The organism is Marinomonas vulgaris (genome assembly GCF_018145875.1).
GTDB classification, from domain to species: Bacteria; Pseudomonadota; Gammaproteobacteria; order Pseudomonadales; family Marinomonadaceae; genus Marinomonas; species Marinomonas vulgaris.
In genome coordinates, this window is record NZ_JAGSSV010000018.1 from 1 (window position 1) to 57,671 (window position 57,671).

Consider the following 57,671-nt stretch of genomic DNA (forward strand, 5'->3'; position numbering starts at 1 on the left):
TGGTGGGTGTGGAGGGGTTCGAACCCCCGACATTCGCCTTGTAAGGGCGACGCTCTCCCAACTGAGCTACACACCCAGATAAACATACTTATCAATGATTGGTGCCGCCACCAAGAGTCGAACTCGGGACCCTCTGATTACAAGTCAGATGCTCTACCAACTGAGCTATAGCGGCATACCATGACGCAGTTTAGTTATAACATTTCAACAAGGTTGAAATGGTGCCGCCACCAAGAGTCGAACTCGGGACCCTCTGATTACAAGTCAGATGCTCTACCAACTGAGCTATAGCGGCATACCATGACGCAGTTTAGTTATAACATTTCAACAAGGTTGAAATGGTGCCGCCACCAAGAGTCGAACTCGGGACCCTCTGATTACAAGTCAGATGCTCTACCAACTGAGCTATAGCGGCGTAACTAAAATCTATTTTTTTGCTCTCTAAGAGAACTTCGACCAAAATCTGGTGCCGCCACCAAGAGTCGAACTCGGGACCCTCTGATTACAAGTCAGATGCTCTACCAACTGAGCTATAGCGGCATTTCTCAAATTATGGTCGGGACGGCAGGATTTGAACCTGCGACCACTAGCACCCCATGCTAGTGCGCTACCAGGCTGCGCTACGCCCCGAAACTAACGTCAAAAGAAACAAGTTCTTATCTCTGTCAGCGGGTGCGTATATTACTATAACAATTTGAAAAGGGAAGACTTTTGTACACTTTTTTTTAAAAAAAGGTAACGGGATAAATGGTCAGCCTATCTTTTAAAAACAACAAAAAAGCCGCCCTGCTGATAAGCTGTTTCACACAGTCTAGTCAACAAGGCGGCTTTTTTAATGCTGTTTTTTACTCTTGCATATAGTCTTCTACTTTCGACTTAAGCTTTTGCCCAGGGCGAAACGTCACAACGGTACGAGCAGTAATAGGAATTTCCTCTCCCGTTTTAGGGTTACGGCCAGGTCGCTGACTCTTTTCACGCACTTCAAAATTACCAAAGCCAGATAGCTTAACTTGCTGCCTTTCAATCAAGGTGCCACGAACCACATCGAAAAAACCTTCAACAAGATCTTTCGCGTCTTTCTTACTTAGACCCACTGTATCGACTAAATTTTCAGCAAGGTCCGCTTTCGTCAACGATCCCATAACATTACCCCCTTACCACGGCTCCTAAATGCTCAGACAATGCCGCCACTATATGTTCAACAGAATTGTTTACTTCTTCGTCACTAAGAGTGTGTGAAGGATGTTGCCACGTCAAGCCTAGGGCGACACTTTTTTTCGATTCATCAATACCTTGGCCTTGATAAATATCGAAAACGAGCACCTTACTGAACGCTTCACCAGCCGCCTCTGTAATAACGGATTCAAGCGCACTAACTGGCACATCTCGATCAACCAGCAAGGCCAAATCTCGACGCACTTCTGGAAAGCGCGACACAGACTTGTATTCAGGTAAGCGAGCATTAAGCACAGCCTCCAAAGCGATATCAAAGACATAGATTGGCTGATTAGCCCCTAACGCCTTAGACAACTGAGGATGAAGCTCTCCCATCAGACCAACAAACTGACCACCCACATAGACATCAGCGGAACGACCAGGATGCAAATACTCACACTCAGATCGCTCGTAGGTTGGTTTACCGCCCTCGTTAAGCTCAAACAAGGCTTCGACGTGCGCTTTTAGATCGTAAAAATCGACCTTCTCGTTATTGTGATACCATGCTTCGGAGTGTCGAGTTCCAGCAATCAAGCCAGCGATTTGCTGCTGTTGATCCAATTCTGCCAAAGCATCAACAGAACCAATGAAGCGACGCCCTGTTTCAAACAACCTCACACGAGATTGCTGGCGATTTTGGTTGTAAAGATACGCTTTCACCAAACCCGGCACGAGACTAGGACGCATCACACCCATATCCGCCGATATAGGATTCGCCAATGGAACAGGCTCAATATTCGGCAAAAATTGCTTGCTCAGGTTTGGATCAATAAAGCTATAAGTCACCGCCTCTTGATAACCCTGAGAAACTAAAATAGAACGTAACACCTGAATCTGAGATTTCGCTTCAGAAAGCGGCGTAAAATTCACCGCGGCTTGAGGCATAGAAGAAGGCAAGTTGTCATAACCGTAAATTCGCGCCACTTCTTCAATTAAATCGGCCTCTATAGCAATATCAAATCGATGAGAAGGCGCTTTTGTTACCCAGGTATCATCACTTACTTCGAGCATTTCTAGGCCAAGACGGGTCAAAATGTCCGTCACCAGCTCACTCTCAATAGACAACGCCAAATATTGATCAAGCTTTTTACGACGCAACGTCACCACGGCCGCTTGCGGCAAATCTTCATCGCTTTGCTGGCTGGCAATAGGACCAACTTGACCGCCGGCAATAGCCACAATCAACGCCGTTGCTCGCTCCATCGCTTTTTCTTGCAAGGTTGCATCAACGCCACGCTCGTATCGATGGGACGCATCGGTATGCAAGCCATAAGAACGGGCCTTTCCAGCTAGGGCAAGAGGTGCAAAAAAAGCACTTTCCAAAAAGATATCTTGTGTTTCTGCACTAACGCCAGAGCCTTCACCACCCATGACGCCCGCGATGGCTAATGGCATTTTTTCATCTGCAATAACCAGCGTATCTTCACGCAAAGCGACAGTTTGACCATCAAGCAATACGATTTTTTCATCTCGCTGCGCCATTCGAACAACCACAGCACCAGACAAGTTTGTCAAATCAAAAGCATGCATGGGCTGACCCAACTCCAACATAACAAAGTTGGTAATGTCCACAATAGGGTCAATAGAACGAATACCGCTACGGCGCAGTTTCTCAACCATCCATAAAGGCGTCTCAGCGGTGACATTTACACCACGAATAACACGGCCTAGGTAGCGTGGACACGCCTCTTTTGCGTCGATGCGAACAGGAAACACATCTTCGATCGTAACCGACGCTGGCTGCACATCAACTGGCGTCACATCTGTTTTGTTCAACACACCTACTTCACGCGCCAAACCCGCCAAACTTAGGCAATCGCTACGGTTCGGAGTAAGGTCAACATCAATAATTTTGTCGTCTAAATCTAAATACGTACGGAAATCGTCACCCGTTTGCGCACTTAAAGGCAACTCCATGATGCCGTCATGGTCGTCGCTAAGACCTAACTCAGATGCAGAACACAACATCCCAAAGGACTCAACTTGACGCAGCTTGGCCTTTTTGATTTTAAAATCAGCACCAAGCACGGCACCAATTTTAGCAAATGGAATCTTGATGCCAACGCGCGCATTTGGCGCACCACACACTACCTGAAACATTTCTTGTCCGTCGGTTACCTGACACACTCGTAGCTTATCGGCATTAGGATGCTGTTCGGCACTAATAATTTCGCCTACTACCACACCGCTAAAAGCCGAAGCAACCGGTAACACTTCATCTACTTCAAGGCCAGCCAACGTAATTTGAGCAACCAAATCGTCACTACTGATACTTGGATTGACCCACTCTCTTAGCCAATTCTCACTAATTTTCATATATTCATCCTAGGTCAATTGATTACTTGAACTGCTTGAGGAAGCGCAAATCATTTTCAAAAAACATACGCAGATCATCGACCTTATAACGCAGCATAGCAAAGCGCTCGACACCCATACCAAAGGCAAAACCGGTATATTTCTCTGAATCGATCCCTGACATTTCAAGCACTTTAGGATGAACCATGCCGCAACCTAACACTTCCAACCAAGATTCTTCACCCTTAGAGTTTGTGCGCATGATGTCCACTTCAATAGAAGGCTCTGTGAAGGGGAAGTAACTAGGACGAAAGCGTACTTTCAGGTCATCTTCAAAAAACACATTAAGAAATTGCTGCAAAATACCTTTTAAATCAGCAAACGAGATATTCTCGTCAATTAACAACCCTTCCACCTGATGAAACATTGGTGTGTGCGTCTGATCAGAGTCACAACGATACACACGACCAGGACAAATAATACGAATAGGCGGCTGTGTGGTTTCCATGGTGCGAACTTGGACAGGTGAAGTATGCGTTCTCAATACGGTATTTGGATTGAAATAAAACGTATCCTGCATCGCTCGTGCGGGGTGGTGAGCTGGAATATTTAACGCTTCGAAGTTGTGATAATCGTCTTCGATTTCAGGCCCAGCTGCCACATCAAAACCAATGCCACGGAAAAAAGTTTCTATCCGCTCCATGGTTCGAGTCACAGGATGCAAACCACCAATATCCTGCCCTTTACCAGACAATGAAATATCAATGGTTTCAGACGACAGCTTGGCGTTTAATGCAGCCTTTGTTAACTGTGCCTTATGTTCGGTAATCTTCTCTTGAACTTGACCTTTGGCTTCGTTTACCAACTGCCCAAATTTCGGTCTATCTTCTGCCGAAACATTTCCAAGCTGTTTTAACAAAGCGGTTAGAGCGCCTTTCTTACCCAAATAATGTACTCGTACATCATCCAGCGCGGCCTCACTCTCAGATGCAGCGACGGCGTTAAGCGCATCAGCCAGAATCTGTTTTAGGTTCTCCATTTTCACACTCCAAAAAATAAAATAGGGGAAGAACCATTGGCTCTTCCCCTATCAAAGACTGCATTGAATGCTAGAACCATTAGAAAATAATCCTCAAGTTCTAACACTCTAAAGCTACGTCAGAAATTAAGCCAAGCTTGCTTTCGCTTTTTCAACGATAGCAGCAAAAACTTCTTTCTCGTACACAGCTAGATCAGCCAATACTTTACGGTCAATTTCGATTGCTGCTTTTTTCAAGCCAGCAATGAAACGGCTGTAAGATAGACCATTGATACGTGCAGCCGCGTTGATACGAGCAATCCACAAAGCGCGGAATTGACGTTTACGCTGACGACGGTCACGGTATTGGTATTGACCAGCTTTGATAACAGCTTGTTTAGCTACACGAAATACACGGCTACGTGCACCGTAGTAACCTTTAGCTTGCTTTAAAATCTTCTTGTGACGGCGACGAGCCTGAACACCACGTTTTACGCGAGGCATAATATAAACCTTATACTAATAAATTAATGAACTAAAAAAATCGAGACTTAGATGTACGGCAACATGCGTACGATCAACGCTTTATCGCTTTGCGCAATCTGGTTCATAGAACGAAGATGACGCTTACGCTTAGTCGATTTCTTAGTCAAAATGTGACTAGTATGAGACTGCTTATGCTTAAAACCATTCGCGGTACGTTTGAAGCGCTTAGCTGCGCCACTGTGTGACTTAATTTTGGACATGATAAAACCACTCTCGCATTCGTTAATGTTAGTGTAATTTATTTAAAAATTACTTCTTCTTTTTGGGGCCTAGCACCATAGTCAATTGACGACCTTCCATTTTCGCAGCTTGCTCTACTGCACCATATTCCTCTAAGTCTTGAGCGACTCGATTCATAAGTTGCATACCAAGCTCCTGATGGGCCATTTCACGACCGCGGTATCTTAGTGATACTTTGGCCTTATCCCCGCCTTCAAGGAAACGTATCAGGTTGCGGAGTTTTACCTGATAATCCCCTTCCTCCGTCCCTGGACGGAATTTCATTTCTTTTACCTGAATTTGCTTCGCATTTTTCTTTTGGGCCGCTTTCGCTTTTTTGGCCTCGAAAATATGCTTGCCGTAGTCCATGATTTTACAAACAATCGGATCGGAATCAGCAATTTGTACTAGGTCAAGGGTTGCTTCTTGAGCCGCCTTTAGCGCTTCCTCAATCGAAACAACACCAATTTGTTCACCATCAGCCGCGATTAGTCGGACTTCAGTTGCTCGAATGTTCTCGTTGATTTGAGGACGCTGCTTACTAGCTGCACGCCCACGATTCATATTACCTTTTATAGTACTATCTCCACTTCTTGTTTACGGCTACGGCGAGCAATTTCTTTTTGAAGCAAACCTTCAAAATCGGAAATACTCATCACTCCAAGATCATCGCCGGTACGGGTACGAACAGCAACTTGTTCTTGCTCAACCTCTTTATCACCAACAACGATCATGTACGGTACTCGTTGAAGAGTATGCTCGCGGATTTTAAACCCGATCTTCTCGTTTCTCAAGTCAAGTTTTGCTCTAAAGCCATTTGAATTCAATCTTTTTTCCAAATCAGCACAATACTCTGCTTGGCGATCTGTAATGTTCATGATAACAACTTGTTCCGGTGCAAGCCAGACAGGAAAAGCACCTTCTGTTTCTTCTATTAGAATACCGATGAAACGCTCAAGCGATCCCACTATGGCACGGTGTAACATGACGGGCGTTTGGCGTGAACCATCTTCTGACACATATTGAGCACCCAATCTAGTCGGCATAGAAAAGTCAACTTGGATGGTACCGCATTGCCACACTCGGCCAATGGCATCTTTCAAAGAAAACTCTATTTTTGGACCGTAGAACGCACCTTCTCCAGGCAACTCTTCCCAATCAAGACCCGCTGAATCTAAGGCTTCAGACAAAGCCTTCTCAGCTTTATCCCATACATCGTCAGACCCAACGCGCTGCTCAGGTCGAGTCGATAGACGGTAAATAATGCTGTCAAAACCAAAGTCTGCATAAACTTCGTGCAATAAATCAATGAATTCAGACACTTCTTTTTGGATCTGACCTTCAGTGACAAAAATATGACCATCGTCTTGAACAAAGTTACGCACACGCATAATGCCATGCAGAGCACCAGATGGCTCATTACGATGACACGAACCAAACTCCGCCATGCGAAATGGTAAGTCGCGGTAACTTTTAAGCCCTTGATTATACACTTGAATATGACAAGGACAGTTCATCGGCTTCACCGCGTAATCACGGTTTTCAGAATGAGTAGTAAACATGTTTTCATGATACTTACCCCAGTGCCCTGATTTTTCCCAAAGAACACGATCGACAATTTGGGGTGTTTTGACTTCTTGGTAATTGTTATCAAGTTGCTTTTGGCGCATGTACTGCTCAACAACCTGATACAAACGCCAGCCTTTAGGATGCCAAAACACCATGCCAGGCGCTTCTTCTTGAACATGAAATAAATCGAGTTTTTTACCTAACTTACGATGATCACGCTTTTCAGCCTCTTCAATGCGTGTCAAATAGGATTTCAATTCTTTCTTGTCATTCCACGCTGTACCATAAATACGCTGAAGCTGCTCATTATTAGAATCACCGCGCCAATAAGCGCCAGCAAGTTTCATCAATTTAAAATGGCGCAATACGCGTGTATTCGCAACGTGTGGGCCACGACACATATCCATGTATTCTTCATGATGGTACAGACCAACATTTTCAACAGAAGCATCCATGTCATCGATCAAGGCAACTTTGTAGGTTTCACCACGATCAACAAATTGCTGGCGCGCTTCAGCGATGGGTGTCATCTTTTTGATCACATCGTAATCAGCCTTAACCAATTCTCCCATGCGTTTTTCAATGGCTACCAAATCGTCTGGCGTGAATGGTCGCTCATAGGCAATATCGTAATAAAAACCTTCGTCGATCACAGGGCCGATGGCCATTTTAGCAGTAGGATACAGCTGCTTGACTGCATGACCGACTAAGTGAGCAAAAGAGTGGCGAATAATGTCCACCCCATCAGCATCTTTACCAGTAACGATGCTGATGTCTGCGTCGTCGGAAATAAGTTCACAGGCGTCAACAAGCTGACCATTAATACGACCCGCAACCGTTGCTTTAGCAAGCCCTGGCCCAATATCTTCGGCCACTTGCATCACGGTTACAGGATTTGAAAAAGAACGTTGGCTGCCATCAGGCAAAGTAATTACAGGCATTTTATTCCCCTATCGGAGTCAGTGGTGCTCCATACCAAAGAGCACATGTAAATTCAGCGCATAACCTATCATTATTCGATTATTCATGCGAATCTAATTTAAATTTCATTTCTAACAGCGCCTAGCCGCCATCGACGAAAATCAAGCTTTTTTTATCCCTCTAAACCATAGACATTCTCTGTACTCAGAGTAAAATTACCATCCGTTCACACAGACACCATGAATCAAAGGCACTATGGATTTTACAACACTTGACGACTACTGCATTGACACTACTCAAGCAGAACCGGATTTACTGATAGAGTTGGTCGAAAAGACTTACTCAGATATGGGCTACCCCAACAAGTTGTCAGGCAAAACCGTTGGTCGCACATTAAAACTGTTGGCTAGAATCTCTCAACCTAAACGTGCATTAGAAATTGGTATGTTTACTGGCTATTCGGCCCTCTCCATTGCGGAAGGAATGCATATTAAAGGCCAGCTAATCTGTTGTGAAACGAATCCTAGAGCCATCGAGTTCGCTCAGACTTTCTTTGACCGTAGTGAGCATGGACACAAAATTCAACCGATTTTTGGCCCTGCTTTAGAAACAATCAAAACGCTCGAAGGCGAGTTTGATTTTGTTTTCATTGATGCTGATAAACGTAATTACTTAAATTATTACGAAGCCGTTCTACCACTCGTTCGTTCTGGCGGCCTTATTATCATTGATAATTCACTATGGCAAGGACGAGTTCTTGACCCGAAAGAAAACAGCGATATTGCCGTCAATCAACTCAATCGCTTGATCGCAGAAGATAAGCGTGTTGAAAACGTGCATTTACATGTACGTGATGGCTTAAACATCGTCGTAAAACACTAACCCTATTCCTTATAGCATCCCGCTCACTTAAGACAATTCTTAGGTGATTGGGTGTTATGCGCTATTAAAAGCATTACGTAAGAGGCAGCGATTTTGGTCGTTTTTAGAATCACGAATAATATCACCGGTAAACACTACATTGGCACATCATTCAACAGCGGCTTTCAACGCTTTGAACAATACGTGGAGGCCACTAATGAAGGTCTTGATTTCCCATTGTACAACGACATCAGAGAAAGTGGTGTTGATGCCTTTACCGTTGAAGAACTTTACGAAACCAGCGATAAACAAGAGCTGTATGAACTAGAAACTGATTACATTTCTATCTACAACGGCGAAAGTTTACGCGGTTATAAAATTGCACAAACCGCTGAAAAAACAGCAAGTTTAAATTTAGGTAAAAAGGCCTTGTTTGACGCCAATGGCGTATCAACAGCAGAGCAACCTAAAAAAACACGCAAGACCGCGGTAAAAAAAACTGTTGAATTGCCGAAAAAATCCATCGAGCCAGCCCCAACGACAAAATCTTTCTTCGGCGAATTGATCGGAGAAGATCGTTTAGGCACGCCAGCAGCGATAACGCCAGAAAAGAAAAAAGCGGCACCGCGAGCAAAAAGCAAAGCCAGCATTCAGAAAATGCTCAATGAAGCAGAACGAGCGTCGAAAAAAGAACGCGAAGAAGCTTTAAAATCACAACAACAAGCAGAAGCTGAAGAGATGGCACTTATCATGGCAAAAATTGATGTTACCTCTAAATCTGCCACTTCAACTTTTCGTAAACGTAAAAGTTAATACAATCGACGCTATATAAAACAACGATTACAAAAAAAGCTCAGTTAGTGATAACTGAGCTTTTTTTCTAAACATATAGCTAAAACGAAATCATGCTCTCGCTTTTTTCAGCGTCTCTGAAATCATGAACGCTAACTCTAAAGATTGATCCGCATTTAGGCGAGGATCACAATGCGTATGGTAACGGTCGGCCAAATCCGCTTCGGTTACTTCAAAAGCGCCACCCACACACTCCGTCACATTCTGTCCTGTCATTTCAAAGTGAACACCACCAGCGTAACTACCTTCAGCTTTATGCACCTGGAAAAACTGCTGCACTTCTTTTAACACATCGTCTACACGACGGGTTTTATAGCCGGTAGAAGCCTTGACGGTATTGCCATGCATCGGATCACTACTCCAAACCACTTGCTTACCTTCACGCTGAATCGCTTGAATAAGCTTTGGCATACCCTCTTCTACTTTATCCGCTCCCATGCGTACGATAATGTTGAGTCGCCCTGCTTCATTGTTTGGGTTCAAGGCATCACAAAGTTTCAACAAATCCTCAGGATCCATGGTTGGACCGGCTTTGACTCCGATGGGATTTTGTACGCCGCGTAAGAATTCAACATGAGCACCATCAAGTTGGCGCGTACGATCGCCAATCCACAACATGTGTGCCGAACAGTCGTACCACTCCCCCGTTAAGCTATCTTTGCGAGTCAGAGCTTGCTCATAAGGTAACAATAAAGCCTCATGGGAAGTATAAAAATCTGTCTCTTTAAGCTGACCGATACCTGAACCAACACCACAGGCCTCCATAAATTGCAGCGCATCGTCAATTTTACTTGCGACACCCTGAAAACGGCTGCCTGCTGGGCTGGCATTTAGGAAATCTAAGTTCCATTGGTGAACCTGATGAAGATCGGCAAAGCCACCTTGAGCAAAAGCGCGCAGCAAGTTCATTGTAGCGGCACTTTGGTTATACACTTGAATCAAACGCTCTGGATCCGGCACACGGGCGCTTTCAGTGAAATCTATACCATTAATTATGTCGCCACGATAACTTGGCAACTCAACACCGTTAATCGATTCCATACCAGATGAACGAGGCTTAGCAAACTGACCCGCCATACGCCCAACTTTCACTACAGGGCATTTGCCCGCATAAGTCAGCACAACCGCCATTTGCAGCATCACTTTAAAAGTGTCACGAATGTTATTTGCATGAAACTCAGCAAAACTCTCGGCACAGTCACCACCCTGCAACAAAAAGGACTGGCCATTGGCGACTTGCGCTAACGCTTTTTTCAATTGGCGAGCTTCACCTGCAAACACAAGAGGAGGCATTTTTCCCAACGTACTTTCAACTTGAGCAAGATGCTCCGCACTAGGATAAACCGGCTGCTGTAACGCCGTTTTCTCTCTCCAACTTGTTAAACCCCACTCATTCATAATCAGTTACAACCTTTTTCTGCGTAATATTTTCAATCTTTGTTAACGGGCCACTACCCATAAAATTTCAGCGTCTTCTACTGATAACGACACAAGAGCATGCCCCATGGTGGCATCATAATACACGCTATCACCTTCTTTTAATTCAATCGGCTCATAGAGCTCAGAGAAAAAATTAATTTTACCTTCTAACACTAACAGGAACTCTTCACCATCGTGGCGGACCCACTCTTTAAACTCAGCAAAAGACCGTGCACGTACCTTTGTCTTAAAAGGCACCATTTTTTTGCGGCTTATTGAATAATTTAACAGTTCATGCTCATAGGTAGCAGTCGGATGAGGTTCGCCCTTACCTTTACGAGTTATATCTCGCCTTCCAGCAATAGAGCGTTCACTTGCCTCCACAAACAGCTGTGGTAGGTCCATTTCTAAACCATTTATAAGCTTCTGAACAATAGTAAAGCTGGGAGAAACTTGATCGTTCTCAATCTTTGATAAAGTGGAGCGTGCAATACCTGTTCTTTTGCCTACTTCCTCAAGCGTCCAACCTTTAGCAAGACGAATTTCTTTCACTCTCTTACCCAGCTCTAATGGCTCGACAAAGCGATCTGGATCGGATGCAGTGGCGGTTTCTAATGACGGACGACTAACCATAATTTTCTAATACAATTAAAATGCTAAACAACTTAATAGGAAGCCATTAGATTAAACAAAAATAAAATCTAATGGCTGACCACTTATCGATATATTACTTTGCTAGAGGCTGCATCGCTGGCTGACAGCGCCCTAAATCGAACCCTTTACTGCCCGCAAACGTGACCAAATCATCGTAATTTTTCCCTTTAGCGTTCTCCAACAGCACCCATAGAACCGTAGAACGCGTTCCGGTACGACAAAAAGCCACGGTTTTTTTAGTCTCAGCAATGGCCGCCGCCTGCGTATCCACTTGTACTTGGGAAAATTTAGAAAGATCGATTGGATTAGCAACGTATTCCATGCCCATCGCCTCTACTGCCAAACGCAATGACTCGCCATTTGGCTGATCCTCTGCCTCATTCTCGGGTCGATTATTAATTACCCGCTGAAAGCCTTGAGCCTTGATAGATTCAAGGTCTGACTCTAGCAATTGGGGTACTGCAAAATAATTCACATCTAGTTCGATAGGGTTACTCATGTATATTTCCTTTATATTAGGTTTAAGAACGGTATAACACTTTGATCAGGTGAAAACCAAATTGGGTTTTCACCGGGCCTTGGATTTTATAAAGTGGTCCAGTAAAAACAGCCTTATCAAAAGCCGCTACCATGTCACCTTTGCGGAATTCACCAAGATCACCGCCTTTCTTACCTGAAGGACAGGTTGAAAATTGTTTTGCTAGCTTATGAAAATCAGCCCCTTGATCCAACTTGGCTTTTAGCGTCTCTGCTTCCGCTTTTGTTTTCACTAGAATATGGCACGCACTCGCTGTGGACATTCAACACCCTCTTCTTAAACAAACTAGATAATACAAACGAACCCATTTAGTATAATGGAAGACACCATGTTGGATCACTAACCTTCGAGAAAGTCTTAGCAAAAGACCTAAAAAAACATACTCCTATGAGCGGGCTTAAAATATGGATTCCTACGCAGCACTTGGCGACCTCTCTCTTCTTTTGGTCGAGCCGTCAGACACCCAAAGAAAAATTATCACCATCGCACTTGAAGATGCTGGCATCAGACAAATTGAGTACGCAAATAGCATTGAAGAAACACTGTCTTTTCTTACCTCATTCCCACCCGATCTAGTTATTTCATCTATGTACCTACCCGATGGGTCTGCAGACGATTTAATTGACAAAATTCGATCTAACAAGGACACTGAAAATCAGTGTTTTATGCTTATTTCCAGTGATCGTAACAAAGCCCATCTGGAGCATTTGAAACAGTCGGGCGTGCTAGCTATATTGCCGAAGCCTTTTAACCAAAAAGATCTCACACGCGCGATTCACGCTACGCTAGACCTCATTGTTGAAGAAGAGATCGACCTAGAATTGTTTGATCCTAAAACGCTCCGTGTATTAATAACAGACGATAGCCTACTTGCACGCAAGCATATTAGCAAAACCTTAAACACCATGGGCATAGAAAACATAGAATTTACTGAAAACGGCAAAGAAGCGATTGAAATACTCAATCAGACAGAGTTTGACTTGATAGTTACCGATTACAACATGCCAGAAATGGACGGGAGAGAACTGACCGAAGCGGTCAGGTTAGACACGAATTTAGCTCATATTCCCATTCTAATGGTGAGCTCAAATGCCGAAGACAGTCAGCTTGCCAACATCACTCAGGAAGGTGTAGATGCAATTTGCAGCAAACCTTTTGAACCTAAAGCGGTTCGGAACTTATTAGCTAGAATCCTAAACTAAAAAAAGAGCTTCTGATAAGAAGCTCTTTTTTAAAATCAAGACACCTATTGCACACCTTGATTAAGAGGACAACAAAGCCGACACAATCACTTTGTTTGCCTCAGGAAAATCGTATTGAGACAACGCAGAGATAGGTACCCAGCGAGTTTCTTGACCCTCTTTCCCTATTACTTCACCCGAGAAGCCATTGACTTTATAGAAACAAAGTTCAACCTGCTTATCACCATAATCGTGACACACAGATTTAAAGTGACAAGACGAGTTGACAGTTATGCCGCACTCTTCTTTTAACTCGCGCGCCAAGGCAACCTCGGGGGTTTCAGAGCCTTCACACTTTCCGCCAGGAAATTCCCACAAACCACCCTGATGCTGATTTGCGTTTCTAAAGGCAAGGAACACATGGCCTTCACGAAGAATAATCCCAACAGCCACTTTAACCAACATCAGGTACGATACTCAGCGTTGATGGTAACGTACTCATGAGAAAAGTCTGTTGTCCATACCACGTCAGAACATTGCCCCATACCCAAATCCACTACTATGTGAATTTCTTCCGGCGCCATGGCTTGCTTGCCCTGCTCTTCCAAATAATCTGGAGAGCGACCACCGTTACGCGCTATTTCAACCCCGTTTATGTGTAACTGAACACCATCTACGTTCAAGCCAGCCGCACCAGCGCGTCCGACTACGGCCAAGATCCGCCCCCAGTTAGGGTCCGAGGCAAATAATGCTGTCTTCACCAAAGGGGAATGAGCGATTTCAAACGCCACCTTAGTTGCATCGTCTTTTTCACGAGTACCGGTCACTTCTACGGTGACAAACTTTGTTGCCCCTTCACCATCACGAACGATCGCATGCGCTAATTCCTGCATCACTTCGGTGAAGGCAGCCACAAAAGCTTGCGCTAACGGCTCTTCAAGCGAGGCAATTTTCGCATTACCAGCACAACCAGTAGCGATAGCAATACAAGAATCATTCGTAGAAGTATCGCTATCAATAGTGATGCGATTAAAACTCTTATTTACTGTATCTTTTAAGATGTCTTGTAATAACGCCGTTTCAATGGCGATATCAGTACAGATATACCCCAACATGGTCGCCATATTAGGGCGTATCATACCGGCACCTTTAGAAATACCGCCAATGGTGTAAGTTTGACCATCGAACTCAAACGTCCGAACAGACCCTTTAGGCAAGGTGTCTGTGGTCATAATACCAATACCGGCAGACTGCCAATTGGTGGCTGATAAGTTTGCAACAGCGTCTGGAATGGCCGCAACAATTTTATCGACCGGTAAAAGCTCACCAATCACACCCGTTGAAAATGGCAGTATACTTTCTCTTTTAACACCCACTAGGCCCGCTAATGCGTCACAGGTTTCAAAAGCCGCTTCTAAACCTGGCTTACCTGTCCCAGCATTGGCGTTACCTGTGTTAATCAACAAGTATCGGCTAGCGGCTAGATCTAAGTGCTGATGACAAATGCGCACTGGGGCAGCACAAAATGCATTTTGCGTAAAAACACCCGCTACAGAAGCACCTTCACAAATTTCGAAGATAACGAGGTCTTTTTTGTTCGGCTTTTTGATACCAGCTTGCGCCACGCCAATTCTAATTCCTTTGATTTCCGGTATTAAGGGAAAATCATGCAATCCTACCGCCATTTGAGCTATCTCCTTTAAACAAGACGACCATGACATTGTTTGTATTTTTTGCCAGACCCACAAGGGCAAGGCTCATTTCGACCCACCTTAGGATATTCATCAGCAAGGTTAGCTTCTTCAGACTCACCTGATAGCGTATTGGCTGTATCGTGAACCATGCTCATGGTGGTTTTTTCTTCGAGTTTTTTACGTGCTTCTTGAATTTTTTCAGCTTCTTCAGCAGATTGAACTTTCACACGTGAAATAACCTGAATAACTTCGTATTTAATTTGTTCCAATAACCCCTGGAACAGCTCAAACGACTCACGCTTATACTCTTGTTTGGGGTTCTTTTGCGCATAACCGCGTAAATGAATACCTTGTCTCAGCATGTCCATCGTTTGAAGATGCTCTTTCCATAGGGTATCTAATACTTGAAGAAGAACCTGTTTCTCGAATGCTCTAAATGGCTGCTCACCAGCAATGGCTTCTTTCGCTTTGTAATCGTCCACGAAGGCATCCAGTATTTTCTGGCGCAGCGGTTCTTCAAAGAGTTTCTTGTCTTCCTCAACCCATTTAGAAACAGGCAATTCCAAGGAAAATTCATTTCGAGCTTTTTCTTCCAAGCCTTCCAGATCCCACATATCAAAAATACTTTGTGGCGGAATAAACTCATCAACCAAACCTGTTACAACTTCTTCACGCATGGCGGAGATTGCTTCAGACAAGTCATCAGACACCATCATGTCGAAACGCTGACGATAGATCACTTGACGCTGGTCGTTGGCAACATCATCGTATTCTAATAGCTGCTTACGAATGTCGAAGTTGCGTCCCTCAACCTTGCGCTGCGCTTTCTCAATGGCATTGGAAACCATTTTATGCTCGATGGCTTCGCCTTTTTCCATGCCCAACGCCATCATCATTTTTTTAATGCGGTCAGACATGAAAATTCGCATTAGGTTATCTTCAAGAGACAAGTAAAAACGCGATGAACCTACATCACCTTGTCGACCAGCACGACCACGCAATTGGTTATCAATACGACGTGATTCATGGCGCTCAGTACCTATAATGTGTAAACCGCCCGCCGCTAAAACAGACTCATTTCGTGAAACCCAATCTGCTTTTAATGCTTCAATTTGCTGCTCACTGGCGGAATCGCCTAACTGAGCAATTTCAACTTGTAAGTTGCCACCTAACACAATGTCTGTCCCACGACCAGCCATGTTGGTTGCAATAGTTACTGCCCCTGGACGACCCGCATCCGCAACAATTTCTGCTTCTCGCTCATGCTGCTTTGCATTCAACACGTTGTGCTTAATGTTCTTTTTGTTTAGGTAGTTTGACAATAGTTCCGAATATTCAATAGATGCCGTGCCTACTAGCACAGGGCGACCCTGCTTCACGATATCTTCTATATCGAGTACAATGGCCTCAAATTTATCTTCGGTTGTCATGTAAATTAAATCGTTAAAGTCCTTACGTTGAACCTGACGATTTGTTGGAATTACGATCACAGACAAACCATAAATCTGCTGAAATTCAAACGCCTCCGTATCCGCTGTCCCCGTCATTCCTGACAATTTATCGTACAAGCGGAAATAATTCTGGAAAGTGGTTGAAGCGAGCGTTTGGCTCTCGGCTTGAATGGTCACACCTTCTTTTGCTTCAACCGCTTGATGAATGCCTTCAGACCAACGACGACCGACCATAGTTCGGCCCGTATGCTCATCGACAATAACAATCTGATCACCTTGGATAACGTAATCAATGTTCTTTTTGAATATCACATGGGCCTTTAGACACGCATGAACATGATGAAGCAAAGACAAATTACCTGCCGCGTAAAGACTTTCACCTTCCACGAGCATTTCTTGCTCAACCAGCCAATTCTCTACAAAGGAGTGACCTTCTTCTGTCAACTCGATGCTACGCTGTGATTCATCGAAGACATAATGCCCTGATTGGCCTTCTTTGCCTTCCTCAGCCTCGATATGCTTTACCAACAAAGGCGCTAAAAGATTGATTTTTCTATATTGCTCAGAGCTGTCTTCCACTGCACCAGAAATAATAAGAGGCGTTCTTGCCTCATCAATCAATATAGAGTCAACCTCATCAACCACAGAGAAGTTTAAGTCTCTTTGCACACGATCTTCTAAGCGAAAGACCATGTTGTCACGGAGATAATCAAAACCGAATTCATTATTAGTACCGTAGGTGATGTCGCACAGGTAAGCGGCTTTTTTATCTTCTCGGTCTTGACCAGAGAACACCACTCCAACGCTCATGTCCAAAAACTCATAAAGCGGGCGCATCCAGTTAGCATCACGTTTCGCCAAGTAATCATTCACTGTAACAACGTGGACACCTTTAGAAGATAACGCATTCAGATATACGGCTAAAGTAGCCACCAGCGTTTTACCTTCACCGGTACGCATTTCGGCGATTCTACCTTCATTTAGCACCATTCCACCGATGAGCTGAACGTCGAAGTGGCGCATATTCATTACACGACTACTGCCTTCACGAACAAGTGCGAAGGCCTCAGGCAAGAGCGCATTCAATGTTTCGCCATTTGCAAAGCGCTCTCTGAACTCGCCCGTCTTTGCGGTCAAATCATCATCTGAGAGGGCTTTGAAAGCGTCTTCTAATTTATTAATCTGAGTAACGACTTTTCTGAATCGTTTAACTTCTCGGTCATTCTTTGTGCCGACAATTTTTTTAATTACAGTTCCTAACATCTTGAATTCAACGTAGCCAATTAGTAATGAAAGATAGTCTATCATGGTAATGTGTGACAAAACATGAAATAACAAGGACCTAGATACAAAAAAACCAGACATAAAGTCTGGTTTTTTGTAATACGATCAAGAAACAATCAGCTGCTTAAGCACCTACAAATGCAGGCTCAACATAAGAAATTGGGTTGGTCTGAGTTTCGTCCTCGAATACAACATACTCCCAAGCATCTTGATGCTCAAGCAAGGCTAGCAAAAGTTTGTTGTTCAAAGCATGACCTGACTTATAAGCTTTATACTCACCTATCAAACTATGACCCAGTAAGTACAAATCACCAATAGCGTCTAGCACTTTGTGTCGTACTAGCTCATCTCGGTAACGCAATCCTTCATCATTTAAAACGCGATAATCATCTAAAACGATCGCATTTTCCATATTCGCACCACGTGCAAGATTGTTGTTTTTGAAGTATTCAAGATCCTTCATAAACCCAAACGTTCTTGCTCGGCTAATCTCTTTTACAAACGTTGTGGTTGAGAAATCGAAAGAGGTACTTTGAACGTCTTCTCCGATAGCTGGGTGTTCAAAATCAATCGTGAATGACAGCCGAAATCCTGAGTGCGGCTCAAGCGTTGCGTATTTGTCACCCTCATCCACTCGAATCGGTTTTTTAACTCGAATAAACTTCTTAGGCGCGCTTTGCGCTTCAAGACCGGCAGATTGCAAAAGAAAAACAAAAGGGCTAGCGCTGCCATCCATCAATGGAATCTCGCTTGCACTGACTTCTACATAAGCGTTGTCGACACCCAAACCAGCCATCGCAGACAACAAATGCTCTACGGTACTTACCTTCACATCACCCTGACATAAAGCCGTCGCAAAATTTGTTGACCCAACTGCTCGTGCGTCACCATGAATCTCTACAACTGGATCCAAGTCGGTACGAACAAATACGATACCGGTATTTACGGGCGCAGGCTTAAGCGTTAGATACACTTTTTCACCTGAATGTAGACCCACCCCAGTTGCTCGAATAATGTTCTTAAGTGTGTGTTGGCGTACCATTATATTCCTACATTTTTATGACTGGATACTATTCATTACTAAATAATATCAATAAGACATTTTTTATACAATCTGACACTTATATATTGCATCGTTTTTACTCAAACTAGTCAGCTTGACGACGCAAAAAGGCCGGAATGTCCAAATACGATAACTTATCACTGCTTGTTGCCGATGAAGAATCTACCGATTCTTTCTTCTCTTCCAAGCTCTTTTCTACCACTTCAACTTTCGAACTAGGCGAAGGCTGCTGAGGTTGAGCAACAGTCATTTTAGCGGTATTCGTTTCAACGTTTTGCTCAACTTTTGGGGCCGCTGGCTGAGAAACAACACTCGAACCTACCGCCGCTTGTACTTCAATACTAGATCGACCTTCTAGACCCGTGGCAACTACAGTGACTCGCATCTCATCACCAACACTTGGGTCAATCGCACAACCAATAACGACAGTTGCGTCTTCAGAAGCATATTCTTCGATAATGCCACCAACCTCTGTAAACTCAGACAAACCAACTTCTTCGTTGGCGGTGATGTTCACCAATACACCGCGAGCCCCTCTAAGATTGATGTCTTCTAACAATGGGTTGTGAATAGCCGCTTCAGCCGCCACTCTTGCTCGGTCTTCACCAGAAGCAGATCCTGTCCCCATCATTGCCATACCCATTTCAGACATGACTGTTCTTACATCCGCAAAATCGACGTTGATCAAACCCGGACGCATAATCAAATCGGTAATACCTTGAACCGCATTGAACAAAACATTGTTTGCTTCACCAAAGGCTTTCAGCAAAGTGATGTTTTTCCCTAATACTGGGAGCAAGCGCTCGTTCGGCACTGTAATTAATGAATCGACGTTTTCGCGCAATTCTTTAACACCATCTTCGGCAACACGTGCACGACGACGACCTTCAAACGGAAAAGGCTTGGTCACAACAGCAACCGTTAAAATACCCAGCTCTCGTGCGACCTTTGCAATAACCGGTGCGGCACCTGTACCTGTACCACCCCCCATTCCAGCGGTAATAAAGACCATATCAGCCCCAGTCAAAAGCTGAGTGATCTTTTCTTGGTCTTCTAGCGCAGAATCTCGGCCGACTTCAGGGTTAGCGCCAGCGCCCAAACCTTTTGTTATAGTCGACCCTAACTGCAAAGAAACACCTGTTTCAAAACCGATCAATGCTTTTGAATCAGTATTGGCACAAATAAACTCCACACCTTCTAGTCTGTTCTCCAGCATGTGGCGGACTGCATTACCGCCACCGCCACCAACACCAATCACTTTTATGACGGCATTGTCTGACAAATTATCTTCGGCTAAGTCAAAGACATTCATGGGCTCATCGCTCCTCAATAAATTTACAACCAATTCTGATTAAAAATAACTCTGAAACCAGTGTTTTACATTCTGCCATGCCTTCGCTGCATTGAAGGATGACCCGATTTCCTTAGGAGCCAGAATGGATGCTTCTCGTTTAATTTGTGTCTTGGACATTGTTTGCTTGGAAACTTCTGTTGTCACCTCAGCTTCTTTACTTCCATAAACCAATAAACCAACGCCTGTTGAATATATAGGGTTATCGACAATATCAGACATTCCTTTAGCACAATCTGGCAAAGATAGTCTAACTGGCATTTGAAATACCTTTTCAGCCAGCTCTGTAGCGCCTTCAATAAGCGAAGCCCCTCCAGTAACAACAATACCTGCAGGGATTCTCTCTGCGTAACCACTGCGCCTTAACTCATCTAAAATTAAGGTATAAATTTCTTCGTATCTAGCTTCAACAACTTCCGTCAAAGCTTGACGAGTGATAGGTCTAGGCTGCCTATCCCCGACACTGGGCACCTGCAACATTTGATCAGAGGATGTCATTGATGACATTGCACAAGCGTATTTAATTTTAATTTCTTCTGCATGTTGGGTCGGTGTTCGTAAAGCCATAGAAATATCGTTAGTCACCTGATCACCCGCAACAGGCAAAACTGCCGTGTGATGCAAAGCACCATCAATCCAAACTGCGATATCCGATGTTCCCGCACCAATGTCTACTAGGCACACCCCTAAATCTTTTTCATCTTCTCCAAGAGAAGACTGACTAGAAGCAAGCTGGGATAAAATCACCCCATCAACACCCAAACCACAACGCTTGATACATTTCTCAACATTCATCACGGCATTAACCGCGCCTGAAATAAGATGAACATTAGCTTCTAATCTCACACCAGACATACCAAGAGGATCCTTGATACCTTCTTGTGAGTCTATGTGATATTCCTGCGGTAAAATGTGCAATACACGCTGGTCAGATGAGATAGGCACAGCCTGAGCAGCATCGATGACTCGCTCTATATCTTCTTCACGTACTTCACCATTTTTGACCGCAACAATGCCATGCGAATTTAAACTGCGAACATGGCTTCCGGCAACACTGACATACACTGAGTGAATGTTGCACCCTGCCATTAGCTCCGCCTCTTCAACGGCTCTTTGAATGGACTGAACTGTTGATTCGATGTTAATAACAACACCACGCTTCATACCCTTTGAGGTATGAGAGCCTATGCCAACAATTTCCAAACTTCCATCAGCCAGAACTTCACCAACCAAGCAGATAACTTTTGATGTGCCTACATCCAAACCGACTATCATTTTACCTTCCCGGCATTACATATTATGTTGATATGGCCTACGTCTTGTATGAAAAAGCAACAATTAGGCCAATATCATTTATTTTCTTTCCAACTTACCGCCACCCCATGAGGATAACGAGCATCAACAGAATCAATAAGCCCCATTCTACCCGATAAATCACTTTCATACACGGCTATAAACCTTTGTAATCGCTCTAAAATATCATCACGGCCAAGCTTAACCTCAATACCGTTAGCAAACGTGATTCGCCACGCCCCTCTCGGTTCAAGCGTTAGCACAGAGACTTTTAGAGTAGAAGAAGACAATACTTGACTCACCAAACCAAACTGCTCAAGTACGATATCGCTAGCATCTTCAGGACCATGTAAATGAGTAAGCGGCAATTCCGGTACCCTTCTAGGGGAAATAATATCCGCCGAAGTGGATATCAGCTGCCCATTACGCCAGTATGCGAGGGGAGTATGCTCATGAACAAGTATCTGCAAGGTATTTGGCCAAACTTTACGAATCTCTGCACTCTGCACCCACTCTGATGACAAAACGGAAGACAACACTTCAGACAAAGACACACTAAGTAAACTACGGCCGAGAAAAGCCACGTACTCAGACTCTAAAGCAGCGTGCGTGGTGTATTCCAAGTCACCTTGAATTTCGACTTTCTCAATGGCAAACCACTCTTCAGATGAGTCATCGCCTTGAAAAAAAGCCGCCACTATTAACAATAGAGCTCCAAATAGCGCAATGAGTCTCATCGATTAATCACACGTACCCTTGGTAAATGCATCTATGGCGATTTTTTCCACCAAAGACGCATAGTCAACCCCCACGAACTCCGCGGCCATTGGCACCAAACTGTGTGACGTCATACCCGGCGCTGTGTTAACTTCTAGCACCCAAAAACGCCCTGCTCGATCACGCATAACGTCGACACGCCCCCAACCTGAACACCCTAAAGATTGATAAGCTTCGAGGGACAACTTTTGCAACTCGTTTTCATCATCATCAGATAAACCACACGGCAGCAAATATTGGGTATCATCCGCGAGATATTTAGCGTCGTAGTCATAAAGCTGATGCTCTGGAGCTGGTTTCAAACCTATCGGCGGATAGGCCACGTCACCTAAAATCGTAATAGTGTATTCAGCACCATCAACAAATTCTTCTACCAGCACATCTGAGTCATATTCCAAAGCACTTATCAAAGCACGATCAAGCTCTTCCCGATTCGACGCTTTATTAATGCCTATGGTAGAACCTTCACGGGACGGTTTGACGATCACCGGGTACGACATGGTTGATTCAATAAGTTCAGCGTCCACGCGTCCAACAAAAGACAAGAACGCTGGAGTTGGAATACCTATTCCTTGCCAAAAGCGCTTGGTTAGTACTTTATCCATCGCCAATCCGCAGGATAACGGCGAGCTACCCGTATAAGGTTTGCCCAGCATTTCAAGTAAGGCCTGTACACGACCATCCTCACCTTCGCCACCATGCAGTGCAATAAAAGCAAGATCAAAACTGATCGACTGTAACTGAGCAATAGGATCAGAAGCGGCATCAGGACCATAGAGGTCTAGTTCAACCACCTTATAACCTTTTGCTCTTAAACCCTTTGCAACCAAAGGGCCACTTTGCAAAGACACCTCACGCTCAGCAGAGCGACCACCGTAAACCACAACAATAACCGCTTCTTTTAATGTGTTGGCCATATCAAATTCCACTCGCTGATAATGTTTTAGACACCTGACCAATATCGCCAGCCCCTTGCGTTATCAACAAATCGCCTTTTCGCAATACGTTGTTCAAAATAGAGCGCAATTCCGATTCACTGCCAATATGAACTGGGTCTACATTACCTCGCTGGCGAATACTGCCACACAGGGAACGACTATCAGCGCCATTTATTGGCGCTTCACCGGCAGCATACACCTCTAGTAAAAGCAGCACATCGACTTGAGACAGCACACGCACAAAATCTTCGTACAAATCTCTGGTTCGAGTATAACGATGAGGTTGGTATACCATCACTAAGCGTTTTTCTGGCCAACCAGCACGAATGGCTTTAATCGTCGCAAGCACCTCGCTCGGATGGTGGCCGTAGTCGTCAACAAACATCACCTCATCGCCGCCTGGCAACGCAAGGGGTGGCTGCTCTTGGAAACGACGCCCTACCCCTTCAAAACCCATTAAACCTGCTTGAATCGCCACAGCACTCACACCCAAATCCGTTGATACAGCAATGGTCGCCAGAGCATTCAAGACGTTGTGTATACCAGGCATAGGCAGACGAATTTTCAGCGGCTCGCCTTCAGGTCGATGAGCTAAAAACTCACAATATCGACCAGTTTGCACTATGTCTGTAGCATAAAAATCCGCTTCTTGCTCAATGCCGTAAGTTAAAACAGGGCGACTCAATGACGGCAATATGTCTCGAACATTTGCATCATCCACGCACAGCACCGCCAAACCATAAAAAGGTAAGTTGTGTATGAACTCCACAAAAGTGTGTTTTACTTTCTCAAAATCACCGCCATATGTGTCCATGTGATCTTCATCAATGTTGGTCACAATGACGGTTTGCGGTTGTAAGTGCAAAAACGACGCATCACTTTCGTCGGCTTCAGCGACCAAATATGCACTGTTACCAAGCTGAGCATTAGCGCCTGCACTGGTAAGTCTCCCACCAATCACAAACGTTGGCGCTTCGCCGGTAGCGGCTAAAATGGAGGCCATCAAACTTGTCGTCGTGGTCTTACCATGAGTACCCGCTACTGCAATGCCATGGCGATAACGCATAAGTTCCGCCAGCATTTCCGCACGTCGCACGATCGGAATACGGTTGTCTTTACCCCACATAATTTCGGGGTTTTGTTCATTAATGGCCGTCGATACAACAATAACGTGGGCATCGTAAACATTTTCTTCAAGATGACCTAAATAGATTTTAATCCCCAACTCTTCCAGACGCTCCGTAGTTGAAGAGGGTTTCAAATCCGAGCCGGATACCTGATAGCCTTGATTGTGCAACACCTCAGCGATACCACACATACCCACGCCACCAATGCCGATAAAATGAATATTTTGAATACGGCGCATGGTGGGAATGTCGTATTGAGATTTGTAATCGATCATGATGCTATCAACCTTAAACAATGAGCAACAACATCTTGTGTTGCATTAGGACGAGCAATACCGCGAGCATGCTCGCCCATTTTTAATAGAGTATCATTGCTGTCCACAAAATCTGTCAGCAATGACGTGATGCTTGCACAAGATAATTGCGTTTGTGGCAACAAGCGCGCCGCACCAGCGGCTTCGAGGGAGCGTGCATTTTGTGTTTGGTGATCGTCAATCGCATGGGGATAAGGCACTAAAATAGAAGGCACCCCAACAATAGCCAGCTCACTCACTGTCATTGCACCGGCGCGACACAAAACCACATCGGCCCAATAATATGCCTGATCCATATTATCTATGTAAGGTTCAACACGGGCTTCAACATTCGCATCGTCATAGCGCGACGCAACCGAGTCGTAATGACGCTTTCCTGTTTGATGCCACACATCTAGACGTGCAGACAGCGGCCAATGTGCCAACACATCAGGAATCAAGTCATTAATGGCTTTCGCCCCTAAACTCCCACCCACTACTAAGAGCCTTAATGGTCTTGCTACATTCTCTCTGGGTGCACGTATTGGTTGGACCAAGATGTCACGTCGAACAGGATTACCTACCGTTAACCCTTGCTTTAAGACACCATCGAATGCCTGCAGTTGCACGTTGGCGATTTTAGCCAACAAGGAATTAGTCGTCCCAGCCACTGCATTTTGCTCATGAATCACCAGTGGAATTCCCAGCAATCGCGCAGCCACACCTCCTGGACCAGCAACAAAACCACCCATTCCTAATACTACGTCTGGGCGCTCTCTTTTCAGTACCGCAACCGCTTGGCCTATTGCGCGAACGATACGAAAGGGAGCGGCTAGTAACCCCAACACCCCTTTCCCTCTCACCCCTTTGATCGACAAGGCGTGTAAAGGAATATCGAATTTAGGCACCAAATCTTCTTCCATCCCACCTTTTGACCCCAGCCACTGCACAGCAAGCCCTTCCTCTCGAAATTGCTCTGCACAAGCCAAGGCTGGGTAAATATGACCACCGGTACCACCAGCCATTATGATGACTTTTTTGACTTTACTCATACCGTGCTCTCTTTATAGTCACTTTCTATAAAGTCACTTTCATTAATGTTCTCGTTTTGCTCAAAATCTGAGTTTTCATTCGACTCAAGCGCTTGCTCACCTCGACGGTTTTCAATGTCAACTCTCGCGATAGCAAACAAACTACCCAAAGTAATAATTAGACTGCTACCGCCATAACTAATTAAAGGCAATGTCAGTCCTTTAGTTGGCAAAAAGCCAGTATTAACACCTATATTAATGATAACTTGAGCCAAAATGAGGATGGAAAAACCAAAACACATATAACCGGCAAAAGGACGCGACAAAGACATGGCACGATGGCCAATTTTAAATGCTCGAAACAACATGACGGCGAACAATAAAATTAACACCAAACCACCAAGCATACCTGTCTCCTCTACCCAAATAGAAAAAACAAAATCGGTATGAGCTTCAGGTAAATAAGATAACTTTTGAACACTGTTACCCAACCCCAACCCAAACCACTCACCTCGACCGTAAGCAATCAGAGCCTGACTTAACTGATACCCTTCATTGAAAGGATCTGCCCAAGGATCAACAAAGTTCATCAGGCGCTTCATTCGATAACTTGCAGACACAGCAACCAAGCCCAACATCAGCACAGCGCCCGCTAACAACAAAAGGAACTGATACAAGGGAGCACCGGCTAAGAACAACAACACCATCACTGTACCTAACAGCACCACGGAAGCACCAAAATCTGGCTCTAATAATAAGAAAAGCAAGAAGGCAATACACACAAACAAGGGCATTATGAAGCCGACAAAACTCTGACGGACTCGATCCGCTCTTCGCACCAAATAGCCAGACACATACACCACCATGCAAACTTTGGCGACTTCAGAAGCTTGTAAGTTAAAGACGACTAAATTAATCCAACGACGACTGCCATTAACGCTTTTACCTATTCCTGGAACCAACACAAGAATTAACAATAACAGTGAAAAAAGCATCATCCACACTCCCCAGCGCTGTAAATGCTGAGTAGGCAAAGACAATAATATCCAGCCGAATCCTCCCCCCAATAAGAGGTAAAAACTCTGCCTAGCCATAAAGAAATAAGGGTGGCCATGAACATCTTCAGAAACAGAAACAGACGCACTGGCCACCATCACTAGTCCCAGCGCCAATATTAAAATCATTGACGCTAAAAAAGTTTTATCAACCTGTGTAAACTCGCGAAAAGAGACACGCTCAAAAAATCGCAGAAAAGTCATAATGCTTTAACCAAACCAGCAAAGTGCTCGCCACGCTTCTCATAGTTTTGATACATGTCCAAACTAGCGCAAGCAGGAGAAAACAACACAATGTCTCCTTGAGCAGCGCTTTTAGCAATATCAATAAGAATCTCGTCCAAACTCTCAAATTCCTTTACGAGCGTCGCTGAAGGAGCCACCGCAGCAATGCGCTTGGCGTCTTTACCAAATAAATATAAGGTTCGAACATGGTCATTAATAGGCTTAGACAGAGGGCGAAAGTCAGCTCCCTTTCCGTCACCACCAGCAATAAGCAAGATATTTTTTTGGCTTGGTGAAGCAAGCCCTTCGAGAGCAGCCAGTGTCGCCCCCACGTTGGTACCTTTAGAGTCATTAATATAGGTCGTGCCATTAAAAACTCGCACTGTTTCACAACGATGGGGAAGACCAGAAAATTCTGCCAACACTTGCGCGATAGCGGATTGCTTTAAATCTTGACCAAGCAGTTCAAGTATAGCCAATGATGCCAACACATTGGCGTGATTATGAGAACCTTGGAGCTTGATTTGGGAAGTATGATAAAGCCGCTCGACACCACGACACAACCAAGCACCGTCGCTGTCCTTAAGCATACCAAACTCTTTTAAATCTGGGCTTTTGGTCGTGAAAGCTCGAACAGGCACCCCTTCTGGCAACAAGGGCGCGGTGAGGATATCTTGCTTATTGCAAACAGCGGCCTTGCAACCGCGATAAACTTTTTGTTTTACTCTTTGATATTCATACAGATCTTTGTAACGATCCATATGGTCTTCTGACACGTTCAATAAACAAGCCAAATCCGCTTTTAAAGCATGGGTGGTTTCTAGCTGAAAACTGGACAACTCAAGCACGTAATAGTCTGTGCCAGCCGCCAATAAATCCAGGGCGGGTAACCCGAGGTTGCCGCCTGCTTTGGCATTTTTGCCGCAAGCTTGCAGTAACAAAGCCACCAAAGTAGTGACCGTACTTTTGGCATTGGACCCCGTGATGGCAACAAAAGGCGCGTCTGCATAATCACAAAATAAATCAATATCTCCCCGCATCACCACACCACGTTCGGCCAAGCGAGCTAAAACAGGAGTACTAAGAGCAATACCGGGACTGACAAACAACTCAGTCACTCCTAAGGTTTCAAGAATGTCCAAGTCACCTGTATAAATTTTTGATTCCGAGCAATACTTCTTCGCTTCTTCTAAGCCTGGTGGACACTCACGTGAATCCACCACAAAAAAGTCCAGCCCTTTGCTGGCTAGAAACCGTACACAGGAAAGGCCCGTCGCCCCCAAGCCGACAACGGCTCTTATCCGATCTGACCCGATCAACGACATCAAGCTACTCCTAACGTACTTTTAATGTGGCAAAACCCACTAAAACAAGACACACGGTGATGATCCAAAAGCGAACAATAACTTTTGGCTCGGCCCAGCCTTTTAATTCAAAATGATGGTGGATGGGTGCCATTCGAAAAATTCGTCGTTTAGTCAATTTGTAGGACGCTACTTGTAAGATTACAGACACAGTTTCCATAACAAAAACTCCACCCATAATAAATAAGACCAGCTCTTGGCGAACGATCACAGCAATTACACCTAGGGCCGCACCCAAGGCTAACGAACCGACATCACCCATAAAGATTTGAGCTGGATAAGTATTGAACCACAAGAACCCTAACCCAGCGCCAGCCAAAGCGGCACAAAAAACCAGCAACTCACCCGTACCATGTACATATGGGATCAATAAGTAATCGGCGAATCGAATATTCCCTGTCAGGTAGGCAAATACACCTAAAGCACCACCCACCAATACAGTTGGCAAAATAGCCAGCCCATCTAAACCATCGGTTAAATTCACCGCGTTACTGGTGCCAACGATAACAAAATACGTCAAGACAACAAAAAACAGTCCTAATGGAATCGCAACATCTTTAAACAGGGGAACAATAAGCGCTGTTTCTGCAGGCGTACTGGCGGTGTAATACAAATAAAATGCAGCCATCAAACCAAATACGCTTTGCCAAAAATATTTCCAACGCCCAGGCAAGCCTCTAGGATTCTTTTCAACCACTTTACGATAGTCGTCCACCCAGCCTACTAGACCAAATGAAAGCATCACCAAAAGTACAACCCACACATATTGATTACTTAAATCCCCCCATAGAAGAGTGCTTACGGCAATCGAAAATATAATCAGGGCGCCACCCATGGTTGGCGTGCCTGCTTTTGCTAAGTGTGTTTGAGGGCCATCATCACGAACCGCTTGCCCAATTTGCATACGCTGCAACATGACAATCACTTTACCTCCGATCAACAAAGAAATCGCAAGCGCAGTCAATACACCTAAAATTGCCCTTAGAGACAAATAGTTAAAAACAGTAAAAAATGTGTGGTACTCACTTAAGTAAGACGTTAGCAGAAGTAACATTTGACGGTGTTATCCTAGTGTATTAGCGCTTCAATGACAGTTTCCATTTTAGCCGAGCGTGACCCCTTGACCAAAATGGCGTTTTGTTTATCCAAATAACGAACTTTTTCGGCCGCGTCAGCATGAGTATCACAAAAAACAGCACAACCGCCTTTCGCCTCAAATGCCTTACCAGCAATACCAGCAACATGCCCCACACATATCAAATGAGAAACGCCTTGCTCTTGAGCATAAACGCCTATCTGGTGATGAATATCGTCACGTTGAGAACCCAGTTCCCCCAACGCCCCCAAAATAAACCAAGTCTGCTTTACTGGTTGCATCACCAGTACATCGATGGCCGCCTGGACAGACGTTGGACTCGCATTGTAACAATCGTCAATTAACAAGGCGCCATTTTTTGTAACACGACGCTCTAGACGACCAGAAACCAACACAGGCTGAGATAATTTCTCAACGGCAATTTCAAATGCCATGCCTAAACCAACCAAAGCGAGTACAACCGCCATCCCATTCGCTATTTGATGCTTTCCAGCACCCGCCACCGTAACTCCGACACTTTGACCTTTAAAATGAAATAGAGCCTGACTAGACTCAGCTCCTAGACTCAACTCCGATGCATAAAGCGTTGCTTGATCACTAAAACCGAAGGACCAAATCTGTCGACCACTCGCCAAACCACACCAATAATCAAAGTAGGCATCATCTGCATTTAGTATCAACAACGCTTCTTCAGTAGCGCCAGATAACAAACACCCTTTCTCAATGGCAATGTTTTCTAATCCACCAAGACCTTCAAAATGACTGCCGCTGGCATTGGTCAAAATAACAATATCGGGATGGATAATATTAGCTAATAAGGCGATTTCACCCGTAAAGCTGGTTCCCGCCTCTATTACCGCGACATCATGGTGATCATTTAATGACAGAATCGTTTGAGGCACACCGATCTGATTATTCAAATTCGCGCGTGTTTTTAACACATTTCTGTCATCAAGGGACTGTGCAAGCCAATCTTTTACAGATGTTTTACCGTTGCTGCCAGTTATAGCAACAACAGGACCTGAAAACGCATCGCGCATTAATCGCGCGAGCCGACCATAAGCTACTTGCGTATCAGCAACCTTTATATAAGATGGCACTGACAAATCGCGCTCACACAACACAGCCACCACTCCTTGCTGAACAGCACTAACAGCGTAGTCGTGACCATCAAAACGCGCACCTTTTAGTGCGACAAACAATGCCTGCGGCAAAATAACTCTCGTGTCAGTAATCACCTCAGAAACAGTAATATCTGGCCCAACGAGCTGCCCATCACAGGCATTCGCAATATCAGACAACAACAAATTAATTAGCATAGGCCTCTATCGCAATTAGCGCCTCTTCTTTATCATCAAAAGAATGCTTAACCCCTTGAACATCTTGGTATGTTTCATGACCTTTGCCAGCAATTAACACAATATCATCAGGCGATGCAGACAAAATGGCTTGGGAAATAGCGCGACGCCGATCGACTTCAAAACTATAAACCGCTTCTTTCTTAACGCCTGCTAAAGTATCAGCAAAAATCTGCTCAATGGATTCCGTACGTGGATTGTCTGACGTCAACCAAACGTGGTCAGCCCATTTAAGCGCCGCCTCCATCATTTCTGGTCGCTTACCTCTGTCTCTATCTCCACCACAACCAAAAACACAAATCACACGGTTTTTCGAATGAGCTTTTAACGCTTGCAAAGCAAGCGCCAGAGCGTCAGGGGTATGAGCATAATCAATCACCGCCAAGGGTGCATTGGGACGCTGAACTTTCTCCATTCGACCCGGCGCGCCTTGAAGTAAGGATAAGCCATCGATCAAGGCCTGTTTGTCCACTGTGTCCTGCCACAAACTCGCCACAGCCGCCAAGGCATTTTGCACATTAAACTGACCCAACAAGGGCAAACATACAGGCGTTCCACCACCTGGATGACAGAGCATAAAACGACACCCAGAGGCATCAAAAGAAAGGTCTTTTACGAAAAAATCCGCTGAGGTATTGAATACACTGTAATACAAACGCTCAGATTGAGAGCAAGCGGCCGCCATAAAATCCGCATAATCATCATCAAGACAAATAACCGATTGCTTAACGCTGTCAAAAGCAAACAAACGGCGCTTCGCATGAGCGTAATTCTCCATACCGCCGTGGTAATCAAGATGGTCACGGGATAAGTTGGAAAAAACAGCCGTTTGAAATGGCACACCCTCTATGCGACCTTGATCAAGCGCATGAGAAGAAGCTTCAAAAGCTACGAAATCAACGCCAGACGCTGACATCTTCATTAACGTTTGATGGAGCGACAAAATATCAGGTGTCGTTTGAGTAGCCTCCTTTAAAGAGGACAAAGGACCCACCCCAAAGGTACCCACTAAGCCACTTTTGCAGCCCAAATTACTCGCCAACTGGGCTATGTAATAACAAATTGACGATTTACCATTCGTGCCAGTAACGGCTACCATGTGAGCCGGCATATGACCAAAGTATCTATGCAAACAGGCCACCAAAAGCGCCGCAGGGTCTTGTACAGCAATCAGCTCTATATCATCTCTTTGGACGGAAATGTTCATAGGAACAATGGCAAGACGACACCCTAGAGCAACCACATCATCTAGGTAATCCCAGCCGTGAGAAGACACTCCAGGCAAAGCAAAGAAAATACCATATGGATCAACTTTACGACTGTCTGTTTCGAGATGCGTGTAAACCTGTGGCGCATCAATGGTAGCGTGTGCACTCATCGCGCTAACATGTCGCTTCACACTATTATTGCCTGGCAAGCTCGCTACTAACGCGTTTAACTGAGTGCGGGTAAGTTGACTCATTTAGGGCCCCTTCACCACTTGGTAAGGCGTTTTCTTAGCATCCAAACGCACTTCCCTTAACCCTTCCGGTAAATCGGGGTAAATATTCAACGTGGTTAAAGCACTTTCCATAACACGGGAAAAAACCGGAGCCGCCACTTCTCCCCCGTAGTATTCACGCCCTTTAGGGTCATTCACCATAACAACCATCGCCAGCCTTGGGTTTGACGCTGGCGCCACGCCAGCAAACAAAGCAATGTATTGGTCATATTCATAGCCTTTCGACCCGACTTTATGTACGGTTCCCGTTTTACCAGCCACTCGATAACCAGGAATTTGCGCTGCTTTACCGGAACCTTTTTGTACCACCGACTCCATCATTTTCACTACATCTTGAGCAACTTGATGAGGAATCACTTGCTTGCCATCCGCAGCCACATCTTGTTTAAAAATAGTAACAGGAACACGATAGCCCCCATTCGCTAAGGTCATATATGCCTGGGCAAGCTGTAAAGTCGACACGGACAAGCCGTAACCATAAGATAAAGTGGCAATTTCCGAAGGGTGCCATTTGGGATGAGAAGGCAATACACCAGATGCTTCACCGGGAAAACCGATCCCCACAGCTGAGCCAATGCCTAACTCGTAATCCATATTCCATACCGCATCTTGCGGCAATGACAGAGCAATTTTTGACGCCCCAACATTGCTGGATTTAATCAAGAGCTTCTCGAAATCCATTTCACCGTAATTCGTTGCATCACGAATTGTAAAGCGCCCAAAGCGCAAAAAACCAGGCGAGGTATCAATTGTGGTTTCTGTCGTATACTGCCCAGACATGAGCGCGGTGGCGACAGTAAATGGCTTCATCGTGGAACCAGGTTCGAACAAATCAATCACCGCACGATTTCGCAGTTCTTCGTATTCTAGCTTAGATCGGTCATTAGGGTTGTAAGATGGTTGATTCACCATCGCTAAAATCTCACCCGTTTTCACATCTAGAATCACCGCAGATGCAGACGTAGCTCTATGTTCGGTCACAGCAGCCTTAAGCTCACGATAAGCTAAATACTGTAACCTTAAATCAATACTTAATTCGATGTTTTCACCAGGATGCTCCGCTTCATCAACACCCACACCGCGAATAATATTGCCCGTTAAATCTTTAACATAACGACGTTTACCAGGTTGCCCTTCAAGAGCCTTGTCAAAGGCAAGCTCTATTCCCTCTTGACCCTTATCATCAATATTGGTGAAACCAACAACGTGAGACGCGACTTCGGCAGCAGGGTAAAACCGCTTATATTCTTTGGTTTTGGTTACTCCAACCACATTGGCTGCCATAATGGCGTCGGCCTCGTGTGGTGGTATTTGACGCCTTAAATACATAAAAGAGCGGGTTTTGTTGCTTTCAAAGCGCTCTTGAAGCCAAGCACGACCCACCCCCATCACTTCTGCTAAACGTTTAATTTCTTGCTCTGGCCCAAGATCTTGCGAAGGATCCTGTGGCATTTTCCATAAGGCTTTTGGGTTTGCAACAATTGTCCAAGTTGGTGTACTGACTGCTAGAGGCTCGCCACGTCGATCAAGAATCATTCCCCGTGTCGCAGGGATAGACTCGGTTCTTACTGCACGCATCTCGCCCTGATTCTGCAGAAACGCCTTGTCTACGACCGTTAAATAAAACAAGCGGCCACCAGCCACAAGAAATAATAATAGAGCGATACCATACACGAATGCATAGCGCCATTTTCGGGGAGTGTGGACAGTATTTTCCATTGTTATGGCTTCACTATTATAAGTTCATCTTGGGTAGGAGCATGCATATTCAAGTCTTTAATCGCTGCTTGCTCTAAGCGGCTTGGTTGAGTCAACGCACTTTGCTCAAGAAGCAGTTGCCCCCACTTCACCTCGTACGCCACCTCATCTTTTTTTAATGTTTGAAGATAAGAAAAGTCTTTCCTAAAATCATAAACTTGAACCACCACTGAGATAGAAACCAACACCAGAGATAATACGCCAATCAAAAACACAATCGGCGAGACAGGCGTTTTACTCACTTACTCGCTCCAACACGCGTAAAACCGCACTGCGTGAGCGAACGTTGTCGCTAACCTCAGATTGAGAAGGCTTAATTGCTTTGCCAATTGTTTTGAATTTGATGTCTAAATGCGCATTTTGAATAGGCAAGTGTCGTGGCAACTCAGGCCCTTTCGCCTTAAGTTTCATAAATCGCTTCACCATTCGATCTTCTAAAGAATGAAAACTGATCACCGCTAGCCTACCGCCAACCTTAAGCGCTTGTGCCGCAGCCTCAAGACCGACTTCCAAGTCTCCCAGTTCGTTATTAATATGTATGCGAATACCCTGAAAAGCACGAGTCGCGGGGTTTTTGCCTTTCTCCCAAGCGGGGTTAGCTTCAGCAACAATTTTGGACAGCTGCAAGGTAGTCAAAATGGGAGTGTGAGCACGGTACTCACAAATTGCTCTTGCGATACGTCGAGAAAACCGCTCTTCGCCAAATTGATACATAACGTCAGCCATATCTTTTTCACTGACTGTGGCGATCCATTCAGCCGCGCTTTGTCCCTTGTCAGGATTCATACGCATATCTAAAGGCCCGTCATTCATAAAACTGAAACCACGTTCAGCATCATCAATCTGGGGAGAGGAAACACCCAGATCCATCATGACACCATCGACCTTATCAACACCAAATACGTTGGCAATGTGCTCTGACATGGTCGCAAAACTGTCTTGCACAATAGAAAATCGCCCATCTTCCTGCTCAAGAGCACGACCATAAGAAATGGCCACAGGATCTTTGTCAAATCCAAGTAAGCGCCCTTTTTCAAGTCGATCCAAAACCAAACGCGTATGCCCGCCTCGACCAAATGTGCCATCAACATAAAGTCCATTTTTGTCGGTCACCAGCATATCAACGGATTCATTCAGCATGACACTTATATGCTCTGCCATCGTTTTTGTCATAAAGAAATATCCATCATGGTTTCTGTTTGTAAGTCCCCAAGCGCATCTTGGGATAAATAATCATCACGCTGAGCTTCCCACTCATCATGACTCCAAATTTCTAGTTTTTTACCCTGACCGAGTAAGGTCACTTTTTTATCCAAGCGGGCAAAGTCACGTAAGGGCGCGGGTAACAAAATACGTCCCGCTTTGTCGACTTCTAAATCCGTTGCATGACCTACCAGCAATCGCTGAAGGCGTCGTGCCTGGGGCTGAAAAGTAGGTAATTTATCGAGCTTTTGCTGAATTAACTCCCACTCACATAAGGGGTAAAGCAGCAAACATCGAGAAATAGGATCAATTGTTACTACCACTCCATCTTCATCGTATTGAGCCAACTCATCGCGACAGCGTGCCGGAAGCGACATTCGCCCCTTTGCATCTACGCTGACTTGATGAATTCCTCTAAACACGACCACATCCCACTTATCGGCACTTTATCCCACAATTTAACACTTTTAGAAAAATTAGTAAAAAGATTGACCGTATACTCAAAAAAAAGACACAAAAAAACCGCTGTCGAAACCATCGATAGCGGCTTATGAATATCATCTAGGACTTGCACTCAATGAAAGAGAAATACAAATACAAATAGGGAATAAAAAAAGCAAGTTGGCCGATAAGCCGGGTTCTGTCGTGGACAGTCATTCATCTAATCCGTACATCACTGCACGTCTCTAGCAACCTACCCGAACTCAGCGCGGGTCACGCCAAAGAGTTCCTATTTGGTCTTGCTTCAAGTGGGGTTTACCTTGCCACGAACTGTTGCCAGTCGCGCGGTGCGCTCTTACCGCACCATTTCAACCTTACCGGCAGTAAACTGCTTAGGCGGTGTATTTTCTGCTGCACTTTCCGTAGGCTCACGCCCCCCAGGCGTTACCTGGCACTTTACCCTGCGAAGCCCGGACTTTCCTCCCCCTCTTACGAGGCGGCGACTGCCTAGCCAACTTGCGAGGCGCATATTACGCATCTATTAAAGCAATAACAAGACCTTTATGGACAACACGTAAAATTGCCCTTGATTACACTAATGGCAACTGAAAACATACTTCTAAACCACCCTGCTCGCGGTTTTTTGCGGTAATTTTGCCTTTATGGGCACGAATGATTCGCTGCGAAATGGTTAAACCTACTCCAAAGCCACCACTGTTGGCTTCTCGCGCTTCGGAAGAGCGATAAAAGGCATGGAATATTTTTTCTAGCTTATCGTCAGACACACCAGGGCCATTATCACGAACATAGATATGGGCGTAACCTGACTTCTCCTGTGTTTCTAATTCAATCACTCCTCCACACCCTGCGTAAAAGCAGGCATTTCGCAAGACATTTTCAATCGCATGACGCAATTGCAGTGGGTCACCCAAAATAGTCTTAGGTAAAGAGCCTATTTTTGATACAGAAATCCCTTTAAGCTGGCTTTCAAAACTCACATCCGCAACAATTTCGTCCAACCAACACTGCAAATCAACCTCCTCTTTCAAAAGAGACGCAGCCTCTAACCGACTCAAGGTCAATACCTGACCAATCAATTCATCTAACTCATGCAACTCAGTACGAATCCGACACAAATATCCTTTCTGTGCATCGCTACCGTGCTTGTCCTCCGCAATTGTCAAAGCCACCTCTATCCTTGCTAGAGGGGTTCTAAGCTCATGAGACACATCACGCATCAAACGCTCCTTGGATGACAAGAGCGTTTCGATCCTTACCGCCATTTCATTGAACTCGAGCGCCAACTTACCCACTGCGTCACTTCGTCGCGCAAGTTTATTATCGACGCGAGCAGCCATATCACCTTGACCAAAAGATCGCGCTACACGCTGCAATTTTAGTAAGGGCCCCAGCAACCAATAAGCCAGCACGCCACTTGACACAAGCAAACCCAATAAAGAAAAACCAACCACCACCTCGGGCGCTAATGAGTTAATCTCAGGATTAGGTTTAAAAATCAGCAAATATTGAATGTTATTTCCGCCAATCACTTGAATAAACTGACTGTGTAAGAAATCCGCTGATGGCCTTCCGGCAACACTCGGGGCATTTTGCTCTCTAAAATTTCGCGGTAAAGACTTAAGGAGAGAGCTGCCATTTTCTTGATACAAATAAATAGTGCCAGATAAACGCTTTTCTGCTTTTTTAGTTTCTTCTTGTAATGATGTTAAGCCAAACTTCTCATAACCCGCAACCAGCTGAACACCGACATCACCGAGCACATCAGCTGAGACCTGATTGCGTTTCTGGATAAACTGAACCATACCCAAACCAATACTTACCACTACAATATTGGAGAGCAACACCACCAGAAAAACACGCAGAAAAGTATTTTTCATAAACCGTTAAGCATCCTGTTCATCTGATACGAATATGTAACCAACACCGCGAACCGTTTTAATTCTTGGATCACCATTGTCTAAATTGCCAATTTTCTTTCGAAGATTACTGATGTGCATATCTAAACTGCGGTCATACATGGTCAACTTGCGACCTAACGCTTTCTCTGAAAGCTCCTGTTTCGTCAATACTTGCCCTGGTGCCATCAACATGCATTCAAGCAAGGTATATTCCGATGTCGTCAATTCGACCAACTCACCCTCTAAATAGACAGTACGATCTTTACGGCGCAACAACACACCAGAAAGCTCGATATTCGCTGTCGGATCATCTTCACGCTCTTGGCTGGCTCTACGCAATATCGCTTTGATTCGTGCCAGCAACTCACGTGGGTTAAAGGGCTTGGAAAGGTAATCGTCTGCTCCCATTTCCAACCCAAGAATTCTATCTATATCATCACCTTTTGCTGTAAGCATAATGACAGGAACCGCACTTTTGTTACGAATTTGTTTGAGGGTCTCAAAACCATCAAGCTCCGGCATCATCACATCTAGAATAATAATATCTGGTGAACTGACGGCCATAAGCTCTAAAGCTTCACGCCCATTCCATGCATGAATTACTTCATAGCCTTCACCGTCGAAATATTCTTTTATCAAGTCCGACAAACGCGCATCATCATCAGCCAATAGCAACTTAACCATATAGATATCCTCATATTCATTCATGTTTAGCAGGCAACTAACATCACTACCATTCAATTGTAAATATTACAGCAGGGGCGAAATTCTCCCGCCCCTCTTTTCACTCTATTTACAAAGAATGCTAAGATGGTGAACTTAACGCCCAATATAAACAAAAAAAGCCGCAAATTTGCGGCTTTTCCAACAACTAAACAAGCACTTAGTGCTTAAAAGGGTCGCGCATAACGATTGTTTCATTGCGATCAGGGCCGGTAGAAACAATGTCTACTGGCACACCGATCTGCTCTTCGATGAATCGAATGTAACTTTGCGCATTGGCAGGCAACACATCAAAGCTTTCAGCACCCACAGTAGACTCAGACCAACCTGGCAATTCAACATAAACTGGCTTAGCTTGCTCATACCCCTCACTGTCTACCAAAGCTCCCGCTACAGGCGTACCATCTTCATTAGCGTATGATGTACAAACCTTAATAGTAGATGAGCCATCAAGCACATCTAGCTTTGTCAAACAAATACCCGATACCGAGTTAATTTGTACCGCATGACGAACCGCCACAGCATCAAACCAACCGCAACGACGTGAACGGCCTGTTGTTGCGCCAAATTCATGACCACGTTGACCTAAACGTTCACCATCCTCGTCAAACAATTCTGTCGGGAAAGGACCTGAACCAACACGTGTTGTGTATGCCTTGGTAATACCTAGTACATAATCAAGGTACAAGGGACCAAAACCAGTGCCCGTTGGCGCACCACCTGCAGTCGTGTTAGACGATGTGACATAGGGGTAAGTACCATGATCTACATCCAACAAGGAACCTTGCGCACCTTCAAACATGATGTTTGCGCCCGCTTTACGTAAGTCATGCAATAGAGTAATGGTATCAGCCACCATTGGTCGCAAAAACTCAGCCATTTCTAGGCCTGCGGCGTACACTTCATCAAATGAGATTGGCTCGACTTTGTGATACTCAACCAAAATGAAGTTATAGTATTCAAGCACTTCTTTTAGCTTAGCCGCAAATCGTTCAGCGTCCATTAGATCGCCAACACGAATTGCACGACGAGCTACTTTATCTTCGTATGCAGGCCCAATACCACGACCGGTAGTACCGATTTTTTTCTCACCTTTAGCAAGCTCACGAGCTTGGTCTATGGCAATGTGATAAGGAAGAATCAAAGGACAAGCCGCACTAATTTTCAAGCGCTCAACCGCCGGAACACCTTGCTCAAGTAGCTCTAGCACTTCTGTTTTCAATGCAGCTGGAGACAAAACAACACCATTACCAATGATACACTGAACGCCTTCACGCAAAATACCAGAAGGTATTAGATGCAAAACCGTTTTTTTACCATCAATAACCAGGGTATGACCCGCATTGTGACCACCCTGAAAACGCACGACCGCAGCCACATCTTCAGTGAGTAGATCAACAACCTTACCCTTACCTTCGTCACCCCATTGGGTGCCTAGAATAACAACATTTTTACCCATAATATCAGGTCTCATTTAGATTGTTCTTAAAGAAAGTCTAGCTTTGAACTGGCACTAATTGCCAAGCTCCATCGACGAAATCCAACTTAAATTCAGCATCTTCAGCACAGAAATCATCCAAGCCTTCTACTACTCGATACCCCTCACTTCGTAAGGAGTTAACTTTTTGCCAAAGCGCTTCATTTGAGCAAATTGGCGATAAAACTGTTTTTGGCTTGGTAACCACCACATCAGCTAACGCAACAAGTGCTTTAACGTCGGTACTAAAGCCTGTAGCTGGACGAGAGCGACCAAACACCTGACCAATATTGTTATATCGTCCGCCACGAGCAATGGCATTACCGTGACCAGGCACATAGGCAGCAAAGATGACGCCCGTGTGGTAACTGTATGAAACTAAATCACTCAAGTCGAAATGCCATCCGACATTTGGGAAACGCAAAGAAATACAGTCACTTACGTCCTTTAGTAAAACAATCGCATCGTGAATGGAATCATTCACATCACCCAACAAAGCTTCTGCTTGCATGAGCACTTCTTTACCACCACACAATCGCGGCAAGCCTCTCAGCCATTGCTTTTGGGCAGCACTTAAATAACTTAAGCCACCTACATAACGGTCCAGCTCAGGCAAATCTTTTGCTTTATAAAGTTCAATAAGCTTTGCTTCTTGATGCGCATCTAAACCACAAGCAGAAAGCACACCGCTAACAACATCAACGTGACCAAGATCTAAGACCAGATCCGACAGACCAGCGGTAAAGAGTGTTTCTAACATCAAGGACAAGACTTCAATATCACTTTCAACGCTACCATGCCCATACACTTCTGCACCTAATTGAATAGGACTGCGCGTACCATCTAAACCGGACGGCGTTGTTCTTAATACGCTGCCACAATAGCTCAAACGCTCAACTCGATTGTTTTTGAGACAGTGAGCATCAATACGGGCAACTTGGGAGGTGAAGTCTGCACGAATACCTAAAAGGCGACCGGATAACTGGTCTATCACTTTAAAGGTTTCAATCTCTAGGTCCGAGCCAGCGCCCGTAAGAAGGGAATCCAAGTACTCTAAAAGAGGTGGTATTACTAATTGGTACCCCCAACTTTCATGAAGATCAAGCAGGGTTCTTCTTAGATGTTCGATTTTCGCGGCCTGCTCAGGCAGAGCCTCATCAACACCTTCAGGAAGCAGCCAACGGTCTGCTAATGTCATTACATTATCCTCTTAGCTTCGGCCAGCAAAAGAAGCATTCATCCAAGAAACATACCAATCGCCCACAAAGCAGGACCACAAACACTGCGCTCACTTTGCATCCAGCCCCTCTTTGCCAAAACCAAGAACAAAGAAGTAAAGCCTCGACAACCAATAAAAAACCACACCAAAAGTTTGGCGATAGCCATTCCTGCATAGATTTCTTTATTTTGACCATTAAAAAACCGGGCTTTGCCCGGTTTGAGTAATAGTATCATGTTTCCTATTTTAACGAATAGCTCAGAACATGATTATTAGCGAATACCTTCTCAATTAGCACCACGATTAGTAGAGCTATTCAAGTATTTGAAGAACTCACTGTCTGGCTCAAGCACAAACAGATCGTTACTACCATTGAAGCTCTCACGGTATGCTTGAAGACTACGGTAAAACTCGTAAAACTCAGGGTCCTGAGTGTATACATTAGAGTAGATAGCGGCCGCTTTTGCATCACCATCACCACGAATCATTTCGGCATCACGTTGCGCCTCAGCCTCTAAAACAACTTGCTGGCGATCTGCATCGGCACGAATACCTTCTGCAAGCTCAAGACCTTTTGAACGATGTTCACGAGCTTCACGCTCACGCTCTGTTCTCATACGCTGATAAACAGACTCACTAACATCTGGCGGCAAATCAATTCGTTTAACACGAATATCAACGATTGAGATACCCAATTCGCTTTGCGCCACTAAATTGAGATCATCCCGAAGCTCCGTCATAAGCAGATCACGCTCACCAGATACAACCTCATGCATAGTTCGCTCGCCAAACTTATTTCGCAGCCCCGTGTCAACACGCGACGACAAAACTCGGTTTGCAACAAACTCATCGCCTGAAGTTGTCTGGTAGAATTTTGCAACGGAGTCAATCTTCCACTTAACGTAGGAATCTACCACAACCGCCTTTTTCTCTAACGTTAAGTAACGCTGAGGGCGAGAGTCCATGGTCAAAATACGCGCATCAAACGTTTTGACTTCGTTCATTATAGGCAGCTTAAAGTGAATACCAGGCTTGACGTCATCTTCGACAATCTCACCAAACTTAAGCACTACCGCACGCTCTGTTTCGTTGACAACAAACAAAGTCTGAGACGCGATCAACACACCCAAAAGAGCAATAAATAAAACGGAAAAAGAAAAGCTTTTCATTAGTTTCTGCCCTCTCTACGAATGGTTGCACTTTGACGCTTACGAATCTCATCAAGCACTTGATCAGTTAGATTACTAATATTTCCAGAGCTCATTGAACTTGTGCCCGTAGACGAATCAGCACGCTGCTTCATCAATTGATCCAAAGGTAAATACATCATGTTGTTACCCCCCTCTGTATCAACAACCACCTTGTTAACATCTTTGTAAACCGACTCCATGGTTTCGATATACAAACGACGACGCGTCACGTCAGGCGCCTTGGTGTACTCTCGGTATAAACGGTCGAAACGATCTGCTTGACCACTCGCACGTGCAACAATCTCAGAACGGTACGCCTCTGCTTCCTCGCGGATACGCTGAGCACGACCACGAGCTTCTGGGATGATACCGTTGGCATAAGATTCTGCTTCGTTACGAACTCTTAATTCATCTTCTTTCGCCTTGATAACATCGTCAAACGCTTCTTGAACCTGGGTAGGTGCCTGAGTGTTTTCAACGTTAACTTTCGAAATCAACAAACCTGTACCGTAAGCACTACTGTAATCTTGGATACGTGCTTTAACTTCTGTCGCAAGCAGCTCACGCCCTTCTGTTAAGATTTGATCCATCTCAGAACTACCAACCACATGACGTAATGCACTCTCTGTCACTTGAGCAAGCGACTCTTCTGGGCTACGAACATTAAGCAAAAAGTCTTTCGGTTCTTGCACAGAATATTGAACCGAAACACCCACCTCAACAATGGCGTCATCAACGGTTAACATCAGCGCTTTGTGATCATGTGAACGCACTTTGGTTACATTTACCTTACTTACCGTATCTATCATCGGCGGATTCCAGTGAAGACCTGGCATCACCGTTGAGTGATATTTACCCAAGCGAAGCACCACACCACGCTCTTGCTGGTCAACCTGATACACACCGGTTGCTGCCCACAAACCGATAGCAGCCAATAGAATAATAGCAACCAGCCCACCACTGAACTTGCCTGGCAGACCAGAATCACCATTAGAACCGCCAGACTTGCGGGTTTTCTTTACACCCAACATGCCCATTAGTTTTTGGAAGGCTTCTTCCAAATCTGGAGGACCTTGCTCTTTACCACCGGGCTTACGGCCCCATGGATCGCTATTGCTATCTTTTTCTCGATCGCCGTCTGGACGTCCAGCACCATTGTTACGGTTTTTATCTGGATTCCAAGGATCGTTGTCGTTATTACCCGGTTCATTCCAGGCCATACTACATCTCCACTTTATTTTAATGATAATTTTGCGAAACCTACTCCGCTACAATCTGATCCTCAGACATACCGGCACGAGCTAAAATCTGAAAATAATCTTTCTTAGGTAATTTCACATCCAAAACAAAGTGCCCAGCGTCATCAAATTCTTCTGACTTCACTGCACCATGCTCAAACAACATCGCCCGCAAACGACCGCAACTGCTTGGCAAAGACACAGTCTCATGAAATACATCTTCCGCCAACAACTCTGCTATCGCTTGCTTAAGTAGATCAACACCTTGACCATCACGAGCAGACAACCAAACTCTAAAAGGGTTCCCATTTGCGTCACGATCAATACGAGGCTCTGCCGTTGGTAGCGCATCTATTTTATTAAACACTGTCAAGGTGGGCACTTCATTCGCGCCAATTTCTTCTAACACCGAATCAACATGCTTCATGTTTTCATCACGAGAAATGTCCGCCGCATCCACTACATGCAATAAAAGATCCGCTTCAGAAGACTCTTTCAAAGTCGCTTGAAAGGCTTTTATCAATCTATGCGGCAGTTGACGGATGAATCCAACCGTATCTGCCAAAACAATAGAGCCAATTTGCTCTATATCAAGACGGCGCAAGGTCGGATCGAGTGTCGCAAACAGCTGATCAGCAGCAAACACTTCAGCCCCCGTCGCACGATTAAACAACGTTGATTTCCCCGCGTTCGTGTAGCCCACTAAAGAAACCGTAGGAACAGAGGAGCGATCACGGGAACGTCGATTCTGATCGCGTTGCGAGCCCACTTTTGCCAGTCGCTTCTGGATAGCTTTTATACGCTCGCGAAGCAAACGTCGATCAGTTTCAAGCTGAGTTTCACCTGGCCCACGCATACCTATGCCACCTTTTTGGCGTTCTAGGTGAGTCCAACCTCGAATAAGACGAGTAGACATATGCTGAAGCTGAGCAAGCTCAACCTGCATTTTACCTTCATGGGTACGTGCGCGCTGAGCAAAAATATCAAGAATGAGACCAGTTCGATCTAATACTCGACATTGCAATACGCTTTCTAGGTTTCTTTCTTGGGAGGGAGACAGAGCATGATCAAAAAGCACGACTTGCGCTTCTTCGCGGTCAACAATGTCTTTAATTTCTGACAACTTACCGGTACCAACAAAATACCGAGCATCAGGTCGCTGTCGAGACCCTGTTACAACAGCAACAGGATCTGCACCAGCCGAAATAGCCAGCTCAACAAACTCTTCTGGTCCATAAGATTCATGTTGATCATTGAAATCTATATGAACCAATACAGCTATTTCACCACTATCTGGACGTTCAAAAAACAATCTTGTAATCCTCTGCTTGTCTTAATGTAGACAAACTATTCAGCGTCATCTTCCGGCTGATCAGGAGACGGGATGCGGATGGTACGGGAAGGCACAACAGTCGAAATGGCATGTTTGTAGACCATTTGGCTAACTGTGTTTTTAAGTAGAATCACAAACTGATCGAATGATTCGATTTGACCTTGAAGCTTAATTCCATTTACAAGAAAGATGGATACTGGCACTCTTTCTTTGCGCAGAATATTTAGATAAGGGTCTTGTAATGATTGCCCTTTTGACATTGTAATCTCCTTAAACAAGCAAAAAATATTAAATTAAATATTGATAAAACAACTTTGTAGATACTACACGAAATCTTTTTCCATTACCCCTATATAATCCTGCTTTCTATGTAATTCAAGGCCTCAGGCACAAGATCTTTTGACAGACTGTCGAAAATCTGCAAATCCTCCCACCCACGCATCCATGTAAGCTGCCTTTTCGCTAGCTGTCGAGAAGCCACAATCCCTTTAAAAACGGCATCGTCTAATGAATCTTCACCAGCCAAATACTGCCAAAGTTGGCGATAACCAACACAGCGCATAGAGGGCATATCTATGGATAAATCACCGCGATGATAAAAAGCCTCCACTTCCGCCAAAAATCCTTGCGCCATCATGTCGTCAAAGCGTTGCTCTATCCGTCGATGCAAAACACTGCGTTCTTGTGGCATCACCGCCATATTGATCATATCAAATGGCAAAGAAACTTCTTTTTGCTGAGCCCAAAATTCCGTCATGGTTTTGCCGGTTAAACGGTAAACTTCTAACGCCCTTTGCAAGCGCTGCGGATCGTTCGGGTGAATACGCTGAGCAGCTTCAGGGTCAACTTGTTGCAATTGCTGATGCAAACCTTCCCAGCCTTTCTCTAGTGCCTCCTGCTCAATTTGAGCACGTAACACAGGATCTGCCGTTGGCATTTCAGCCAAGCCTTTTTGCAGCGCATTGAAATACATCATGGTGCCGCCAACCAACAAAGGGATTTTTCCTTTGGCAAGTATTTCTTGAGACTGAGTTATCGCATCCGACACAAAGTCAGCCGCCGAATAGGACTCTAAAGGATCGATCAAATCAATAAGACGATGTGGGGCTCGAGCCAACAAAGCCGCATCGGGCTTTGCCGTACCTATATCCATTCCTTTATAAACCAAGGCAGAGTCCACACTGATAATTTCAAAGCCATGATTTTCTGCTAGATCAACGGCTAAACCCGTTTTGCCTGAGGCTGTTGGCCCCATCAAACACACCACCTGTGGTTTTTGCATCTCACCGCCCTCTTAAAAAAAGTTTATCTAAATCTGACATACTTAAATGCGCCCAAGTGGGACGACCATGATTACACTGACCACTGCGCTCCGTGACCTCCATATCACGAAGCAAGCTGTTCATTTCGGGCAAAGTCAGTTTCCGATTGGCTCGAACGGCACCATGACACGCCATAGATGCCATTAACTCATTGGCACGAGATGCCATCAAATCACTCACTCCATTAACTGACAAATCACTCAGCACATCGCGAACCAGGCCTTCAACGTCACCACGAATCAAAATAACGGGGACTTCTCGAACCATTACACTTTCTAATCCCGTACGCTCCACGCGGAAACCAAAAGACTCAAAAACGCCCCCGCTTTCTTCAACTAAATCGGCCTCACTTTGTGAAACAGCAATATTTATGGGTACCAACAGTGGCTGTGACGCGATATTTTTTTGGTAAAACGCCGTTTTCATTCTTTCGTAAACAATGCGTTCATGAGCCGCGTGCATGTCCACTAGGATCATCCCCGCTTCACTTTCAGATAAAATATACACCCCATGCAATTGCGCTACCGCAAAACCCAATGGCGGCACTGTTTCATAGGATCCTTTTCGCTCAAATGGCTCTGCGCTGATGGATTGCGCTGGCGTTCTTTCTTTTATTTCGCCGGTTTCTAGATCAACCTCTTCATAAGGCTCCGTTTTATTCTGTGCATATCCTTGGGCAAAGTTCGACATTTGCTTCATGCCGTCTAACTGACCTCGAACCTCTGAACCACTAACAGAGCCTGTCGATTTCATCCAGTCTGAACCTGAAGCCGCCCCGCGCACCGACAAAGGCAGAGCAGACTGCTCGGTTATATCGCGACCTTGCTCTACTCCACTTTGCGAAGAAGGCTCATGCATGCCCGTTGGTGCTGAGTCTGATTCAGGTCGTACATCAGCAATCACCTTGTGGATGCGGCTAAATAAAAAGTCATGAACCAATCGACCATCACGAAAACGCACTTCGTGTTTCGTAGGGTGCACATTTACATCTACTGTGGCGGGGTCTAACTCTAAATACAACACAAAGGTAGGGTGACGGCCGTTATAGAGCACATCTCGATACGCTTGACGCACCGCGTGTGCGACCAACTTATCTTTTACCACTCGGCCATTGACGAAAAAATACTGCAAATCCGCCTGAGAGCGCGAGAAGGTTGGCAACCCAATCCAGCCCCACAAACGCAAGCCCGCTGCTTCGACATCTAACGTCAGCGAGTTTTCAATAAACTTCTTACCTAACAAGGTCGCTAAACGATGCTCAGCATGAAGCTGATCTGTCACAGGGCGTAAATCATATACCTGCTTACCATTATGACTGAGTCGAAAGCCAGTTTCGTATCGACTCAAGGCCAAACGTTTTACCACTTCTTCTAAATGGGTAAATTCGGTTTTCTCTGTCCTTAGGAATTTACGGCGCGCTGGCGTATTAAAAAATAAATCGCGCACATCAATGGTTGTGCCTTGCGGATGCGACGCTGGGCGTACAGCGGTCGCCATGTCTTTACCTTCCGCTTCAACACGCCAAGCCTCTGATTCACCTTCCGCCTGCGAGGTTAAATGCATCCTTGAAACAGAGCTAATACTGGCCAGCGCCTCACCACGAAAACCAAGGGTTCGCACCGCCTCCAAGTCGTCTAAGGTAATAATTTTACTGGTAGCATGGCGACTCAGCGCCAAAGACAAATCGTCTTTCATGATCCCCGTACCATTATCACGAATCTTTATGCGCCGCACCCCCCCCTGCTCGACATCAATATCAAGCTGAGACGCTCCCGCATCTAAACTATTCTCCAGCAATTCTTTGACAACGGACGCTGGGCGCTCAACTACCTCCCCCGCCGCAATCTGGTTGGCCAAGCGAGGGGATAAGAGATGTATTCTTTGCATGAGGAACCTTATACAGTTTGACTTCTCTGCCCTAGAACAGAGAATAAAAAACGAATTAACCGGCGGGGATGACGAGTTTCTGACCAATCCAAATAACGTCATTATTTAATTTATTAGCCTGACGCAAAACCGACAAAGACACCTGATTACGTCGTGCAATTTCGGATAAAGTATCTCCACGAGTAACCGTGTAAAGATAATCCGACTGCTTGCTTTGCTTCCAAGCCACCAAGGTGCCATCTGGAGCATTTTTGGTAAAGTACTCGATAACCCCTCTCGATATGGAGTCTGCCAACTTTACTCGATAAGTACGACTAGACAAATTTTTCGCTTCTGTTTTGTTCGACACAAAACCTGTCTCAACTAATATCGAAGGAATGTCGGGGGATTTTAGCACCACAAAGCCCGCCTGCTGAACGCTGTCTTTATGCAAAACAGCCACGCCTTTCATCTTGCTTAATACACTCTCACCCACATTCAAACTCATTTGAATCGTTGAGTTCATCGACATATCCAACAAAACCTCAGCCAACAACTGATCTTTGTCGTCCAAAGAGATCCCACCCACAAGATCAGCCGAGTTCTCTTGTTGCGCTAACCATCGACCCATTTCAGAACTTTTGCCACTCAACGACAACGCCCATACTGAAGCACCGCGAGCACTTGGCTTGGTAAATGCATCAGCGTGAACCGAAATCATTAGGTCAGCGTTGGCTTCCCGAGCCACTCTAGAGCGATCGCGAAGTTTTAGATAGGTATCTGTTGAGCGAGTCAACACGGCCTTGAAACCATCCACCGCATTAATACGGCTGGCCAGCTCTTTACTGATCGATAAGACGATGTCTTTTTCACGTACTTTATATTGTCCCAGAGCACCAGGGTCTTTGCCGCCGTGTCCAGGGTCAATCGCAATGACTATGTCGCGCTTTTCTTTCGACAAATTCGCCAGACTTTTGACTATTTTGACTGGCTGACGCTCGCCGTATTCAAGCTCCACTAAAATACGCGGGCCATAGGTTCCATTAGCCGCCAACACGGTGCTTTTTGCCTTTGCTTTTTGCGCTAAATCCAACACAAAACGCACACCTTGGTCACGTCTTGCGTAACGCACTCGCATCAGCACATCAGAGGTCAAAGCGGACAAGCCGTTTACTACAGACGCATCTAATCCAACATTACTAACGTCCAGCACAATGCGTTCAGGATTTGAAAGGGGGAAAATACGATGGTCAGACGCTTCAGAAAGCTCAAACACCAAACGCGTCACACCCTCTTCTTGGGCGACGCGAATGTCTCGAACCTGTGCCGCATAAAGATCAATAGTGGCCAAAGAAAGGATCAAGGAAAGTAAAACAACACAATATTTATGAATTTTAGTATGCATATCAGACAGCTAGCTAGTATATCTGACCCACTATAACGATTGGTTACGTGGATCTCAATCTTACCAATGGTAAAGACTTAGACAGATTAAGCCGGTATCGTCCCCTTTATCATCGCCAGCGCCTTTTCGCCCGTTTGCGAATGGGCTGCAATCGACACACAACGACCGTCGGTCACTCGATTTAGCGACACAACTAAATCCGGCTCTGGCAACACGCCATCCCCCATCTCAGCCCACTCGATTAGACACAGACCTTGAGCGGTGAAATAATCTCGAATCCCCATATACTCAAGTTCTTCTGGGTCTTTAAGACGATACAAATCAAAATGAAACACTTCGAAATCGCCAAACTCATAGGGCTCGACTAGAGTATAGGTTGGACTTTTCACGGGACCCTCGTAACCCAATCCACGCAGTACACCTCTTACTAGGGTGGTTTTACCCATACCAAGATCACCGTCTAAATACACTACGCCACCCGATTTAAGACCGATGGACAAAGCAGCGCCAAAAGCGGTCATGGCATCTTCACCGTAAATTTCTTTTTCTAGTGGCATGATTGTTGACACCTCACCCATCCAAGCCAAACATGGTACGACGATAATGCTGCAACTCACCAATAGACTCCAAAATATCGTCCATTGCCAAATGAGAGCCTGATTTAGTAAAGCCGTCTAACGCCTCTGGCTTCCAGCGTTTCGCCAACTCTTTTACTGTACTGACATCCAAATAACGATAATGGAAAAACGCCTCTAAATTAGGCATGTAGCGGTATAAGAAACGACGATCTTGGCCCACACTGTTACCACAAATCGGCGATTTACCCGCCGGCACGTATTGCTCAAGAAAACGAATGGTTTCTTCTTCGGCCTGAGCCATAGTAACGGTTGATGCCAAAACCCGCGCCGTCAGACCGGAATCCCCATGATGCTGGGTACACCACTCGTCCATGGCATCCATAACGGCTTTCTCTTGATGAACCACCAAACTAGGGCCTTTCGCCAGCACATTTAAATGCTTATCTGTCACCACAGTGGCGATTTCGATAATCGTATCCGTGTCTGGATTCAACCCTGTCATTTCAAGATCGATCCACACTAAATTCTCTTCATTTACGCTCATAATCTTTCAAATCCTTTATTATCAATGCCAAGCATTATACTCTATGCCCATTATAATATGACCAGTCGGATACAATGTCGAAGCGAAAACTTACCAAACAGCAAACCTGGCGCATTGAGCGCATTCATAAAGAACGCGTGGAGCGCACTCAAAAGCGCGGCGACATGGCTGAAGAGCTCCTGCAATCATCCGATCTTGGCCCTGAAACCGAAGGCATTATTATTTCGCATTTTGGCACTCAGGTAGAAGTTGAAGGCTCCCAAGCTCCTCACGTCGGCGTGTCAACTCGCTGTAATTTGCGAGCCAACTTAGGCCAACTGGTGACAGGCGACAAAGTGGTTTGGCGCCCTAAACAAAATGAAGGCGGCGTGGTAGTTGCCACTACACCAAGGCACACCTCTTTATCTCGTCCAGACATGCATGGCCGACTCAAGCCCGTTGCCGCTAACATCGATCATATTGTGGTGGTGATTGCGGCTGAACCGGTTGCTCACGCCAACTTAATTGATCGCTATCTTGTCGCGGCAGAAACGGTGGGCATCCCACCTGTTATCCTGCTTAACAAATGCGACCTGATCGATGAAAAAAATAAAGACGACCTAGACGCTCTACTGAAAACCTACGAAGACCTAGGTTACGACATCATTCGAACTTCTATTAAAAATCAAGCCGGCATGGAATCGCTTTATGAATTCCTACAAGACAAAACCAGTGTTTTTGTGGGTCAATCTGGTGTGGGAAAATCGTCACTCATTGGCACACTTCTACCTGACATTGATATCAGTGTTGGCGAGCTTTCTCAGAAACGCAAAAAAGGCGTACACACCACCACCACAGCACGATTGTTTCACATGCCCAAAGGCGGTGATTTAATCGACTCACCAGGAATACGCGAGTTTGGTCTGTGGCATATTTCTGAAGACGAGTTACTGAACGGCTTCATAGAATTTCGCCCGCATATTGGGTATTGCCGTTTCCGTGATTGCGCCCATGAAAAGGAACCCGGCTGTGCCTTGTTAGCAGCCTTAGAAAAGGGCGAGATAACCGCACATCGCTTCCAAAGTTTCACTCGGATCAAACAGTCCATTCGTGAAAACCATGCCTTCTAGCATCAAACATCTTCTTATGCACTGCTAAGATCAACAGTGCATATATTAGATAGCCTTCATGTTCCATGAAAACCATACCGTCCTCAAATGCAATACAGTAGGTTCTCAATCAAATTTACAGTATGATGAATAAACGCATGTACCAACTGGTGCTGCCAATCTCTCACTAACGACCACAGAGTAAACATCCTGATTGACTATGAAAGAGACGTCTCCTACAGGCCTAAATGAATGGCTGCATTTTTTGAAAGACAAAAAATTTCCCGTAAGAGAGAAACACCTTTCGCGCCTTAAAAATCAGATCAAAAACGGTGATACGCTAGACAATATGCGTGACAACATTGCATCAGATCCTTTACTAGCATTCGCCATTCTTAATGAAGCAAATCGTAACATTCGTAATAAAAACAACGATATAACTAGCCCTCTTCATGCCGCTGCTATTGTTGGCATAAACGGTATTGTGCGATTGCTACCAAATTTTGCACCTTACTACCTAGATCCTAAACAAACCTCTCCGCATCTTTCTGCCTTTCTCAGCGAAGTACAAACCAGCTATGAAGCCGCTTCCATTGCCAAGCTGTGGGTGAGCAAGAAACAACCTAGCGGAAGCGATGACATTTTTTGGATCACCTTGTTCAGAGACACAGCCAAATGGTTGCTCTGGTTGTATGCCTACCCAACCATGACACGAATCAATCAACGACTTAAAAAAGGCGAAGCAGCAAGCCATGTTGAATTAAGCGAGCTGGGCTGTCGAATCGATGAAATCACCGCAAGGTTATTCATTCTCTGGCATACCCCCCATAGGATAGTCGAAGGCTTTTACAGTAAAAACGTGCCAAATTCGAGCGAATTACAAACCTTGGCACACTTAGCGCACGATATTGATCAATTGCCGAACCTTACTGAAAACAAACGCCTAACTATTTTAATTAACAACCCGCTTATCTTTTCCTACTGCGCCAACAAGGTGGCTCATGAAGCTCATTTAACGGGTTGGGATTCGAAACACTTACCTTTTTTGTATCGCGTTGTGGCAGCCTCCATGCATTGTTACTTATCTGAAATCACCTACACAGCGCACATTGCCACGGTTCAGTCCGCCAGACACTACAACATCGGTGGCAAGGCACCTCTTGCACAGCAACTGCTTAACCCAGATCTCTATTTGCGCTATGCACCTAAGCCAAAAACACCTAATTGCCCTGTTTCATCGCTCAAAAAAGCACTTAATAAGCACAGCCTTTTTGATACCAAACAAAAAGCCAATATGGCCTTAAAAGCCATTACAAAAAGCATTCCAAGCTTAAAGCACTGCATTATCTTCAAGCATGCTAACCACAAAACTCTGCCTTTGTATCAGTCAGGCTATGAGATCAACAAGGTGAAAATGGTCAAATGGAATACCCATTCGAGTGTGTTTTCAAAACTTAGCCAACAAGCTACTGCAGTGCATTTTTCGAATAAAACACTTGAATCGGCGCAAGTCAGCTTACCCTATGGAGCCGACAAAATTCTTGAGAAAAACAGCCAATTGGTTTTGTTGTCGACTCAGGTTACCCAAAAAGAAACCGTCATTTTTTGGATTGAAACCAGCGCAGCGTTTAACCAAAAAGATTACACCACCTTAAAAAAAATCGTGTCCGCTATCAGCCATCGCGCTGCATAACGTTTTAACCTCACAAACCGCCCATTAGGATGAATAACGTGACCAAAGATCAATTGTTTGCTTTTGCGCAACACATCACGCCACAAAAAACCTTATCTCGAACATTAGGCCGAGTGGCCGAATGCAAAAATACTTTTGTAAAAAATACCTTTATCAGCCAGTTCATCAAAAAATATCAAGTTGATATGTCTGAAGCCATCAATAGCGATCCAACGTCATATCGCAACTTCAATGACTTTTTCACACGGGCGATTCGCCCAGAACTGCGCCCAATTTGCGATGAAGCGGACGGCATTGCTTGCCCGGCCGATGGCGCTATCAGCCAGCTGGGCGACATAGAACACGGCACTCTGCTGCAAGCTAAGGGCCACACTTACAGCTTGACCAGCTTGCTAGGGGGCGATGCTGCTTTATCCAGCCAATTTTTAGGCGGCGCATTCGCCACTGTGTACTTATCACCAAAAGACTACCACAGAGTGCACATGCCTCTTACGGGCAAGCTAACCAAGATGATCCACATCCCTGGCAAGCTGTTCTCTGTTAACAAGGTGACCGCCGAACAAATCCCCAGTGTCTTTGCTCGAAACGAGCGAACTGTCTGTTTATTTGACACCGAAGCCGGTCCGATGGCAGTGATCCTGGTTGGCGCTATGATAGTGGCCAGCATCGAAACCGTCTGGGCAGGGCAAGTCACTCCCTTCAATAAAAATGTGGTGACTTGGGATTACAGCGCACTTAACCAAGTCACCATAAACAAAGGCGAAGAAATGGGACGCTTTAAATTAGGCTCCACCGCCATAGTGCTGTTTGGAAAAGACGCCATACGCTGGAACGAATCACTCAGCGCTGAAACACCCACAAAAATGGGCATGCATTTCGGCAAGGTTAACGCCCAATAACCTATCAAGAAGACACAAACGCATAAAAAAGCCACTTCAGATTCATTCTGAAGTGGCTTTCTTTTATTCATTACCCATTACTTTCCAGTCGAAAAATACCCGAAGAGGTTAAGGTAAATCGTCTTCTAACTCTTCTTTCGGTGCTGGAATTAGGTCTTCGCGGGTCACATCTAGCGCCAACAACAAGTTGGCCGCGACAAAGATGGACGAGTAAGTACCAATTACAATCCCCAACAACAACGCCATTGAGAAGTTATGAATCGCTTCTCCGCCTGCAACAAATAATACAATCAGTACAAACAAGGTCGTTAAGGAAGTAATCAAGGTACGACCTAACGTTTGGTTAATCGACTCATTGATCAAATCATAAGGCGAGGTGTCACGCATAACTCGGAAGTTCTCACGAATTCGGTCACATACCACGATGGTATCGTTGAGAGAGTAACCCACCACCGCCAATAAAGCAGCTAACACGGTCAAATCAAACTCTATCTCGAACAGCGAGAAAAAGCCCAAGGTGATGATAACATCATGAGCCAAGGCGGCCACAGACGCCACAGAGAACTTAAACTGAAAGCGAACCGCCACGTAAATCATAACGATAGCGAGGGCAAGCAACATACCCATGCCACCTTGTTCACGCAACTCTTCACCGACCTGTGCACCGACAAACTCTGAGCGCTGCAATGAAACGCTAACAGCACCACGATCTTGCAGAGTAGACAACACCTCGTCACCCAAGGTAGGCGTATAAGCATTTGCCATACGAACCACAACATCGGTTGGTGAGCCAAAATTCTGCACGACCACATCAGAATAACCGTTTACTGCTAGCAATTCGCGAATATCGTCTAGCTTAGGCGCCTCTTGGTAAGACACCTCAACCAAGGTACCTCCTGTAAAGTCCAGACCGAACTGCAAGCCTTTTGTGACTAAGGACCCCAAAGAGATCAAAATGAGCGTCAGCGATAAAACAGCAACAATTTTACGCATTGCCATAAATGGAATTTGTGTCACTTTCATGGCGCTCTCCTAAATATACAGTTTCTTGTTTTTACGACCGCCATACACAAGGTTGACCTGTGCACGGGTTATGACTATTGCCGTAAATACCGATGTCAAAATACCCAACGATAAGGTCACCGCAAAGCCTTTTACCGGTCCAGTTCCGACGGCAAACAAAATAACGGCCACTAGTAACGTGGTAATGTTGGCATCAAAAATCGTTGTAAAAGCACGATTAAAGCCTGAATGAATCGCTTGCTGACTGGGCACACCATTGGCCAATTCCTCTTTTATTCGCGAGAAAATCAACACATTTGCGTCCACCGCCATCCCCATGGTCAACACGATCCCCGCAATACCCGGCAAGGTCAATGTCGCCGATAGTAATGACATAAACGCCATCAAGAGAATGATGTTCAAGGCCAAGGAGATATTGGCAAAAAGACCAAACACCTTGTAATACCCCAGCATAAACAGCATCACAACCAACAAACCAATTTGCGCGGAGCCCACACCCAATTTGATGTTTTCAGCACCCAAGCTCGGCCCAATGGTACGTTCTTCCACAAAGTACATAGGCGCGGCCAATGCACCCGCACGAAGCAACAAAGCAAGCTCTGATGATTCACGTGGGCTATCTAACCCTGTAATACGAAACGAATTACCCAGCGTTGTCTGAATCGTTGCCAATGAGATAATACCTTTCTCACTGTAACTTCGACGAAGCTCTTCAAATGTTCCGTCTTCTTGCTCAACAACACGAGTACGAGATTTGTGCTCAATAAACACTACCGCCATATTACGACCTACTGCAGCACGGGTGACTTTCGTCATTTGCTTGCCGCCTTTTGAGTCTAGGCTGATGTTTACTTGTGGTTGACCGTTTTCATCAAAAGAAGAGCTCGCGTCCGAAACACTTTCACCCGTGGTAATAAGGTCACGCTCTAAACGCGCGGTACGCCCACTGCCATCACGGAAGGTTAAGACTTCAACGCCAGAGCCATTGCCATCCAATCCAGCTTCTAAACGAAACTCAAGGTTTGCCGTGGCACCGATAATACGTTTTGCTGCCGCCGTGTCTTGCACGCCAGGCAATTCAACCACAATACGGTTACTGCCTTGACGCTGAACAAGAGGCTCAGCCACACCCAGCTCGTTAACACGATTACGGAGCGTGGTTAGGTTTTGCTGTAAAGCATAAGATTCAATTTCTGCTTTCGACACCTCAGTGAAGCTAACATCCAAAAAGAAGTCACTGTCTACTTCTCTGGTCGCAAAGCGATATTCAGAAAATTCGTCTTTTAACAGGTTTTCAGCCAAATCTAGGTCAGATTGCTGTAAGAAGCGGATCGATAAAACACCTTCTTCTATATCAACACTGCGATATCGAACACGATCACTTCGAAGAGCGGCTTTCATTTCGCTGGACGTCACTTCAAGGCGCTGTTTCAAGGCCGCTGGCGTATCCACTTCCAATAAGAAATGCACACCACCGCGTAAATCCAGACCCAATTTTGCCGGCCCCGCCCCTAAAGACGACAACCACTCTGGTGTTGTTGGCACTAAGTTCAACGCTGTTACGTAATCTTCACCCAATGCCGCTGCCACAACAGGCTTGGCAGCAAGTTGGTCCTCACCACTATTGAAGCGTAAGGTACCGCCGGCAGACGTAAGCTCTGCCTCTTTTAATTCTATGTTTGCGTCAGAAAGCGCTGTTCTGGCTTTTTGTAGAGCCTGCTCATCCACTGTCGCGGTGGCTTTTTGAGTTGATAATTGTAGCGCTGGATCATCCGGGTAAAGATTTGGGAAGGCGTAAAGTAGCCCCAAAGCCAAAACAAGAAGAATTAGCAAATACTTCCACAAGGGGTACTTGTTAAGCATGAAAAATCCTTTAAACCTAAAAATTAAATGGACCGTATGTAAGAAAATCGCCCCCCTAGATCATTTAGGAAGGCGACTCTTTAAGCACGTTAGATAGACTTCAACGTGCCTTTAGGCAACACAGCAGCAACAGAAGATTTTTGAAATTTCATTTCAACACCTTCTGATACTTCTAATACTACGTAGTTATCATCAACTTTTGACACTTTACCTAAAACACCACCGCCAGTTACGACTTCTGTGCCTTTCGCCAAAGAAGCAATCAGGTTTTTATGCTCTTTCGTACGCTTTGCCTGTGGGCGCCACATAAGGAAGTAAAAAATAACCACAAAGCCTGCAAGCAATACTAGGTTAAAAATGCCTGCGTCGGCTGGTGCGCCGGCTTCAGCATAAGCTGGTGAGATCAATGAGATCATGGTGTTAACTCTCCAATGGTTTATGAAAACTGTTACCAATTTTGAATGCTGTGTAAAACATTCACATAACAAGCAAAATCGGCGTATTTTTGTCTATTATTCACTCAAAGCGGGAGTGGACATGCCACGCTTTGCATAAAACTCGTCAACAAAGGCGTCAAATCTACCTTCATCGAGCGCTTGACGCAATCCTGCCATGAGTGTTTGGTAATAACGTAAGTTATGTATGGTATTTAATTGAGCACCCACCATTTCTTGACACTTATCCAAATGATGTAGATAAG

Annotated in this window: 54 protein-coding genes, 6 tRNA genes and 1 other RNA gene (1 of these 61 running past the window's edge); 6 read left to right on the forward strand and 55 right to left on the reverse strand. The window is 45.1% G+C overall.

Features of this window, described 5'->3' with window-relative positions; genetic code table 11:
• From J9B83_RS12150 to thrS, 13 genes are all read right to left on the reverse strand, one after another.
• Nucleotides 1-76, reverse strand: a tRNA-Val gene (locus tag J9B83_RS12150).
• 23 nt (nt 77-99) lie between these two features.
• A tRNA-Thr gene (locus tag J9B83_RS12155) sits at nt 100-175 on the reverse strand.
• 44 nt (nt 176-219) lie between these two features.
• Nucleotides 220-295 (reverse strand) — tRNA-Thr (locus J9B83_RS12160).
• A gap of 44 nt (nt 296-339) precedes the next feature.
• Nucleotides 340-415: transfer RNA gene (locus tag J9B83_RS12165), tRNA-Thr, on the reverse strand.
• A gap of 49 nt (nt 416-464) precedes the next feature.
• Nucleotides 465-540: transfer RNA gene (locus J9B83_RS12170), tRNA-Thr, on the reverse strand.
• A gap of 13 nt (nt 541-553) precedes the next feature.
• A tRNA-Pro gene (locus tag J9B83_RS12175) sits at nt 554-630 on the reverse strand.
• 215 nt (nt 631-845) lie between these two features.
• The gene (locus J9B83_RS12180) at nt 846-1,142 is read right to left on the reverse strand and encodes an integration host factor subunit alpha (protein ID WP_211537112.1); all 297 of its coding nucleotides are present in this window, start codon (nt 1,140-1,142) and stop codon (nt 846-848) included.
• A 4-nt stretch (nt 1,143-1,146) separates the two neighbouring features.
• On the reverse strand, nt 1,147-3,531 hold the full coding sequence (gene pheT / locus J9B83_RS12185) for a phenylalanine--tRNA ligase subunit beta (RefSeq protein ID WP_211537119.1): 2,385 nt from the start codon (nt 3,529-3,531) through the stop codon (nt 1,147-1,149).
• A 22-nt stretch (nt 3,532-3,553) separates the two neighbouring features.
• A complete protein-coding gene (gene pheS, locus J9B83_RS12190; protein ID WP_211537132.1) occupies nt 3,554-4,549 on the reverse strand; it encodes a phenylalanine--tRNA ligase subunit alpha in 996 nt (331 codons plus the stop codon).
• Between the two features lie 126 nt (nt 4,550-4,675).
• Nucleotides 4,676-5,032 (reverse strand): 50S ribosomal protein L20, encoded by a 357-nt coding sequence (rplT, locus tag J9B83_RS12195; RefSeq protein ID WP_024023333.1) that lies wholly within the window; start codon nt 5,030-5,032, stop codon nt 4,676-4,678.
• A 47-nt stretch (nt 5,033-5,079) separates the two neighbouring features.
• Entirely contained in the window at nt 5,080-5,274 is a 195-nt protein-coding gene (gene rpmI, locus J9B83_RS12200; RefSeq protein ID WP_012070284.1) for a 50S ribosomal protein L35, read from the reverse strand.
• Nucleotides 5,275-5,323: 49 nt separating this feature from the next.
• On the reverse strand, nt 5,324-5,857 hold the full coding sequence (gene infC / locus J9B83_RS12205) for a translation initiation factor IF-3 (RefSeq protein WP_211537134.1): 534 nt from the start codon (nt 5,855-5,857) through the stop codon (nt 5,324-5,326).
• A gap of 8 nt (nt 5,858-5,865) precedes the next feature.
• Entirely contained in the window at nt 5,866-7,803 is a 1,938-nt protein-coding gene (thrS, locus tag J9B83_RS12210; protein WP_211537140.1) for a threonine--tRNA ligase, read from the reverse strand.
• Between the two features lie 235 nt (nt 7,804-8,038).
• On the opposite strand from thrS, the gene J9B83_RS12215 reads away from it, so the two are divergent.
• Both J9B83_RS12215 and J9B83_RS12220 read left to right on the forward strand, forming a co-directional pair.
• A complete protein-coding gene (locus J9B83_RS12215; protein ID WP_211537142.1) occupies nt 8,039-8,665 on the forward strand; it encodes an O-methyltransferase in 627 nt (208 codons plus the stop codon).
• A 93-nt stretch (nt 8,666-8,758) separates the two neighbouring features.
• Complete coding sequence (locus tag J9B83_RS12220; RefSeq protein ID WP_211537144.1) at nt 8,759-9,457, forward strand: GIY-YIG nuclease family protein; 699 nt, start codon at nt 8,759-8,761, stop codon at nt 9,455-9,457.
• Nucleotides 9,458-9,547: 90 nt separating this feature from the next.
• On the opposite strand, the gene J9B83_RS12225 is transcribed toward J9B83_RS12220, so the two are convergent.
• The 4 genes from J9B83_RS12225 to J9B83_RS12240 form a co-directional block, all read right to left on the reverse strand.
• Nucleotides 9,548-10,894, reverse strand: a complete 1,347-nt coding sequence (locus J9B83_RS12225) for a class II 3-deoxy-7-phosphoheptulonate synthase (RefSeq protein WP_211537146.1) — start codon at nt 10,892-10,894, stop codon at nt 9,548-9,550.
• A 42-nt stretch (nt 10,895-10,936) separates the two neighbouring features.
• Nucleotides 10,937-11,548 (reverse strand): helix-turn-helix domain-containing protein, encoded by a 612-nt coding sequence (locus tag J9B83_RS12230; RefSeq protein WP_211537152.1) that lies wholly within the window; start codon nt 11,546-11,548, stop codon nt 10,937-10,939.
• A gap of 94 nt (nt 11,549-11,642) precedes the next feature.
• Nucleotides 11,643-12,068 carry a TIGR01244 family sulfur transferase gene (locus J9B83_RS12235; RefSeq protein ID WP_211537153.1) on the reverse strand — a complete coding sequence of 142 codons (426 nt, stop codon included), beginning with the start codon at nt 12,066-12,068 and terminating at the stop codon, nt 11,643-11,645.
• 22 nt (nt 12,069-12,090) lie between these two features.
• Entirely contained in the window at nt 12,091-12,369 is a 279-nt protein-coding gene (locus J9B83_RS12240; protein ID WP_211537154.1) for a peptidylprolyl isomerase, read from the reverse strand.
• A 142-nt stretch (nt 12,370-12,511) separates the two neighbouring features.
• Here J9B83_RS12240 and J9B83_RS12245 point away from each other — a divergent pair, with 142 nt between their 5' ends.
• Entirely contained in the window at nt 12,512-13,309 is a 798-nt protein-coding gene (locus J9B83_RS12245) for a response regulator (protein ID WP_211537155.1), read from the forward strand.
• A 60-nt stretch (nt 13,310-13,369) separates the two neighbouring features.
• Here J9B83_RS12245 and mutT read toward each other — a convergent pair whose 3' ends face one another.
• The 34 genes from mutT to orn form a co-directional block, all read right to left on the reverse strand.
• A complete protein-coding gene (mutT, locus tag J9B83_RS12250) occupies nt 13,370-13,753 on the reverse strand; it encodes an 8-oxo-dGTP diphosphatase MutT (RefSeq protein ID WP_211537156.1) in 384 nt (127 codons plus the stop codon).
• A complete protein-coding gene (argJ, locus tag J9B83_RS12255) occupies nt 13,753-14,973 on the reverse strand; it encodes a bifunctional glutamate N-acetyltransferase/amino-acid acetyltransferase ArgJ (RefSeq protein ID WP_211537157.1) in 1,221 nt (406 codons plus the stop codon). Before argJ ends, mutT begins: the two co-directional genes overlap by 1 nt.
• 14 nt (nt 14,974-14,987) lie before the next feature.
• Nucleotides 14,988-17,696, reverse strand: coding sequence for a preprotein translocase subunit SecA (gene secA, locus J9B83_RS12260; protein WP_211537158.1), 2,709 nt, complete (start codon nt 17,694-17,696; stop codon nt 14,988-14,990).
• A 145-nt stretch (nt 17,697-17,841) separates the two neighbouring features.
• Entirely contained in the window at nt 17,842-18,759 is a 918-nt protein-coding gene (gene lpxC / locus J9B83_RS12265; protein WP_211537159.1) for a UDP-3-O-acyl-N-acetylglucosamine deacetylase, read from the reverse strand.
• Nucleotides 18,760-18,865: 106 nt separating this feature from the next.
• A complete protein-coding gene (gene ftsZ / locus J9B83_RS12270) occupies nt 18,866-20,092 on the reverse strand; it encodes a cell division protein FtsZ (protein ID WP_211537160.1) in 1,227 nt (408 codons plus the stop codon).
• Nucleotides 20,093-20,131: 39 nt separating this feature from the next.
• A complete protein-coding gene (ftsA, locus tag J9B83_RS12275) occupies nt 20,132-21,406 on the reverse strand; it encodes a cell division protein FtsA (protein ID WP_211537161.1) in 1,275 nt (424 codons plus the stop codon).
• A 74-nt stretch (nt 21,407-21,480) separates the two neighbouring features.
• Entirely contained in the window at nt 21,481-22,122 is a 642-nt protein-coding gene (locus tag J9B83_RS12280) for a cell division protein FtsQ/DivIB (RefSeq protein ID WP_328797735.1), read from the reverse strand.
• A gap of 42 nt (nt 22,123-22,164) precedes the next feature.
• Nucleotides 22,165-23,118, reverse strand: coding sequence for a D-alanine--D-alanine ligase (locus J9B83_RS12285; RefSeq protein ID WP_211537163.1), 954 nt, complete (start codon nt 23,116-23,118; stop codon nt 22,165-22,167).
• A gap of 1 nt (nt 23,119) precedes the next feature.
• Nucleotides 23,120-24,541 carry a UDP-N-acetylmuramate--L-alanine ligase gene (murC, locus tag J9B83_RS12290; RefSeq protein ID WP_211537164.1) on the reverse strand — a complete coding sequence of 474 codons (1,422 nt, stop codon included), beginning with the start codon at nt 24,539-24,541 and terminating at the stop codon, nt 23,120-23,122.
• Nucleotides 24,538-25,611, reverse strand: coding sequence for an undecaprenyldiphospho-muramoylpentapeptide beta-N-acetylglucosaminyltransferase (gene murG, locus J9B83_RS12295; protein ID WP_211537165.1), 1,074 nt, complete (start codon nt 25,609-25,611; stop codon nt 24,538-24,540). Before murG ends, murC begins: the two co-directional genes overlap by 4 nt.
• Nucleotides 25,608-26,849 (reverse strand): putative lipid II flippase FtsW, encoded by a 1,242-nt coding sequence (ftsW, locus tag J9B83_RS12300; RefSeq protein WP_211537166.1) that lies wholly within the window; start codon nt 26,847-26,849, stop codon nt 25,608-25,610. Before ftsW ends, murG begins: the two co-directional genes overlap by 4 nt.
• Nucleotides 26,846-28,195 carry a UDP-N-acetylmuramoyl-L-alanine--D-glutamate ligase gene (gene murD, locus J9B83_RS12305; RefSeq protein WP_211537167.1) on the reverse strand — a complete coding sequence of 450 codons (1,350 nt, stop codon included), beginning with the start codon at nt 28,193-28,195 and terminating at the stop codon, nt 26,846-26,848. The genes ftsW and murD overlap by 4 nt, the downstream gene beginning before the upstream one ends.
• A 10-nt stretch (nt 28,196-28,205) precedes the next feature.
• On the reverse strand, nt 28,206-29,288 hold the full coding sequence (mraY, locus tag J9B83_RS12310) for a phospho-N-acetylmuramoyl-pentapeptide-transferase (protein WP_211537168.1): 1,083 nt from the start codon (nt 29,286-29,288) through the stop codon (nt 28,206-28,208).
• 14 nt (nt 29,289-29,302) lie between these two features.
• Nucleotides 29,303-30,649, reverse strand: coding sequence for a UDP-N-acetylmuramoyl-tripeptide--D-alanyl-D-alanine ligase (locus J9B83_RS12315; protein ID WP_211537169.1), 1,347 nt, complete (start codon nt 30,647-30,649; stop codon nt 29,303-29,305).
• Nucleotides 30,639-32,150 (reverse strand): UDP-N-acetylmuramoyl-L-alanyl-D-glutamate--2,6-diaminopimelate ligase, encoded by a 1,512-nt coding sequence (locus J9B83_RS12320; RefSeq protein WP_236037276.1) that lies wholly within the window; start codon nt 32,148-32,150, stop codon nt 30,639-30,641. Before J9B83_RS12320 ends, J9B83_RS12315 begins: the two co-directional genes overlap by 11 nt.
• Nucleotides 32,151-33,908, reverse strand: a complete 1,758-nt coding sequence (locus tag J9B83_RS12325; protein WP_211537170.1) for a peptidoglycan D,D-transpeptidase FtsI family protein — start codon at nt 33,906-33,908, stop codon at nt 32,151-32,153.
• Nucleotides 33,909-33,910: 2 nt separating this feature from the next.
• Nucleotides 33,911-34,189: a cell division protein FtsL gene (gene ftsL / locus J9B83_RS12330; protein ID WP_211537171.1), complete on the reverse strand. Its 279-nt coding sequence runs from the start codon at nt 34,187-34,189 to the stop codon at nt 33,911-33,913.
• Nucleotides 34,182-35,120, reverse strand: coding sequence for a 16S rRNA (cytosine(1402)-N(4))-methyltransferase RsmH (gene rsmH, locus J9B83_RS12335; RefSeq protein ID WP_211537172.1), 939 nt, complete (start codon nt 35,118-35,120; stop codon nt 34,182-34,184). Before rsmH ends, ftsL begins: the two co-directional genes overlap by 8 nt.
• Nucleotides 35,117-35,572, reverse strand: a complete 456-nt coding sequence (gene mraZ / locus J9B83_RS12340; protein WP_211537173.1) for a division/cell wall cluster transcriptional repressor MraZ — start codon at nt 35,570-35,572, stop codon at nt 35,117-35,119. Before mraZ ends, rsmH begins: the two co-directional genes overlap by 4 nt.
• Before the next feature lie 191 nt (nt 35,573-35,763).
• Nucleotides 35,764-36,110: RNase P RNA component class A (gene rnpB, locus J9B83_RS12345), an RNA gene on the reverse strand.
• A gap of 71 nt (nt 36,111-36,181) precedes the next feature.
• Nucleotides 36,182-37,489, reverse strand: a complete 1,308-nt coding sequence (locus tag J9B83_RS12350) for a sensor histidine kinase (protein WP_211537174.1) — start codon at nt 37,487-37,489, stop codon at nt 36,182-36,184.
• Nucleotides 37,490-37,495: 6 nt separating this feature from the next.
• Nucleotides 37,496-38,194 (reverse strand): response regulator transcription factor, encoded by a 699-nt coding sequence (locus J9B83_RS12355; protein WP_211537175.1) that lies wholly within the window; start codon nt 38,192-38,194, stop codon nt 37,496-37,498.
• A 199-nt stretch (nt 38,195-38,393) separates the two neighbouring features.
• The gene (locus J9B83_RS12360) at nt 38,394-39,692 is read right to left on the reverse strand and encodes an adenylosuccinate synthase (RefSeq protein WP_211537196.1); all 1,299 of its coding nucleotides are present in this window, start codon (nt 39,690-39,692) and stop codon (nt 38,394-38,396) included.
• A gap of 37 nt (nt 39,693-39,729) precedes the next feature.
• A complete protein-coding gene (locus J9B83_RS12365) occupies nt 39,730-40,908 on the reverse strand; it encodes an ATP phosphoribosyltransferase regulatory subunit (RefSeq protein WP_211537176.1) in 1,179 nt (392 codons plus the stop codon).
• A gap of 38 nt (nt 40,909-40,946) precedes the next feature.
• On the reverse strand, nt 40,947-41,165 hold the full coding sequence (locus tag J9B83_RS12370; protein WP_211537177.1) for a hypothetical protein: 219 nt from the start codon (nt 41,163-41,165) through the stop codon (nt 40,947-40,949).
• 51 nt (nt 41,166-41,216) lie between these two features.
• Nucleotides 41,217-42,098: a protease modulator HflC gene (gene hflC / locus J9B83_RS12375; protein WP_211537178.1), complete on the reverse strand. Its 882-nt coding sequence runs from the start codon at nt 42,096-42,098 to the stop codon at nt 41,217-41,219.
• Nucleotides 42,098-43,339 (reverse strand): FtsH protease activity modulator HflK, encoded by a 1,242-nt coding sequence (gene hflK, locus J9B83_RS12380; protein ID WP_211537179.1) that lies wholly within the window; start codon nt 43,337-43,339, stop codon nt 42,098-42,100. Before hflK ends, hflC begins: the two co-directional genes overlap by 1 nt.
• Nucleotides 43,340-43,379: 40 nt before the next feature.
• Nucleotides 43,380-44,669 (reverse strand): ribosome rescue GTPase HflX, encoded by a 1,290-nt coding sequence (hflX, locus tag J9B83_RS12385; protein ID WP_211537180.1) that lies wholly within the window; start codon nt 44,667-44,669, stop codon nt 43,380-43,382.
• Nucleotides 44,670-44,704: 35 nt separating this feature from the next.
• Nucleotides 44,705-44,950 carry an RNA chaperone Hfq gene (gene hfq / locus J9B83_RS12390; RefSeq protein ID WP_012070321.1) on the reverse strand — a complete coding sequence of 82 codons (246 nt, stop codon included), beginning with the start codon at nt 44,948-44,950 and terminating at the stop codon, nt 44,705-44,707.
• A gap of 89 nt (nt 44,951-45,039) precedes the next feature.
• Nucleotides 45,040-45,972, reverse strand: a complete 933-nt coding sequence (miaA, locus tag J9B83_RS12395) for a tRNA (adenosine(37)-N6)-dimethylallyltransferase MiaA (protein ID WP_211537181.1) — start codon at nt 45,970-45,972, stop codon at nt 45,040-45,042.
• Between the two features lies 1 nt (nt 45,973).
• Entirely contained in the window at nt 45,974-47,899 is a 1,926-nt protein-coding gene (gene mutL, locus J9B83_RS12400; protein WP_211537182.1) for a DNA mismatch repair endonuclease MutL, read from the reverse strand.
• A gap of 55 nt (nt 47,900-47,954) precedes the next feature.
• A complete protein-coding gene (locus J9B83_RS12405) occupies nt 47,955-49,283 on the reverse strand; it encodes an N-acetylmuramoyl-L-alanine amidase (protein ID WP_211537183.1) in 1,329 nt (442 codons plus the stop codon).
• Between the two features lie 86 nt (nt 49,284-49,369).
• Nucleotides 49,370-49,840: a tRNA (adenosine(37)-N6)-threonylcarbamoyltransferase complex ATPase subunit type 1 TsaE gene (tsaE, locus tag J9B83_RS12410; RefSeq protein WP_211537184.1), complete on the reverse strand. Its 471-nt coding sequence runs from the start codon at nt 49,838-49,840 to the stop codon at nt 49,370-49,372.
• A gap of 13 nt (nt 49,841-49,853) precedes the next feature.
• Complete coding sequence (gene orn, locus J9B83_RS12415) at nt 49,854-50,405, reverse strand: oligoribonuclease (protein ID WP_211537185.1); 552 nt, start codon at nt 50,403-50,405, stop codon at nt 49,854-49,856.
• Nucleotides 50,406-50,479: 74 nt separating this feature from the next.
• Here orn and rsgA point away from each other — a divergent pair, with 74 nt between their 5' ends.
• From rsgA to asd, 3 genes are all read left to right on the forward strand, one after another.
• Nucleotides 50,480-51,514, forward strand: coding sequence for a small ribosomal subunit biogenesis GTPase RsgA (gene rsgA / locus J9B83_RS12420; RefSeq protein ID WP_211537186.1), 1,035 nt, complete (start codon nt 50,480-50,482; stop codon nt 51,512-51,514).
• A gap of 244 nt (nt 51,515-51,758) precedes the next feature.
• Nucleotides 51,759-53,186 carry an HDOD domain-containing protein gene (locus J9B83_RS12425; RefSeq protein WP_236037277.1) on the forward strand — a complete coding sequence of 476 codons (1,428 nt, stop codon included), beginning with the start codon at nt 51,759-51,761 and terminating at the stop codon, nt 53,184-53,186.
• Between the two features lie 38 nt (nt 53,187-53,224).
• Entirely contained in the window at nt 53,225-54,085 is an 861-nt protein-coding gene (gene asd, locus J9B83_RS12430; RefSeq protein ID WP_211537188.1) for an archaetidylserine decarboxylase, read from the forward strand.
• Nucleotides 54,086-54,193: 108 nt separating this feature from the next.
• Here asd and secF read toward each other — a convergent pair whose 3' ends face one another.
• The 4 genes from secF to tgt form a co-directional block, all read right to left on the reverse strand.
• The gene (gene secF / locus J9B83_RS12435; protein WP_211537189.1) at nt 54,194-55,108 is read right to left on the reverse strand and encodes a protein translocase subunit SecF; all 915 of its coding nucleotides are present in this window, start codon (nt 55,106-55,108) and stop codon (nt 54,194-54,196) included.
• A 9-nt stretch (nt 55,109-55,117) separates the two neighbouring features.
• Complete coding sequence (secD, locus tag J9B83_RS12440) at nt 55,118-56,971, reverse strand: protein translocase subunit SecD (protein ID WP_211537190.1); 1,854 nt, start codon at nt 56,969-56,971, stop codon at nt 55,118-55,120.
• 89 nt (nt 56,972-57,060) lie between these two features.
• Complete coding sequence (yajC, locus tag J9B83_RS12445) at nt 57,061-57,387, reverse strand: preprotein translocase subunit YajC (protein WP_211537191.1); 327 nt, start codon at nt 57,385-57,387, stop codon at nt 57,061-57,063.
• A 96-nt stretch (nt 57,388-57,483) separates the two neighbouring features.
• Nucleotides 57,484-57,671, reverse strand: the 3' portion of a protein-coding gene (gene tgt, locus J9B83_RS12450) for a tRNA guanosine(34) transglycosylase Tgt (protein ID WP_211537197.1). The gene runs 931 nt beyond the window's last position; only the last 188 of its 1,119 coding nucleotides appear in the window; its start codon lies beyond the right edge, outside the window; it ends in the stop codon at nt 57,484-57,486.

What these genes read in the sequence shown, in the direction of transcription:
- J9B83_RS12180 (WP_211537112.1), bottom strand. Translation starts at nt 1,142, where the DNA reads ATGGGATCGTTGACGAAAGCGGACCTTGCTGAAAATTTAGTCGATACA.
- pheT (WP_211537119.1), bottom strand. Translation starts at nt 3,531, where the DNA reads ATGAAAATTAGTGAGAATTGGCTAAGAGAGTGGGTCAATCCAAGTATC.
- pheS (WP_211537132.1), bottom strand. Translation starts at nt 4,549, where the DNA reads ATGGAGAACCTAAAACAGATTCTGGCTGATGCGCTTAACGCCGTCGCT.
- rplT (WP_024023333.1), bottom strand. Translation starts at nt 5,032, where the DNA reads ATGCCTCGCGTAAAACGTGGTGTTCAGGCTCGTCGCCGTCACAAGAAG.
- rpmI (WP_012070284.1), bottom strand. Translation starts at nt 5,274, where the DNA reads ATGTCCAAAATTAAGTCACACAGTGGCGCAGCTAAGCGCTTCAAACGT.
- infC (WP_211537134.1), bottom strand. Translation starts at nt 5,857, where the DNA reads ATGAATCGTGGGCGTGCAGCTAGTAAGCAGCGTCCTCAAATCAACGAG.
- thrS (WP_211537140.1), bottom strand. Translation starts at nt 7,803, where the DNA reads ATGCCTGTAATTACTTTGCCTGATGGCAGCCAACGTTCTTTTTCAAAT.
- J9B83_RS12215 (WP_211537142.1), top strand. Translation starts at nt 8,039, where the DNA reads ATGGATTTTACAACACTTGACGACTACTGCATTGACACTACTCAAGCA.
- J9B83_RS12225 (WP_211537146.1), bottom strand. Translation starts at nt 10,894, where the DNA reads ATGAATGAGTGGGGTTTAACAAGTTGGAGAGAGAAAACGGCGTTACAG.
- J9B83_RS12230 (WP_211537152.1), bottom strand. Translation starts at nt 11,548, where the DNA reads ATGGTTAGTCGTCCGTCATTAGAAACCGCCACTGCATCCGATCCAGAT.
- J9B83_RS12235 (WP_211537153.1), bottom strand. Translation starts at nt 12,068, where the DNA reads ATGAGTAACCCTATCGAACTAGATGTGAATTATTTTGCAGTACCCCAA.
- J9B83_RS12240 (WP_211537154.1), bottom strand. Translation starts at nt 12,369, where the DNA reads ATGTCCACAGCGAGTGCGTGCCATATTCTAGTGAAAACAAAAGCGGAA.
- J9B83_RS12245 (WP_211537155.1), top strand. Translation starts at nt 12,512, where the DNA reads ATGGATTCCTACGCAGCACTTGGCGACCTCTCTCTTCTTTTGGTCGAG.
- mutT (WP_211537156.1), bottom strand. Translation starts at nt 13,753, where the DNA reads ATGTTGGTTAAAGTGGCTGTTGGGATTATTCTTCGTGAAGGCCATGTG.
- argJ (WP_211537157.1), bottom strand. Translation starts at nt 14,973, where the DNA reads ATGGCGGTAGGATTGCATGATTTTCCCTTAATACCGGAAATCAAAGGA.
- secA (WP_211537158.1), bottom strand. Translation starts at nt 17,696, where the DNA reads ATGTTAGGAACTGTAATTAAAAAAATTGTCGGCACAAAGAATGACCGA.
- lpxC (WP_211537159.1), bottom strand. Translation starts at nt 18,759, where the DNA reads ATGGTACGCCAACACACACTTAAGAACATTATTCGAGCAACTGGGGTG.
- ftsZ (WP_211537160.1), bottom strand. Translation starts at nt 20,092, where the DNA reads ATGAATGTCTTTGACTTAGCCGAAGATAATTTGTCAGACAATGCCGTC.
- ftsA (WP_211537161.1), bottom strand. Translation starts at nt 21,406, where the DNA reads ATGATAGTCGGTTTGGATGTAGGCACATCAAAAGTTATCTGCTTGGTT.
- J9B83_RS12285 (WP_211537163.1), bottom strand. Translation starts at nt 23,118, where the DNA reads ATGGCCAACACATTAAAAGAAGCGGTTATTGTTGTGGTTTACGGTGGT.
- murC (WP_211537164.1), bottom strand. Translation starts at nt 24,541, where the DNA reads ATGATCGATTACAAATCTCAATACGACATTCCCACCATGCGCCGTATT.
- murG (WP_211537165.1), bottom strand. Translation starts at nt 25,611, where the DNA reads ATGAGTAAAGTCAAAAAAGTCATCATAATGGCTGGTGGTACCGGTGGT.
- ftsW (WP_211537166.1), bottom strand. Translation starts at nt 26,849, where the DNA reads ATGACTTTTCTGCGATTTTTTGAGCGTGTCTCTTTTCGCGAGTTTACA.
- murD (WP_211537167.1), bottom strand. Translation starts at nt 28,195, where the DNA reads ATGTCGTTGATCGGGTCAGATCGGATAAGAGCCGTTGTCGGCTTGGGG.
- mraY (WP_211537168.1), bottom strand. Translation starts at nt 29,288, where the DNA reads ATGTTACTTCTGCTAACGTCTTACTTAAGTGAGTACCACACATTTTTT.
- J9B83_RS12315 (WP_211537169.1), bottom strand. Translation starts at nt 30,649, where the DNA reads ATGCTAATTAATTTGTTGTTGTCTGATATTGCGAATGCCTGTGATGGG.
- J9B83_RS12320 (WP_236037276.1), bottom strand. Translation starts at nt 32,150, where the DNA reads ATGAGTCAACTTACCCGCACTCAGTTAAACGCGTTAGTAGCGAGCTTG.
- J9B83_RS12325 (WP_211537170.1), bottom strand. Translation starts at nt 33,908, where the DNA reads ATGGAAAATACTGTCCACACTCCCCGAAAATGGCGCTATGCATTCGTG.
- rsmH (WP_211537172.1), bottom strand. Translation starts at nt 35,120, where the DNA reads ATGACAAAAACGATGGCAGAGCATATAAGTGTCATGCTGAATGAATCC.
- J9B83_RS12350 (WP_211537174.1), bottom strand. Translation starts at nt 37,489, where the DNA reads ATGAAAAATACTTTTCTGCGTGTTTTTCTGGTGGTGTTGCTCTCCAAT.
- J9B83_RS12355 (WP_211537175.1), bottom strand. Translation starts at nt 38,194, where the DNA reads ATGGTTAAGTTGCTATTGGCTGATGATGATGCGCGTTTGTCGGACTTG.
- J9B83_RS12360 (WP_211537196.1), bottom strand. Translation starts at nt 39,692, where the DNA reads ATGGGTAAAAATGTTGTTATTCTAGGCACCCAATGGGGTGACGAAGGT.
- J9B83_RS12365 (WP_211537176.1), bottom strand. Translation starts at nt 40,908, where the DNA reads ATGACATTAGCAGACCGTTGGCTGCTTCCTGAAGGTGTTGATGAGGCT.
- J9B83_RS12370 (WP_211537177.1), bottom strand. Translation starts at nt 41,165, where the DNA reads ATGATACTATTACTCAAACCGGGCAAAGCCCGGTTTTTTAATGGTCAA.
- hflC (WP_211537178.1), bottom strand. Translation starts at nt 42,098, where the DNA reads ATGAAAAGCTTTTCTTTTTCCGTTTTATTTATTGCTCTTTTGGGTGTG.
- hflK (WP_211537179.1), bottom strand. Translation starts at nt 43,339, where the DNA reads ATGGCCTGGAATGAACCGGGTAATAACGACAACGATCCTTGGAATCCA.
- hfq (WP_012070321.1), bottom strand. Translation starts at nt 44,950, where the DNA reads ATGTCAAAAGGGCAATCATTACAAGACCCTTATCTAAATATTCTGCGC.
- miaA (WP_211537181.1), bottom strand. Translation starts at nt 45,972, where the DNA reads ATGCAAAAACCACAGGTGGTGTGTTTGATGGGGCCAACAGCCTCAGGC.
- mutL (WP_211537182.1), bottom strand. Translation starts at nt 47,899, where the DNA reads ATGCAAAGAATACATCTCTTATCCCCTCGCTTGGCCAACCAGATTGCG.
- J9B83_RS12405 (WP_211537183.1), bottom strand. Translation starts at nt 49,283, where the DNA reads ATGCATACTAAAATTCATAAATATTGTGTTGTTTTACTTTCCTTGATC.
- tsaE (WP_211537184.1), bottom strand. Translation starts at nt 49,840, where the DNA reads ATGCCACTAGAAAAAGAAATTTACGGTGAAGATGCCATGACCGCTTTT.
- orn (WP_211537185.1), bottom strand. Translation starts at nt 50,405, where the DNA reads ATGAGCGTAAATGAAGAGAATTTAGTGTGGATCGATCTTGAAATGACA.
- rsgA (WP_211537186.1), top strand. Translation starts at nt 50,480, where the DNA reads ATGTCGAAGCGAAAACTTACCAAACAGCAAACCTGGCGCATTGAGCGC.
- secF (WP_211537189.1), bottom strand. Translation starts at nt 55,108, where the DNA reads ATGAAAGTGACACAAATTCCATTTATGGCAATGCGTAAAATTGTTGCT.
- secD (WP_211537190.1), bottom strand. Translation starts at nt 56,971, where the DNA reads ATGCTTAACAAGTACCCCTTGTGGAAGTATTTGCTAATTCTTCTTGTT.
- yajC (WP_211537191.1), bottom strand. Translation starts at nt 57,387, where the DNA reads ATGATCTCATTGATCTCACCAGCTTATGCTGAAGCCGGCGCACCAGCC.